The organism is Amycolatopsis sp. NPDC026612, assembly GCF_040638285.1.
In the GTDB taxonomy this organism is placed as follows: domain Bacteria; phylum Actinomycetota; class Actinomycetes; order Mycobacteriales; family Pseudonocardiaceae; genus Amycolatopsis.
Window position 1 is genome coordinate 1 of record NZ_JBEZYB010000068.1, and the last position, 41723, is coordinate 41723.

General features: G+C 69.4%; 35 protein-coding genes and 3 pseudogenes. 24 read left to right on the top strand and 14 right to left on the bottom strand.

Features of this window, described 5'->3' with window-relative positions:
• Positions 1-136: 136 nt before the first annotated feature.
• A pseudogene (locus AB0F15_RS36075) lies at positions 137-1409 on the bottom strand (IS3 family transposase); the annotation flags it as partial.
• A 135-nt stretch (positions 1410-1544) separates the two neighbouring features.
• Between AB0F15_RS36075 and AB0F15_RS36080 the strand changes: the two are divergent.
• Entirely contained in the window at positions 1545-2246 is a 702-nt protein-coding gene (locus AB0F15_RS36080) for a hypothetical protein (protein ID WP_360280592.1), read from the top strand.
• 12 nt (positions 2247-2258) lie between these two features.
• Positions 2259-3440: a hypothetical protein gene (locus tag AB0F15_RS36085; RefSeq protein WP_360280595.1), complete on the top strand. Its 1182-nt coding sequence runs from the start codon at positions 2259-2261 to the stop codon at positions 3438-3440.
• A 669-nt stretch (positions 3441-4109) separates the two neighbouring features.
• Here the strand turns inward: AB0F15_RS36085 and AB0F15_RS36090 are convergent.
• A complete protein-coding gene (locus AB0F15_RS36090) occupies positions 4110-4844 on the bottom strand; it encodes a four-helix bundle copper-binding protein (RefSeq protein ID WP_360280598.1) in 735 nt (244 codons plus the stop codon).
• A complete protein-coding gene (locus AB0F15_RS36095) occupies positions 4844-5311 on the bottom strand; it encodes a hypothetical protein (protein WP_360280600.1) in 468 nt (155 codons plus the stop codon). The genes AB0F15_RS36090 and AB0F15_RS36095 overlap by 1 nt, the downstream gene beginning before the upstream one ends.
• Positions 5312-5519: 208 nt before the next feature.
• On the opposite strand from AB0F15_RS36095, the gene AB0F15_RS36100 reads away from it, so the two are divergent.
• Both AB0F15_RS36100 and AB0F15_RS36105 read left to right on the top strand, forming a co-directional pair.
• Positions 5520-6734 carry a zinc-dependent alcohol dehydrogenase gene (locus AB0F15_RS36100; RefSeq protein WP_360280602.1) on the top strand — a complete coding sequence of 405 codons (1215 nt, stop codon included), beginning with the start codon at positions 5520-5522 and terminating at the stop codon, positions 6732-6734.
• On the top strand, positions 6731-8515 hold the full coding sequence (locus AB0F15_RS36105) for a thiamine pyrophosphate-requiring protein (RefSeq protein ID WP_360280605.1): 1785 nt from the start codon (positions 6731-6733) through the stop codon (positions 8513-8515). Before AB0F15_RS36100 ends, AB0F15_RS36105 begins: the two co-directional genes overlap by 4 nt.
• Before the next feature lie 310 nt (positions 8516-8825).
• On the opposite strand, the gene AB0F15_RS36110 is transcribed toward AB0F15_RS36105, so the two are convergent.
• Complete coding sequence (locus tag AB0F15_RS36110; RefSeq protein WP_360280608.1) at positions 8826-10286, bottom strand: aldehyde dehydrogenase family protein; 1461 nt, start codon at positions 10284-10286, stop codon at positions 8826-8828.
• A 101-nt stretch (positions 10287-10387) separates the two neighbouring features.
• Between AB0F15_RS36110 and AB0F15_RS36115 the strand changes: the two genes are divergently transcribed.
• Both AB0F15_RS36115 and AB0F15_RS36120 read left to right on the top strand, forming a co-directional pair.
• Positions 10388-11608 carry a CoA transferase gene (locus tag AB0F15_RS36115; protein ID WP_360280610.1) on the top strand — a complete coding sequence of 407 codons (1221 nt, stop codon included), beginning with the start codon at positions 10388-10390 and terminating at the stop codon, positions 11606-11608.
• On the top strand, positions 11605-12783 hold the full coding sequence (locus AB0F15_RS36120; RefSeq protein ID WP_360280613.1) for an acyl-CoA dehydrogenase family protein: 1179 nt from the start codon (positions 11605-11607) through the stop codon (positions 12781-12783). The genes AB0F15_RS36115 and AB0F15_RS36120 overlap by 4 nt, the downstream gene beginning before the upstream one ends.
• Positions 12784-12793: 10 nt before the next feature.
• On the opposite strand, the gene AB0F15_RS36125 is transcribed toward AB0F15_RS36120, so the two are convergent.
• Positions 12794-13231, bottom strand: coding sequence for a PPOX class F420-dependent oxidoreductase (locus AB0F15_RS36125; RefSeq protein WP_360280616.1), 438 nt, complete (start codon positions 13229-13231; stop codon positions 12794-12796).
• Between the two features lie 138 nt (positions 13232-13369).
• Between AB0F15_RS36125 and AB0F15_RS36130 the strand changes: the two genes are divergently transcribed.
• The 4 genes from AB0F15_RS36130 (at position 13370) to AB0F15_RS36145 (ending at position 17297) form a co-directional block, all read left to right on the top strand.
• Positions 13370-14299, top strand: a complete 930-nt coding sequence (locus tag AB0F15_RS36130) for a zinc-binding dehydrogenase (protein WP_360280619.1) — start codon at positions 13370-13372, stop codon at positions 14297-14299.
• A gap of 63 nt (positions 14300-14362) precedes the next feature.
• Positions 14363-15499, top strand: coding sequence for a glutathione-independent formaldehyde dehydrogenase (locus AB0F15_RS36135; protein ID WP_360280622.1), 1137 nt, complete (start codon positions 14363-14365; stop codon positions 15497-15499).
• 751 nt (positions 15500-16250) lie between these two features.
• Positions 16251-16592 (top strand): hypothetical protein, encoded by a 342-nt coding sequence (locus tag AB0F15_RS36140; RefSeq protein ID WP_360280625.1) that lies wholly within the window; start codon positions 16251-16253, stop codon positions 16590-16592.
• 186 nt (positions 16593-16778) lie between these two features.
• The gene (locus tag AB0F15_RS36145) at positions 16779-17297 is read left to right on the top strand and encodes an RICIN domain-containing protein (protein ID WP_360280628.1); all 519 of its coding nucleotides are present in this window, start codon (positions 16779-16781) and stop codon (positions 17295-17297) included.
• Positions 17298-17409: 112 nt separating this feature from the next.
• On the opposite strand, the gene AB0F15_RS36150 is transcribed toward AB0F15_RS36145, so the two are convergent.
• Positions 17410-17967 carry an RICIN domain-containing protein gene (locus AB0F15_RS36150; protein ID WP_360280631.1) on the bottom strand — a complete coding sequence of 186 codons (558 nt, stop codon included), beginning with the start codon at positions 17965-17967 and terminating at the stop codon, positions 17410-17412.
• A gap of 114 nt (positions 17968-18081) precedes the next feature.
• Positions 18082-20265, bottom strand: coding sequence for a helix-turn-helix domain-containing protein (locus AB0F15_RS36155; RefSeq protein ID WP_360280634.1), 2184 nt, complete (start codon positions 20263-20265; stop codon positions 18082-18084).
• 257 nt (positions 20266-20522) lie between these two features.
• On the opposite strand from AB0F15_RS36155, the pseudogene AB0F15_RS36160 reads away from it, so the two are divergent.
• From AB0F15_RS36160 to AB0F15_RS36170, 3 genes and pseudogenes are all read left to right on the top strand, one after another.
• A pseudogene (locus AB0F15_RS36160) lies at positions 20523-20738 on the top strand (IS256 family transposase); the annotation flags it as partial.
• Between the two features lie 287 nt (positions 20739-21025).
• Positions 21026-21685 carry an SDR family oxidoreductase gene (locus AB0F15_RS36165; protein ID WP_360280688.1) on the top strand — a complete coding sequence of 220 codons (660 nt, stop codon included), beginning with the start codon at positions 21026-21028 and terminating at the stop codon, positions 21683-21685.
• 12 nt (positions 21686-21697) lie between these two features.
• On the top strand, positions 21698-22594 hold the full coding sequence (locus AB0F15_RS36170; protein WP_360280637.1) for an ABC transporter substrate-binding protein: 897 nt from the start codon (positions 21698-21700) through the stop codon (positions 22592-22594).
• Here the strand turns inward: AB0F15_RS36170 and AB0F15_RS36175 are convergent.
• Positions 22565-22954 carry a nuclear transport factor 2 family protein gene (locus AB0F15_RS36175; protein ID WP_360280640.1) on the bottom strand — a complete coding sequence of 130 codons (390 nt, stop codon included), beginning with the start codon at positions 22952-22954 and terminating at the stop codon, positions 22565-22567. The genes AB0F15_RS36170 and AB0F15_RS36175 overlap by 30 nt on opposite strands.
• Before the next feature lie 221 nt (positions 22955-23175).
• Here AB0F15_RS36175 and AB0F15_RS36180 point away from each other — a divergent pair, with 221 nt between their 5' ends.
• From AB0F15_RS36180 to AB0F15_RS36200, 5 genes are all read left to right on the top strand, one after another.
• Positions 23176-25953, top strand: coding sequence for an AAA family ATPase (locus tag AB0F15_RS36180; RefSeq protein WP_360280643.1), 2778 nt, complete (start codon positions 23176-23178; stop codon positions 25951-25953).
• 282 nt (positions 25954-26235) lie between these two features.
• Positions 26236-26853 carry a VOC family protein gene (locus AB0F15_RS36185; protein ID WP_360280645.1) on the top strand — a complete coding sequence of 206 codons (618 nt, stop codon included), beginning with the start codon at positions 26236-26238 and terminating at the stop codon, positions 26851-26853.
• Positions 26854-26924: 71 nt separating this feature from the next.
• Positions 26925-27692: an SDR family NAD(P)-dependent oxidoreductase gene (locus AB0F15_RS36190; RefSeq protein WP_360280648.1), complete on the top strand. Its 768-nt coding sequence runs from the start codon at positions 26925-26927 to the stop codon at positions 27690-27692.
• Between the two features lie 14 nt (positions 27693-27706).
• Positions 27707-29068 (top strand): NAD(P)/FAD-dependent oxidoreductase, encoded by a 1362-nt coding sequence (locus AB0F15_RS36195; RefSeq protein ID WP_360280651.1) that lies wholly within the window; start codon positions 27707-27709, stop codon positions 29066-29068.
• A gap of 17 nt (positions 29069-29085) precedes the next feature.
• Positions 29086-30102: an alpha/beta hydrolase gene (locus tag AB0F15_RS36200; protein WP_360280654.1), complete on the top strand. Its 1017-nt coding sequence runs from the start codon at positions 29086-29088 to the stop codon at positions 30100-30102.
• A gap of 45 nt (positions 30103-30147) precedes the next feature.
• Here the strand turns inward: AB0F15_RS36200 and AB0F15_RS36205 are convergent, their stop codons facing one another.
• Positions 30148-31452: an epoxide hydrolase gene (locus AB0F15_RS36205; protein ID WP_360280657.1), complete on the bottom strand. Its 1305-nt coding sequence runs from the start codon at positions 31450-31452 to the stop codon at positions 30148-30150.
• Between the two features lie 182 nt (positions 31453-31634).
• Here AB0F15_RS36205 and AB0F15_RS36210 point away from each other — a divergent pair, with 182 nt between their 5' ends.
• From AB0F15_RS36210 to AB0F15_RS36220, 3 genes are read left to right on the top strand one after another with little or no spacing between them, the layout of a single operon-like run.
• On the top strand, positions 31635-32327 hold the full coding sequence (locus AB0F15_RS36210; RefSeq protein ID WP_360280660.1) for a type 1 glutamine amidotransferase domain-containing protein: 693 nt from the start codon (positions 31635-31637) through the stop codon (positions 32325-32327).
• Between the two features lie 9 nt (positions 32328-32336).
• Positions 32337-33317 (top strand): DUF4331 family protein, encoded by a 981-nt coding sequence (locus AB0F15_RS36215; RefSeq protein WP_360280662.1) that lies wholly within the window; start codon positions 32337-32339, stop codon positions 33315-33317.
• 43 nt (positions 33318-33360) lie between these two features.
• Entirely contained in the window at positions 33361-34071 is a 711-nt protein-coding gene (locus AB0F15_RS36220; RefSeq protein ID WP_360280665.1) for an SDR family oxidoreductase, read from the top strand.
• Between the two features lie 181 nt (positions 34072-34252).
• On the opposite strand, the gene AB0F15_RS36225 is transcribed toward AB0F15_RS36220, so the two are convergent.
• Positions 34253-34441 (bottom strand): hypothetical protein, encoded by a 189-nt coding sequence (locus tag AB0F15_RS36225; RefSeq protein WP_360280668.1) that lies wholly within the window; start codon positions 34439-34441, stop codon positions 34253-34255.
• 244 nt (positions 34442-34685) lie between these two features.
• Here AB0F15_RS36225 and AB0F15_RS36230 point away from each other — a divergent pair, with 244 nt between their 5' ends.
• Complete coding sequence (locus AB0F15_RS36230) at positions 34686-35090, top strand: DUF1003 domain-containing protein (RefSeq protein ID WP_360280671.1); 405 nt, start codon at positions 34686-34688, stop codon at positions 35088-35090.
• A gap of 295 nt (positions 35091-35385) precedes the next feature.
• On the opposite strand, the gene AB0F15_RS36235 is transcribed toward AB0F15_RS36230, so the two are convergent.
• Together AB0F15_RS36235 and AB0F15_RS36240 are read right to left on the bottom strand one after the other, a co-directional pair.
• A complete protein-coding gene (locus AB0F15_RS36235; protein WP_360280674.1) occupies positions 35386-35709 on the bottom strand; it encodes a PadR family transcriptional regulator in 324 nt (107 codons plus the stop codon).
• 859 nt (positions 35710-36568) lie between these two features.
• A complete protein-coding gene (locus tag AB0F15_RS36240) occupies positions 36569-37171 on the bottom strand; it encodes a TetR/AcrR family transcriptional regulator (RefSeq protein WP_360280676.1) in 603 nt (200 codons plus the stop codon).
• 123 nt (positions 37172-37294) lie between these two features.
• Here AB0F15_RS36240 and AB0F15_RS36245 point away from each other — a divergent pair, with 123 nt between their 5' ends.
• The gene (locus tag AB0F15_RS36245; protein ID WP_360280679.1) at positions 37295-37699 is read left to right on the top strand and encodes a Dabb family protein; all 405 of its coding nucleotides are present in this window, start codon (positions 37295-37297) and stop codon (positions 37697-37699) included.
• Between the two features lie 69 nt (positions 37700-37768).
• Positions 37769-38716 (top strand): NAD-dependent epimerase/dehydratase family protein, encoded by a 948-nt coding sequence (locus tag AB0F15_RS36250; RefSeq protein ID WP_360280682.1) that lies wholly within the window; start codon positions 37769-37771, stop codon positions 38714-38716.
• Between the two features lie 1612 nt (positions 38717-40328).
• Here the strand turns inward: AB0F15_RS36250 and AB0F15_RS36255 are convergent.
• Both AB0F15_RS36255 and AB0F15_RS36260 read right to left on the bottom strand, forming a co-directional pair.
• Positions 40329-41024, bottom strand: a complete 696-nt coding sequence (locus AB0F15_RS36255) for an SDR family oxidoreductase (protein ID WP_360280685.1) — start codon at positions 41022-41024, stop codon at positions 40329-40331.
• A 92-nt stretch (positions 41025-41116) separates the two neighbouring features.
• Positions 41117-41723, bottom strand: a pseudogene (locus tag AB0F15_RS36260) (hypothetical protein); the annotation flags it as partial.

The following is a 41723-nucleotide window of genomic DNA, read 5'->3' on the forward strand; positions in this document are numbered from 1 at the left end:
TGCACAGTCCCGCTACGTTTGAAGCCCTCACCAGGCCACCAGACTCGGTGCCCTGACCCCACACCCGCCGTGTCCGGCGAACGGGGGGAAGCTCACGCCGAGCCCGGGCAGGCTCGAAGGGTTGATCGTAGCGTGACGCTTGGTGGCGGGCTTCGGTCTGGACTGGGGTGCGCTGGCCGAGCTCGCCATGGACGCGGCGATGGTTGTACCAGTCGACGTATTCGGCGACGGCGATCTCGACATCACGAACTGATTGCCAGCCGCGGCCACGGGCAACAGGGTTATGGATCAATTCGCACTTGAACAGGGAATTGAATGCCTCAGCCATCGCGTTATCGTAGGAATCTCCGCGCGAGCCGACCGAGGCTACTACTGCTGCTTCGGCCAAGCGCTCGGTGTAGCGAATGGCACGATATTGAACTCCGCGATCAGAATGATGGACGAGTCCGGTCACGTCTTGTCCGGCCCGTTGTCTGGCCCAGATCCCCATCTCCATTGCGTCGAGGGCAAGAGTCGTGTGCAACGAGGTCGACACCTGCCAGCCCACGACCATTCTTGAGAACACATCGATGCCGAACGCGGCATACACCCATCCCGAAAACGTCCGGATATAGGTGATGTCCGCAACCCAGAGCTGGTTCGGCTGATCGGCGGTGAAGCGGCGGTCGACCAGGTCCGCCGGCGACGGCGAGGCTGCAGCGATGGTGGTCTTGGGCCGCCTGCCTCGCCGTAGTCCCTGCAGGCCCTTCTGGCGCATCAGCCGCTCGACCGTGCAGCGAGCCACACGGATTCCCTCGCGGTTGAGCTGGGCATGGATTTTCCGTGCTCCGTAGACGCCGTAATTCTCACGGAACACGCGCTCGATCTCGGTAAGCAGTTCCGCATCTCGCACGGCACGTTTCGACGGCGTACGCTTCTTGGCTGCCCAGAAGGTTCTCGGGGCGATCCGCACGTCCGCATCGTTCAAGACTGCGCAGATCGACTCGACCCCGAGCTTCTTCCCCTCGACAACTCGCTCGCGGTGGCCTTCGATATAGTCGACGACCACCGCGAGCGGAACCTCCCGCCGAGGCGCGGAATCGTCAGGGGCTACTTGATTTTGCGGTCGAGCTCCGCGGCGGCGAAAAACGCCGAGGCCGTCTTCAGGATCTCGTTCGCCCGCCGCAACTCACGGACCTCGCGTTCCAGCTCGGCGATCCGCACGGCATCGTCGCTGGTGCGGCCGGGCACCGTGCCGGCGTCGATCTCGGCCCGCTTGACCACGTCCGTAACGCCTCCGGGTGCACATCCAACTGGCCCGCGACCCGGCGGATCGCCGCCATCCGCTGGCCCTCGGCCGCGATCGCGTCCAACGCCATCCGCGTCGCCCGCTCACGCAGCTCGTCGCTGTACTTCTTCGGTGCCGGCATGCTCTGCATCCTCCCTGAGATCAGAGCCTGCACAGAACCCGGGGCGCATCAGCGGGATTGCAGGCTCAACAGGAGTTGTCTCTTCGGTACGAGAGCGATCTCCTTGCAGAACTGGCGGACGACAGTGTTTTCGCCGTGCTGACGCTCGTGCCCGACTTGCCGGGGGAGCTGCCGATCGACCACGCCACGTTTCAGCGTGTTCAGCGAGAAGTGCTGACTGATGAGATGCTCGAAATTTTCAGTGGATACTCGTGGCAGCGAGTCTCCGTGGCCGAGGGATGCTTTATCGCTGATGTCGGTCACGACGACAAGCCGAAGCATCAGGTGGCTCTGCTGTATCGGAGCGGGGCGGGGGTCTTCGCGAAGGCGGTGTCCACCCGAGACGAGTCCGGTGTGGAACGGATCATCGACGAATGGCTTGTCGATACGACCATCGCCGGACTGGACTTCCTCGTTCGCCGAGCCCGGCTTGCGGCTGCTGCAGGCTCGGCGTCGTTGAGGCTGAGCCTGTATCCCGTCGAAGAATCCCGGCCGGTCGGCCTTGCCCACTACCGGCGCCACGGACTCCGGGAAGGCTTCGGACGTCTGAGGACGAAACGACCAGTGGCTCAGGCCGTCATCGATGTCGATGCGGTCGCGACCTCCCGGCGGCAGCTCATGATGGCCGTGCACGCCTTGGCCAGCGGCATCTTCCATGCCTTCGGCGTGCCGGAGGTCTATCAGATCGACGCAGAGGGTCGCGTCCGCCGGAAGTACTGGTCGAGTGATGTGCAGGGGATGTTGAAGCGATGGGCTGAGGCCGGAGGCGTACCCATCGTCGAATCGACCGTGAGCTGAAATGAAGCGTCAATGAACGCCTCGCTCTTCGAGCAGATCTCCGCGATGCGCCTCGACAGGGACGGCACGATGTCGATCTTGTTGAAGAACGGGCGAGCCATCACGGCGAGCGGCGGGCGAGAGGTCTTCGAGCCCACCAGCGCGATCGCCTCGTACACGCACCACCTGCACTCACAGCAGTTGCACCTGCAGACGACTCGTGGCCACAACGTCGTGGTCGAGCTGCCACGCCCCGGCGACTTCGCTCCCGTGAACAAACGGCCGACGATCTATCTCGATCAGAATCATTGGAGCACGCTCACGAAGGCGATCCAATATCCGGAACGCGTACGCGACGGACGGGAGCTCGCGGCGGCGATGCGCCTCGTCGAAATGGCTACGGATCGGCAGGTCGTGCTACCGATGTCGTCCGCGCACATGGCGGAGACGTGCAAGCAGGTGGACTTCGAGCAACGTTACCGGAGGGCGCTCACGATCCTGCGATTGTCGGCCGGGTGGCAGCTGCGCGACCCGTTGAGCCTTCGGTTGTTCGAACTACAACAGGCCCTCACCACACGCTTCCGCGGCCGTTGCCTCATCCCGCCGGCGGCCGTGACGCTCGAGCCCAACGCAGTCCACGCATCTCGTGAGAAGGCTCCTCCGGCGAGTAGTTCGGACCTGCCGTCCGAGGCACGATGGTTTGCCCGCGTGGTCGGCTGCATCGGAGGCATCATCGACACCATGCTGGACGCCGATCACGTCCTGATGGATCCACAGCACGGTTGGGCAGCGGGTTTCCAGCAGTTTGGGGACTTCCTTCGCAACAATCCGTCGGGTACGGAGCTGAAGCGGCAGCGCATCCGTGCGAAGTTCATGGCGGACATCGGTCCGGAACTTGCTCGCGCCGCTTTGCAGGCCCAGATCGCCACGGAGCAGATGTCGGTCTGGTACCTCCAGCACAGTCACGAGGACGTCGACCGGATGCCGGCACTCGGGCTGTTTCGAGAGGTCATCCACGAGAAACTGGCCACCGGTAGCCTCCGCTGGAATGCCAACGACCTGACCGACATGATGTACCTGACTGCAGGGGCCGGCTATTGCGACCACGTGGTGAGTGAGCGGTCGCATGCTTCGCACCTTGCCAACGCGTACCGGCGGCTTGGACGAGTTGGTCAGGTCCACCGCACGCTCGACTCCCTGCTCAGCCGGTTCTGAACGCCGCACCGCGACTTCGCTGTTCGCGCAGTCTCCGTCCGGATACCTCGCTTGGTTGGCGGCGCGGGAGGGGGACGTAGGTGCTGAGGATGGTCCGCGGTCGGTTCGCACCACCATGTCGGCCAGCTGGGCCAGCAAGTATGTCATCGCCGCGCCAATCGAGTCCATTGGGGACTCCGTGCCGCAAAGGTATCGTTCGGGTCCGCTCGATGACCGCTGTCGAACTTGTGTTGGCGACTGGCAGGTACCTCGTGACCAGCGAAAACAGCGTAGGTGACCCCCTCATTGCCAGTGAGGGTCGATCATGGCCCTGACCTGCGGCAATGGAGAATCGCCTGATGAAATGATGCGCTTGATCGCCGTTGCTGGCAACTGTGTGTTGTTGAGTGCAGTTGTGACAGGGGGTTTGCCCCAGCTGTGCCCCAGTGAAATTAGCGAGAGGAATGGTGGCGCTCGTATCGAACACCTGATCCATCCGGCAGGCGACGTGGGCTCGGATCTGGCCGAGCAGGATCGGCCCGGGCTGTGTCGTGCGGTCGGACCAGCGCCACGAACGACCTGGGCTAACGAGCCCGTCCTGAGTCGAGATGAAGTTGAGGTTGGCTCGCCAGGGCGCACGTTATGCGGCATAGACAGATGAGCGGACGTTGTTCGACGTGGGTCTCCGTATCAAGGCGCCGCCTCGTGGCCTAAGGCTGCGCTGTGGTCGAAGCCGTGAGGCGTGTGGGCGTGCAACAGTTTCCCGGCGTGGGTCATATGTTCTCCTCCGTTGTGGGGAGGGCTGTGCAGGTGGTCGAGGGCGTGATCGCTGAACGGCTTCAAGACGTCGACCTGGAAGGGCTTGGCCGTCACGTCCGACGGCTTGATTGAAAGGTGGTTGGTTGATGAATGGGGGTTGATGGCACCCAGTGAGCCGCCCGTGCCGCCGCCGGCCCCACCGGCGCCTCCATGGTCACCAGAGCCCGTGCTTTTGCCGGCAGGAACGGAATGGGGATCGGGTCCGGTGGACTTGGGGAGGCCCTTGGCCTCGCTTGGCTGGTTACCGGAACCGTTTCCTTTGGGGACAGGGGAACCAGCCTTCGTTGCAGGCGGATTGTTTCCGACATGCACTTTGCCGGCCTTTCCCGTGTGGCTGGGATTCGGTGACTTGCCCTGCCGGTGCAGCTCCGTTGCGCCGGCGCGGCGGGACAGCACCCGGGCCGTGGTGGCGCAGAGGTCGGCGCAGTCGAGGTCGGTGCGGATGCAGGCGGCCAGGTCGGCGACCGACGGTTCGGACAGGCAGGCGTCGGCGCAGACGGTGCACGCGCGGGCGCAGGCCAAGCAGTCGTCGATGCAGTTGGCGATCGCGGTCGGGTCGATTCCGCCGAGGTCTTCCGGGTGGCTTTCGAGCAGGGGCAGCGTCATCAGTCGTCCTCCGTCGTGGTGGCGTAGGTGGTGGCGGTGGTCAGGCCGTAGGCCAGGTGCGGGATCAGGTCGCTGAGCCAGTCGGACCGGGTCCACTCGCGGGGATCGGACACGCCCATCGACGCCATCGGCAGGCTGGCGGCGGCGATCGCGGCGAGCCCACTGACCAGGGCCGCGACCGGGGTCGATGGCCGCCAGCCGGCGGCCCGGGCCGCGCCGTACGCCGCGCCCACGGTGACACCGGTGACCATGCCGAGCAGTGCGCCCGCCCCGGACTCCCGGTTGGATCGCTTCTCCTCGTCGCCGGGTACCGAGAGGCCGGCCTTGGCCGCGAGCCGCCGGACGCTTTCTTCGGGCGTGCTGCTGGCACCGCGGCCGCGCAGCACCATGTCGAGGTAGGTGACGGCGTTCAGCGCGGTGGTGCCCGCGGCACCGGCGGCCACACCACGCAGGATCTGTTTCAGCATGGCGGGTCAGCGGCCGCTCGAGGCGTTCCGCGGCCGGTCGATGAGGCCGGCGCCTCCGCCGGCGAGCTCGGTCGAGGTCATCACGGCTCCGTTCGATTCGGGGACCGTGGCGGCGTACCCGGTCGCCGCGCCGTCAATCCTTCCGCCACCGAAGGCGTACCGGCCACCAGGGCGGGTACGCGGGTGGCTTCCGGCCGAAGGAGGAGCAGTGAAGGCAGTGGTCTGGCACGGCATCGGGGACATCCGCATCGACGAGGTGCCCGACCCGAAGATCCTCGAGCCCAGTGACGCGATCATCCGCGTGACCCGGTCCGCGATCTGCGGCACCGACCTGCACCTGGTCCGCGGCACGATGCCCGGCATGCAACCCGGCACGATCCTGGGGCATGAAGCCGTCGGCGTGGTCGAGGAGGTCGGCCCGGCGGTGCGCGGGTTCTCACCCGGTGACCGGGTGGTCGTCACGTCCACGATCGGGTGTGGCACGTGCTCGTACTGCCGCGCCGGGTACTTCGCCCAGTGCGATACTGCCAACCCGAACGGGCCGTCGGCGGGGACGTCGTTCTTCGGCGGACCGGAGACGACCGGCCCGGTCGACGGGCTTCAGGCCGAGTACGCGCGGATCCCGTTTGCGATGACCACGCTGGTGCGGATCCCCGAATCGGTGAGCGACGACCAGGCGATCCTGGTGTCCGACATCTTCCCGACCGCGTGGTTCGGGGCGCGGCTGGCCGAAGTCGGTCAGGGTGACAGCGTGCTGGTGCTGGGCGCCGGTGTGGTCGGGCAGTTCGCCATCGCGTCGGCCAAGCGGCAGGGCGCGGGCCGGGTGTTCGTCGTGGACGGATTGCCGTCGCGGTTGGACAAGGCCCGCGGGCAGAACGCCGAAACGATCGACTTCAACCGCGAGGACCCGGTCGCGATGGTCAAGGAGCTGACCGGCGGGATCGGCGTGGACCGGGTGATCGACGCGGTCGGCGTCGACGCGCAACGGCCGTCGAGCGGGCCCGCGGCCGAGCAGGTTGCGCAGCAGGCGGAGCAGTTTGAGCAGGAGCGGGAGCTGGCCGCGCCGGACGCGTCGCCGTCGGGGGAGCAGTGGGTGCCCGGGAACGCGCCCAGCCTCGCCGTGCGGTGGGCGGTCGAGGCCGTGGCCAAGGCCGGGAGCATCGGCGTGATCGGGGTGTACCCGCCGGGGTTCGACCGGTTCCCGCTGGGCGATGCGATGAACCGCAACCTCACGATCAAGATGGGCAACTGCAACCACCGCCGGTACGTGCCGCGGCTGCTGGGCATGGTCGCCTCCGGCGCGGTCGACCCGCTGGCGTTCATCACCCAGCACGAGGAACCGGCGAACGCGATCGAGGCCTACGAGACGTTCGACCGGCGTGAAGAAGGCTGGCTCAAGACCGTCCTGGACGTGTCGGCGTGACCCGCACGGTCGCGGACCTGGTCGTCGAACGGCTGGCGACCTGGCAGGTGCCGCGGGTGTTCGGCTACGCGGGCGACGGGATCGATCCGGTGCTGGCGGCCCTGCGCCGGGCGGGCGGAGAACCCGAGTTCGTCCAGTCCCGGCACGAGGAGATGGCCGCGTTGATGGCGTCCGGGCACGCGAAGTACACCGGCACGCCCGGGGTCTGCCTGGCCACGCAAGGACCCGGCGCGATCCACCTGCTCGGCGGGCTCTACGACGCGAAGCTCGACCGGCGGCCGGTCGTCGCGATCGTCGGGCAGGTCGTCTCGACGGCGCTGGGCAGCGGCTATCTGCAGGAGGTCGACCTGCACGCGTTGTTCAAGGACGTCTGCGCGCAGTACCTGCAGACCGCGTTCGCGCCCGAGCAGGTGCCGATGCTGCTGGACAACGCGTTCCGCACGGCCATCGAGACCCGGACGCCGACGTGCGTGATCCTGCCGCACGACGTGCAGCGCGCCGAAGCGCCGGAGGAGATCCCGCACGCGCACGGCGTGGTGCCGTCGTCGCCGGTGTCGGCCCGGCCGCGGGTGCTGCCCGACGACAGTGCGGTACGCCGAGCGATCGAGGTCCTGCGCGCGGGCCGGAAGGTCGCGCTACTCGTCGGGCGCGGCGGAGCGGGTGCGCGGCGCGAGATCGAGCAGGTCGTCGACCGGCTCGGCGCGGGGGTGACGGTGTCGCTGGTGGGCAAGCCGGAGCTGCCGGAGGGCCCGGACTGGCACACCGGCGTCATGGGCCACCTCGGGACGACGGCGAGCGCGGAGCTGATGAGCGGGTGCGACACGCTGCTGATCGTCGGGTGCAACGACCCGTGGACGGAGTTCTACCCGGCGCCGGGCCAGGCCCGGGCCGTGCAGATCGACAACGAGCCCCGTGTGATCGGCAGCAAGTACCCGGTCGAGGTGGCGCTGGCCGGCGACGCGCGCGAAACCCTGCGCGCGCTGCTGCAGCTGCTTCCGCGCAATCCGGATCGCCGGTGGCACAGCGACGTCGGCAAAAGCGTCGTGCGGTGGCGCGAGATCGCCCGGGACCGCGCCGAGCGGCCTGCCGATCCGCTCAACCCGGAGCTGGTGGTGCGCAAGCTCTCGGACCACATTCCCGCTTCGGCGCGGGTGGCGGTCGACGTCGGGTCCTCGACCTACTGGTACGCGCGGCACCTGGCGTTGCCGCCGGGCGTGCCCGCGCACGTGTCGAGCTACCTGGCGGCGATGGGCTGTGCGCTGCCGTACGCGCTGGCGGCGAAGCTGGCCGCCCCGGACCGGCCGGTCGTGGCGGTGGCCGGGGACGGCGCGATGCAGATGAACGGGTTGCTGGAGCTGATCACCGTCGCCGACCGCCGGCGCTCGTGGGCCGATCCGAGGTTCGTGGTGCTGGTGCTGCACAACCGCGACCTCAACGAAGTCACCTGGGAGCAGCGGGAAATGGAAGGCGATCCGCGGTACGAGGAGTCCCAGCGGGTCGCGGACTTCCCGTACGCGGCTTACGCGGACCTGATCGGGTTGCGCGGCCTGCGGCTCGACGATCCGAAACAGGTGGACGACGTCTGGGAGCAGGCGTTCGCCGCCGACCGGCCGGTCGTGATCGAAGCGATCGTCGACCCGGCCGTGCCGCTGCTGGCGCCCCACCTGCCGGACGCCAAGGCGGGGAAGATGCGCCAGGGGCTGGAGCAGGAGACCGACGACGCCGGGGCCGGCGAGCAGGTCGCGAACCAACGCGCCGACGAAGGACATCATGACGGGTGAGGGGGAGTTCACCACGGCCTGACCGGGAAGTGCGCGCGGGGCTCGGCGACCTCACGGTTCGCCGCGGAAGTTGTCGTTCCCGGACGGGTGTCCTTTTCGTGAGCGGGCGTGGTCGTCTTCGAGCGGTCCGTCCGGGGCGTTTCGGCGTTGCGGTTCCCGCCTGGCATCCGGCGGCTCGTTCCGCGAAAGGTGCTCGTCCTCGTTCCGATCATCCGGGTCCGAAGGCTGGTGCGTCATGATCCCCTCGTCTCGATTTGGTCGCCGCGCACCGCTCCGCGGCGTGGCGAGCTGGGTGCCTTCTCAGGGGTGATCACAGCTGTGGCCGGCTTTGCTCGTCCCGGACCGTGACCCACTGCCAGCGGGTGAACTCGTCGAGGTTGACGAACGAGCCGAACCGGCTGCTCCCACCGGATTCGCCGATCCCGCCGAACGGCGCGATGGTTTCGTCGTTGACGGTCTGGTCGTTGACGTGCACCATCCCGGCGTGCAGCCGGTCGCCGACCGCGCGGGCGCGCGCGGCGGATCCACTGTGGACTCCGGCGACCAGCCCGTAGGGCGTCGCATTGGCCAGGCGGACGGCCTCGTCGTCGTCGGTGAACGTGGTGACCACAGCCACCGGGCCGAAGATCTCCTCCTTGAAGGCCGGCATGTCGGGGGCGACGCCGGCCAAGACGGTCGGACGGAAGAACAGCCCGTCGTGGCGGCCACCGGCGGTGACTCTCGCGCCCGCGTCGACCGACCGCTGAACGACGGATTCGATGTGCTCGGCCTGGCCGGAGTTGATGACCGGCCCCAGGTCGACGTCCTCGCGGGGATCGCCGACCCGCAGGCCGTCGGCGATGCGCGTGAGCTCCTCGACGTAGGCGTCGGCGATCTTCTCGGCGACCAGGTGCCGTCCCACGGCCATGCAGACCTGGCCCTGGTGCACGAAACTGCCGAACGCGCCGGCGGCCGCGGCGGCCGGGACGTCGGCGTCGTCGAGGACCACGAACGCGTTGTTGCCGCCGAGTTCGGAGACGAACTTCCTGAAGCTGCCGGCCGCGGCCTTGGCCAGTTCGCGCCCGACCGGGGTCGAGCCGGTGAAGGAGATCATGTCGATGTGCGGGTCTTCGGCGACGGCGTTGCCGAGTTCGCTGCCCTTGCCCGGCAGCATGTGCAGCACGCCCGCGGGCAGCCCGGCCTCTTCGAAGAGCCGCGCGATGACCACGCCGCAGCAGATCGCGGTGTCGCTGGCGGGTTTGAGCACCACGGCGTTGCCGGTCGCCAGCGCCGGGGCGACCGAGCGCATGGCGAGGATGAGCGGGAAGTTCCACGGCGCGATCACCGCGACCACGCCGAAGGGGACGCGGCGGGCGATGCTGGTGCGGCCCTCTTGGGTGGTGGGCAGCAGGGTGCCCCACGGCGCGCTCGCCAGCGACGCGGCTTCGTGCAGTTCGTCGAGGGTGAGGTTCAGCTCGAGTTCGACAGCGGTGGCCGTCTTCCCGGCTTCGCGGGTGAGCCAGCCGGCGATCTCGTCGCGGTGCTGCTCGAACAGGGCCGCGGCGCGGCGCAGGACGGCGGCGCGTTCCCGGTAGTCGGCGTGCACCCAGGCTCGTGCGCTTGCGGCCGCGGCGGCCGCGGAGCGGGCGAGGTCGTCGGCGGTGGCCGTGCCGACCTGGCCGAGTTCGTCGCCGGTGGCGGGTTCGATCGCCGCGGTCGTGCCGCCGGTGCGTGTCCACTCGCCGGTGAACACCCGGCCGGACCAGCGGTCGCGTTCGTCGAGCAGTCCCAAGGTCCTGTCCTCTCGTCCGGGTGTGTGTGGTCGGCTACCCGGGTGGCTGACGGGCAAACGGCCTGATGTGTCGGGCCGGATGCGGCGGGTAGCCGGGGGAGATGACCTCTTCGACAGGTGGTGCGCTGGCGGGCCTGCGGGTGATCGATATGGCGGCGGTGGTGATGGGACCGTATGCCGCACAGATCCTGGGCGACCTCGGCGCTGACGTGGTCAAGGTCGAACCGCCGGCCGGGGACATGACCCGGCACAGCCGGCCGCAGCGCCACGACGGCATGGGCGCGCTCGCGCTGAACGTCAACCGCAACAAGCGCAGCCTGGCCGTCGACCTCAAGAGCCCGGCCGGGAAAGAGGCGTTCCTGGCCCTGGTCCGCACGGCCGACGTCCTGATCACCAACACCCGGCCGGGTGGGCTGCGACGGCTCGGCCTGGATCCGGAGTCCCTCGCCCGGGTGAACCCGCGGCTGGTCTACTGCACCGCCCAAGGCTTCCGCGGCGACTCCGCGCGCGCCGACCACGCGGCCTACGACGAGATCGTGCAGTCCGCGTCCGGGCTCACCGACCTGATGCGCCGCGCCACCGGGACGCCGACGTACGTGCCGACCATCCTGGCCGACAAGGTTTGCGCGCTCACGATCGTGTACTCGGTGCTCGCCGCCGTCGTCCACCAACGCGCGACCGGCGAGGGCCAGCACGTCGAGGTGCCGATGACCGACACGATGCTGGCGTTCAACCTCGTCGAGCACCTGGCCGGGCAGACCTTCGAGCCGCCGACCGGGAAGGTCGGCTTCCCGCGGTCGCTTAGCCAGGGGCACCGGGCGATGCCGACCGCGGACGGCTGGGCGTGCATCATCCCCTACACCCCGCGCAACATCGCCGACTTCTTCACCGCGGTGGACCGACCCGAGTTCGCCGACGACGTACGGTTCAGCACGTCCGCCGCGCTCGCTGAGCACCACGCCGACCTGTACGAGCTGATCGAGGGGCTGGCGCCGACCCGGACCACGGCCGAGTGGGCGGCGCTGTGCGCGGCGCACAGCATCCCGTTTTCGCCGGTCCTGGACCTCGACCACGCGGCCGACGACGCTTACGTCACCGAAAGCGGCCTGCTGTCCGTCGGCGACCACCCGACGGAAGGGCCCTACCGCGTCATCGCCAACCCGCTGCGGTTCTCCGCCACTCCGCCCACCATCCGCAGCCACACCCCGGCCCTGGGTGCGCACACCGCAGAGCTGCTCACCGAGCTGGGCTACGACACCGAAACGATCGCCGCGCTCGCGGACCAGGGCGTCGTGCGGATCCACGAGGAAGGACGGCCATGACCTTCGAGACGCACCCAGGGGACTTCTACGGGTTCGAGAACCTGCTGCCGGAGACCGAGCGTGGCATCGTGCTGCGGGTGCGCGAGTTCCTGCGCACGCAGGTCGCCCCGATCATCAACGACCACTGGGCGCGCGCGGAGTTCCCGTTCGGGATCATCGACGGCTTCCGCGAACTCGACATCGCGGGGCTGATGTACGACGGCCTCGCCGCCCACCGCGGCACCCGGCTGCTGACCGGGTTCCTGGCGCTGGAGATCTGCCGCTGCGACCCGTCGGTCAACACCTTCTACGGTGTCCACACCGGACTGGCGATGGGCAGCATCCACCGCTGCGGCTCCGACGAGCAGCGGGAGCGCTGGCTGCCGTCGATGGCGCGGCTGGAGCGGATCGGCGCGTTCGCGCTGACCGAACCGCACGGCGGCTCCGACGTCGCCGGCGGGCTGGAGACGACCGCGCGACGTGACGGAGAGAGCTGGGTTCTCGACGGTGAGAAGAAGTGGATCGGCAACGCCACCTTCGCCGACCTGGTGATCGTGTGGGCGCGCGACGTCGAAGACGGGCACGTCAAGGGGTTCGTCGTCGAGAAGGACACGCCGGGATTCCGCCCGGCGAAGATCGAAGGCAAGATCGCGCTGCGCGCGGTGCAGAACGCGGACATCGTCCTCGACGGCTGCCGCGTGCCCGAAGAGAACCGGCTGCAGCGGGCGAACAGCTTCCGCGACACCAGCGACGTGCTGCGCCAGACCCGCGGCGGGGTCGCGTGGGGTTCGGTGGGCTGCATGATGGCCGCCTACGAGCTGGCGCTGGCGTATGCCAAGGAGCGGCAGCAGTTCGGGCGGCCGATCGCGAAGTTCCAGCTGATCCAGGACCACCTGGCCACGATGCTGGGCAACGTCACCTCGTCGCTGGCGCTGGTCGTGCGGCTGGCGCAGCTGCAGGACGAGGGCGTCACCAAGGACGAGCACGCGGCGATGGCGAAGTCCGTGGTCACCACCCGGATGCGCGAGACGGTGGCGTTGGCCCGGGAAGTGTTCGGCGGCAACGGCATTCTGCTGGAGAACGACGTCGCCCGGTTCTTCGCCGACGCCGAAGCGCTCTACAGCTACGAAGGCACCCGGGAAATCAACCAGCTGATCGTGGGCCGGGCGGTGACCGGGATGGGTGCCTTCGTGTGACCGACGACGGTCAGTCCGCGATGCCCTTGGCCTGGTCGATGTAGGTCTGCCGCTCCGGTGTGACGCGCAGGATGACGCGCTCGGACTTGATGTTGTCCGGCGGGTAGTCCTCGCCGGTGTACTTGCGGGAGAGCCGGTCGACCTGGCGGCGGGCGCGTTCGCCGTTTTCGACGCCGGTCACCTTTCCGCGGACTTCGGCGTAGCGGTAGGGGTTCGCTTCGTCGCGGATCAGCACGGTGATCCGCGGGTCGCGGGCGACGTTGTGGGCCTTCGCGCGGTGGGTTTCGGTGTTGAGCACGATCTCGCCGTCCTCGACGTCGACCCAGATCATCTGGGTCTGCAGGCTGCCGCTGGGCAGGACGGTGGTGACCGCGGCGAAGTTCTTGCCGGTGGCCAATTCTTCGGTTTCGGGCAGCAGTTCCGGGCCATCGGCCGTGCGTGCGGGCAACGTCGGCTCCTTCCGATCGGGGTGCGGCGTGCACTACGCCACGCGGGGCGGCTACCCGGCCGCGGGCTGGGCAAACGGCAGCCGTTTCGCCGGGCCGCTGCCGGGTACGCAGACGGAATGCCTGTTCAAGCCGTGGTGATGACGGAATTCGGTGGCCCTGAGGTCCTGACGCTGAAAGAGGTCGATCGGCCCGAGCCGGGGCCGGGGGAGTTGCTGGTCCGGGTGTTCGCGTCGGGGACGAACCCGGTGGAGGCGAAGATCCGGCAGGGGGTGGCCATCCCGGATCTCGAGCTGCCCGCGGTGCTGGGCGGTGACGTCTCGGGTGTGGTCGAGGAGGTGGGGCCCGGCGTCACCGACTTCGCCCGGGGTGACGAGGTGTTCTACACCCCGGAACTGGCGTCGGGGCTGGGCAGCTACACCGAGCTGAACGTCGTCGCCGCGGCCATCGTGGCACCGAAGCCGCGCGGGCTCAGCCACGTCGAAGCGGCGGCGATCCCGCTGGCCGGGGGCACCGCGTGGGAGGCGATCGTCCGGCGGCTGGCGGTGCGTCCCGGGGAGACGGTGCTGGTGCACGCCGGCGTGGGCGGGGTCGGCACCTTCGCCGTCCAGTTCGCCATTGCGGCGGGCGCCCGGGTGCTGGCCACGGCCGGCCCGGACAACCAGGACCTGATGCGAGACCTCGGCGCCGAAGCGATCGACTACCACGAAGCCGACCCGGTCGAGGCGGCGCTGGAACACACCGACGGCACCGGGGTTGACGCGGTGCTCGACCTGGTCGGCGGGGAAAACCTGGTGAAGAGCTGCGCGGCGACCCGCGCGTTCGGCCGGATCGCGACCGTGCTGGCGCCCAAGGGCGAGCTGAGCGCGCTGTACCAGCGCAACCAGCAGCTGCACGGGATCATGCTGACCCGCGAGCGCCGCCGGCTGGAGGAGATGACCCCGGTGTTCGAACGCCGGCAGGCCCGGCCGGTCGTCGACGAGGTCCTGCCGCTGGACCAGGTCCGCAAAGCGCACGAACGCCTCGATTCCGGGCACGGCCGGGGGAAGACGATCCTGGATCTCACCTGATGGGGGTTACCGCGGAGTGCGCCGGGTAGCCGCGCCGGAGTCCGGTGATCGATGGGAGTCGAAATGAAGGCAGTGGTGTACCAGGGTCCGCGTCAGGTGGACGTGCGCGAGGTACCCGATCCGGTGATCGACCAGCCGACGGACGCGATCGTGAAGATCACGACGACGAACATCTGCGGGTCGGACCTGCACATGTACGAAGGCCGGACCGCGGTCGAGGAGGGCAAGGTCCTGGGCCACGAGAACATGGGCATCGTCGTCGAGATCGGGGCCGGCGTGACGCGGGTGAAGGTCGGCGACCGGGTGTCGGTGCCGTTCAACATCGCCTGCGGGACGTGCCGGAACTGCCTGGAGGGCTGGACGTCGTTCTGCCTGCGGGTAAATCCGGCCGAAGGCATGGACGGCGCCGCGTACGGCTACGCGAACATGGGCCCGTACGACGGGGGCCAGGCCGAGTACCTGCGAGTCCCCTACGCGGATTTCAACCTGCTCGACCTGCCCGCCGGTACCGAGTACGAGAACGATTTCACGATGCTGTCGGACATCTTCCCGACCGGCTGGCACGGGACCGAGCTGGCCGGGATGCGCCCGGGTGACCGGGTGGTCGTGTTCGGGGCCGGGCCGGTGGGCTTGATGGCCGCGCACAGCGCGGTGATCCGCGGCGCGGCCGAGGTGTACGTCGTGGACAAGGAACGCGACCGGCTGGCGATGGCCGAGAAGATCGGTGTGCTGCCGGTGGACTTCGGCGAGGCGGACCCGGTGGAGCAGATCATGGCGGCCACCGGCGGGCAGGGCGCGGACTGTGGCGTCGAAGCCGTCGGCTACCAGGCGCACGACCATTCCGGTCAGGAGCACCCGGAGCTCGTACTGGACAACCTGATCAAGTCGGTGCGCTCGACCGGCGGGATCGGTGTGGTGGGGGTCTACGTCCCGCAGGACCCGGGTGCAGCGACCGAAGGGGCGAAGGAGGGCCGGATCGGGTTCGACTACGGCACGTTGTTCACGAAGGGGCAGCGCATGGGAACCGGGCAGTGCCCGGTCAAGCGGTACAACCGGCGGCTGCGGGACCTGATCGTCACCGGCCGGGCGAACCCGTCGTTCCTGGTGTCGCACGAGCTGCCGCTGAAGCAGGCGGCGGAGGGGTACGAGCGGTTCGACCACCGCGACGACGGCTGGACGAAAGTCCTGCTCCGGCCGTGACGGGTTTCCTCCCCAGCGTGGTCGGTCGGCGCCGGGCACCCGCTGGGCCGGTTCTGTTCCCGCTTGGACTGCGGTGCGCGGGCGGTCTGATCGTGTTCCTGCTGCTCGCCGCCCGCGCCCGAAACCGCCGGGCCCCGGGCGGGTGAGGCGCTGCAGGTGGCCGGCGGTGCGGTGACGATCGTGGCCGGCTGCGTGGCGGTCGCGCGGTCGGGCGAGGGCACCCAGCGGGCTCTGAGTCCGGCCGCGGCGACCGGCGCGCTGTTCGGCGTCACGGCCGGACTGACCTAGGTAGCCGCGAACGACCTGCACCACGGCGTCGGCGAGTGCTGCGGAATTGGCCCGGCTACGCGTCCCTGTGCTGCGCGGCCGCCGGTATCGGCGGCGCAGCCCTCGGCTGACGGTGGCGGCATCGCCGTGCTCGGCAAGCGCGCGCCCGCGGCGGTGCGGGCGCAGTAGGGTGCGTGACGCCTCAGCCCGCGGAACTCTCGACGAGACCGGCCAGCCGGTCGAGGGACTCGCGCAGCCGGCGCGGCCGGGATCCGGTGGGACGAGGAATGCACGGTCCGCTCTCGGCACAATCATGACAGGCTCCCCCTGCTATACGCACCATCGGTGATGTCAGGGGTGCTGTCAACAATCCGGCAGGCCCGCGTACGGAATCGTTCGGGATTGCGTTGCGGCCCGGGCCACCGGTGCACGCTCGGAGGCAGGCAGAAAGCCCATTGCCGACCATCCGGAGGCTGACCTGATCATGAAGAGGACCACTCGCACCCTCGCGCTCATCGGCACCGCGGCACTGGCAATGACGCTGGCTGTCGCAGCACCCGCCGTCGCGACGCCGGCCGGCAACAAATGCCTGGTACAGCACAGCCTTGATCAGCAACCGGTCGCAACGATCGTCGCCCACGCCGAGCCCCCCGAGAACGAGGCGTGCGGCGTCGGGATGATCACCCTCCAGGTCTGGCGCAACGACGTCCTCGTGTCCTCCCAATCCGGATGGGCCGGGCTGGACTACGAGTACAACTGCGTCACCACAGCGCCGACCGTATGGCGTACCAACTGGGACCCGGCGCGGACCTTCAACTGCGGCTGAGCCCGGCCCGCACTGTCCCGCCGGCGATCGCCGTGGCGGCGACAGTGGTGAGGGTGCTGCGGCGGACCTTGGGTCCTGGACCGCGGCGGCCTTGCCGGTGCGTCTCGATGGAATGTCATGAAACGCAGCACCAGTGTGGAGGGCGGCCGTTGACGTTCGGCGCCCGAACCTACGGGAGGTACTCAGATGAGAAAGCGGATCGCCACGACAGCTCTCGCCTTGATGGCGGCCATGGCGGCGTCGCTCGCCGCCGCCGCGCCGGCGTTCGCCGACGACCACTTCGACATGACCGTCCGGAACACGGCCAGCGGGATGTGCCTGACACCGCAGGGCGAGTCGTCGGCCGACGGCGTGCCCATCGTCCAGGTCACGTGCAACGGCAGCCCGTTCCAGCGGTGGGACTTCGTCGACCACGACGATCACATCTTCCAGATCCGCAACGCGGTCACGTTGAAGTGCATGGACGTGCTGGGTCGCAACAACAACGGGACGCCGGTGGTCCAATGGCCCTGCTCCGGCATCAGCAACGAGCGGTTCCAGGCGAGCCGGGACCTGCCGGACTTCGTGAGTCTCCGCTCGCGGGTCGCGAACACGAACACCCACTGCATTGACGATCCGGGCGGGCTGGGCACCGAGGGTGCCGCGATGCAGCTCTGGGTCTGCAACGGTACCCCCGCACAGGCTTTCGGCGTTTTCCCCGTCTGACAGCACGTCGACCCGGCTGCGACAAACCGTGCGGTTGTCGCAGCCGGTGGCACGTCACCACGCGAGACCGGCCGGTTCGCCGACCGGACGCCGATGGAGCAGGTCCGCTCGGCTAGTTCGGCAGGATCGGCTGGAACCGTTCGTTGACGAAGCCGTAACAAGGGTTCTGTACGAGACGGCGGTAGTTGGTGGTGGTGATGCCGTCCACCGACAGGCACAGGCCGCTGTTGACGTTCTGGAACTGCGCGTCCCCGTAGTAGTAGTCCCAGATCATCCGCCACTGCTGGTTCGTGCCGACCAGGCAGTTGTACTGGATGATGGGGTTTCCCTGATTCATTCCGTACCCGGAGTCGTCCAGGCACTTGGCGGTGGCGACGTTCTGCAGCCAGAAGACGTTGGGGTCGTCGGTGGCCTGTCCCATCCGCCATCTCTGGTTGTTCTTGTATTCGCAGGTGAACTGGTCCACCGGGGCGGCGTCGTCGTAGCGTTCCTTGTCGACCTGCATGCACTTGAGGCCGGTGGGAGGGCTGCTGCTGAGGGGCTGCCAGGCCAGCACCTCACCGCTCACCGGCGGCATGACGGTCCGGTCGGCGTAGGCGGGGGCGGCGCCCGTCAGCGCCACGACGGCGATCACGAGCGGAACCAGGATCGCGCGGGGCAACTGCAGCATGAGTCTCCTCGGAAGGCACGAATGCGGGCGGGCGACGAGCCCGTGACGCGGGGAACACTAGGGATCACCACAGTGGGACTCCAGGAGGAACCGGCGGAAAAGCAGGCAGAAACTTCAGTGGCCGCCGAGGTGGTCGTGGATGCGGGCCCGGTCGGGAAGGCCGATCGGGAACGTCAGTGCCTCGCGCAGCAAGGCGACGCTGTCCGGGTCGCCGTTGGCGGCGGCGGTCTCGCCGAGCGCGAGCAGTGCGAGCCCGGTTGCCTGGGCGTGCTCGGCTCGGCGAGCCAGTTCCAGCGCTTGCTTGCCGGTGGCTGTGGCGTCGTCCCAGCGGGCCTGTCCGGCGTGGGACTGGGCCAGCAGCGCCAGCGCGAAGGCCTCGGAGCCGGGTTCGCCGAGGGCGGCGAATGTCGCGGCTGCTTCGGTCAGCAGGATTGCCGCTCCGGTGTGGTCGCTGGTGTCGTTTTGCACGGCGCCGAGGTTGAGCTGCGCCACCGCGACGCCGCGCCGGTCGCGGAGCTCGTGCTTACGGCGCAACGCGGCAGTGTGGTACTCGATCGCTTGTGCGTAGGCGCCGCGGTCGTGCGCGAGCGCGCCCAGGTTGTTCAGCGCGATCGTCTCGCGGCGCGCGTCGCCGGTGGTCCGGGCCTGATTCAGGACGTCGGTGTACGCGGCCGCGGCGTCGGCGTACCGGCCGGCGAACTTGTGGACGTTGCCGATCAGGGTCAGTGCCGCCGCCCGGCCGTCCGGATCGGCGCCGAAGGCTTCGGCGGCGGACGCCGCCAGCGCCAGAGCCGCCTCCAGGTCGCCGTTCTGGTTGGCGGTGGCCGCGGCACCGTGCCAGGCCCACGCCCGGGCCTGCTCGGTGGGCGCGGCGGCGGCCGCCCCGGCGAGCATCCGGCGTCCCTCGGCGAACCGGCCACGGGCGACATAATGGCCGGTCAGCGCGCGCACGGTCGCCACGTGCAGCAGGGCGGGCACGGCGTCGACGGCGTGCTGGACGGCGGCACGGACGTTGTCCTGCTCGTCGCCCAGCCGCGGATCGCCGTCGCAAACCAGGCGGAGGAAGTGGTCCGCGTGCTTGTCCCGATCGCCCGCGCTGGTGAGCTGGTCCTCCACGACCTCCCGGATGGTGTCCAGCATGCCGATGCGGGGGTGCCCGGCCCGGTCCGTGACGGTGACCAGGCTGTGCGCGGCCAGCGTCGCCAGCGCATGCGGCCGGCCACCGAACACGGCCTCGACGTCGACCGGGTCGGCGCCCCCGGCGAACGCACCCAGCACGCCGAACAGCCGCCGGTCGGGATCGGTGAGCCCGCGCGTGCTCCACTCGACCGTGCGGCGCAGGCTCAGGTGCCGGTCGGCCAGATCCACCGTGTCGCCGTGCAGGTCACGGACCTGGGCGAGCACCTGTGACGGCGCCTGGGTGCGCAGCCGCGCCGCGGCGAGCTCCAGAGCCAGCGGCAGCCCGTCCAGCCGGCGGCACAGCGCGGCGACCGCGGCGGCGTTGTCTCCGGTGAGCGCGAATCCCGGCCGGACCGCGGCGGTGCGCTCGACCAGGAGTTCGACCGCCGGGTTGCCAGCCAGGGCCGCCGGATCATCACTGTCCGGAGTAGACAGTGGGGTCAGTGGCCACAGGTGTTCGCCCCGTAGCCGCAGCGGCGCCCGGCTGGTCACCAGCACGGTCAGCCGCGGGCACCCGGCGAGCAGCGCGGCGAGGTCGGTGGCCGCCGCGGCGACGTGTTCGAAGCTGTCGAGCACCAGCAACCATCGCCCGTCGCCGATCACCGTGGCCGGGTCGGGCGTACGCAAGGATTCCGCCAGCGCCTGCGGGACGTCGTCGGACTCCCGCAGGGCACTCAGGTCGAGGCCGTGCACGGCCTCGAACCGGCTCGCCGCCTGCCAGCCGGCTTCCAGCGCCAGGCGCGTCTTGCCGACCCCGCCGGTGCCGGTGATCGTGACCAGCCGCACCGCGGGATCCTGAACGAGCCGAAGCACCGCGGCGAGGTCGTCGGATCGGCCGACGATCGAGGTGACCGGTGCCGGCAGCGCCGGGCGTGCGGTCCGCCGTCGACGCGTGTCCGGCGGCGGCGCGGTGCGGGCGCTCCGCGCGAACGCCGCCTGTTCTTCCGGCGTCAGGCCGAGCGCGCCGGCGAGTGCCCGCAGCGTCTCGCGATGCGGGCGCCGCGTAGCGCCGCGCTCGATCTCCCCGATGGCGCGGACGCTGATCCCGCTCTGCTCCGCCAGCTGCTCCTGCGACAGGCCGCGGCTGCTCCGCAGTCCTGCCAACATCTCGGACAGCATCCGCCCCGATTGCACCGCGCCATAGTAGAGACGCCGCGTGAGGGATCAAGCAAAGGCCCGGCTCGCCACGGCTCCGAACCGTTGCCTTCGCTCCGCCGCGGTGTGGTGACCCGGGCATCCCAGGCGTCACCACACCGCGTCACCGGGATCAGCCCCGGTGCCACTTCTGGTTCGCGTTCCCGGTGGGACTGTTCCAAGATCGGTGTTTCTGGCCCGACACGCCGGGCTGAGGTCCGGCGAGATGGGCACTGTGAGTGATGACATCGGACCTTGTGAGTCCATGTAAGCGTGAGTCGAAGCCGGCGCGGGAGCTGTCGCCGGAGCAGGCCGCCGCGGCGGCGATGGTAGCCGCGGCGAAGGCCCGCGGGCTGGCGTTGACCGGCCCGGACGGGTTGTTGAAGCTGTTCAACAAGAACGTGCTGGAAACCGCCTTCAACGAGGAGATGACCGAGCATCTCGGGCACGAGAAGAATTAGTACTGCAACGACACTTCGTGATGGCCGCGTCGTCGGTAGTGGCTGGCACGCGCTCGGGCTTGGCTGATTCGTCGCCATCGCGACCAGTGCATTGCATGCTGGATTGCGTGCCGGATCGGTACGGTAACGCGGTTGAACAGCCTGCGTATTTCGTTGGAGGTGAGCGATATCAGGCCGGGTGTGGATCACCTTTTTTCGCGGCGTCTCGAGTGATGACGACGAATGCCGCTGCGGCCATGGCGAGGGTGATATGACGATACCATGCTTCGTATCGGCGGATGCGGGTGGTGGTCGACTACCTCCACAGCAGTCAGGCGGCCGCGGAGGTCGTGGCCGGGATCGAGGCGGCGGGTGGTCAGGCGATGGCTTTCCAGGCCGACGTGCGCGACGCGGCGGTGGTCGAGACCATGGTCGAACGCGTCGGGGCGGCCTGGGGTGGCATCGATGTCCTGGTGCACAACGCCTTGACGCCGTACGCGATCAAGCCGTTCCGGGACATGACGTGGGAGGAGCTGGGCGGCAAGCTCGACGACGAGATGCGGGCCGCCTTCGTGGTGACCAAAGCCGTCCTGCCGGCCATGACCGATCGGGGTTGGGGGCGGCTGGTCTATCTCGGCACCGGTCTGAGTCGCCAACCGCGGGCGGACATGATCGCCCTGGGCACGGCCAAGGCCGCGCTGACGCAGTTCGCCCGTTACCTCGCCCAGGAACTGGGGCCCCGGGGGATCACGGTCAACGTCGTCGAGCCCGGTCCGGTGGCTGAAACCCGGATCTCTCGGGTTCTCGACGAGGAGCAGAAGCGGCGTCAGATCGCCGCGACCCCGCTGGGCCGCCTGCCCCGCCCGGAGGACGTCGCCCGCGTGGTGGCCTTCTACGCCGGTGAAGACAGCGCCCATATGACGGGCACCACCGCCCCGGTCAACGGCGGCATGGCGATGTACTGAGGAGACGAGCTGATGCACACCATCGATCTGGCCTACGTCGGGCGGGGCCTGCACGAGGAACTCGTCGCCTACATCGCCGACCAGGAGGACTACTACGCCGACGAGGGTGTCCACGTCGCCCTGCGCGACGGCTGCGACTGGAACGAGGAGCGGCTGCGCCGCGGCGCCACCATCGGGCTCGGCCGGGTGCTGCTGTCCCGGTTGACCGGCGGCATCCGCTGGGTGGCCCTGACCGTCAACACCCATCGCCCGCTGTTCTGGTTCCTCGCCCGCTCCGGACTCACCGACTTGACCGACCTGGCCGGCCGGCGGCTCGCGGTGCACGCCCCGCACACCGCGCCCGGGTGCTTCGCCCGCATCGTGTTGCGCGGCGCGGGGCTGGATCCCGACCGCGACGTCGACTGCATCGTCCGGCCACCCGGCGACTACGGCATGGACCTGCGCCACCTGAGTGACGGCACCATCGACGCCGCCTTCGTCGGCAGCACCATGGCACCGGAGGCGGTCGCCGCCGAGCACGGCTGGCGGGTACCGGCCTGGGTAGGCGACCACTTCCGGATCCCCACTGTGGGCGTGGCTGTCGACCCTGCCCACGTCCGGCCCGAGGACCCGGCGGTCCAGGCCGTCGTCCGCGCCCACCGGCGCGCGCTGCGGGTGATCCACGAGGATCCTGGCACGACCGTGCGGTACATCCAGGCGTTCCTCGGCGGCCACACCGCGGCCGAGGCCCGGGCCCACTACGAGACGTTCATCGCCCCGCACTTCACCGCCGATGGCCAGGTCGACGTCGCCGACGCCGACGCCGCCATCACCGCGGTCGCCGGCGAACTCGGGGTCCGCGCCGCCTTCACCGCGACGGAGTTCTATCGCACCGCGACGCTACCGGCCCGGGATCGGCTCAGCCAGTGACGCTCGCGACGGAGACGCCGGGAACGGTTCGGCGAAATACTGCGTCTCGTGCCGCACAAGTCCGCCGGTGAACTCCATGATGCTCACCGTGTTGGTGGGTACACCGTCATAGGTGATCACGCATTCGCTGACCCAGAAGTCGTTACTGCCCTGGATGCGGACGATCGTGAAATGGCGCTCCGCCGGGTGACCCCCACGTTGCGCTTGGATCGTTGAGCGGCCTCGGAAGCGCTCCCCGGACTGCGGGTAGTCCAAGATCGCGTCGGCCGCGTAGATCGCGTGCTCGGTGCCGGCATCTCCGAGTTCGGAGGCAGTCCAGTGTTCCTCGATCCGCGCCCGGGTCTCGGAGTCACGTGTCATGGTCGTCCCTTCCCTGGTCCGCGCCGGCGCCGGGCATGTTACTCACCCGGCGCTGCGCACGGCCGGTCGTACGTACGAGCCAATTCCGGAGCAACGACCGCGATGCGCGGGGTTTTCTGCGGCAGCTAACACTGTGGGAGGGGGTTTCTGCGCGATGCGGATTTGTGCCACATTTTTCGGTAGTGTCAGGCAGGCGCCAGTCGGCGCATCAGCCGCGGCGAATGCGGGCAACTGTGGATCATCGGGGTCGGAATTCAGGGCACGGAGAGACCGCCGGGCTGCTGGGGCGGGAACGGGAGTGTGCCCGCCTTGACGAGGTGATCGTCGCGTTGCGAGCCGGGGAAAGCCGGGTGCTGGTGCTGCGAGGTCCTCCCGGGGTGGGGAAGTCCGCACTGCTGGAGTACGCGGAAGGCTCGGCCACCGGCGTGCGCGTGCTCCGCGTTGTCGGGGTCGAGTCGGAGATGGAGCTGGAGTTCGCTGCGCTGCACCAGCTTTGTTTCCCGTTGCTCGAGCGGCGGGAGCCGCTTCCGGCGCCGCAGCGCTACGCATTGGAGACGGTGTTTGGGATGCGCGAGGGACCCACGCCGGACCATTTCCTCGTCGGGTTGGCGGTGCTGGGCCTGCTGTCGGACGCGTCGGTGGAGCGCGCGCTGCTGTGCGTGGTCGACGACGCGCACTGGGTCGATCGCGCCTCGGTGCAAGTTCTCGCCTTCGTCGCCCGACGGCTGCTGGCGGAGTCGGTCGCCGTCCTCTTCGGGACCCGTCGGCGAGGGCGGGAGCTGCGCGGCCTGCCGGAGCTGGAGGTCGCCGGACTGCCTGACGCCGAGGCGCACACACTGCTGAACTCCGTCACACACGCCCGGCTCGACCAGCCCATCTCCGCTCGGATCGTCGCGGAGACCAGGGGCAATCCGCTCGCCCTGCTCGAGCTGCCCCGCGGGCTGAGCGCGACGCAGATGGCCGGTGGCCTCGGGCTGCTGGACGCCGACACGCTGCCGGGCCGGATCGAGCGGAGTTTCCTGGAGCGGGTCCGGGAACTGTCTTCGCAGACCCGGCTGCTGCTGCTGGTCGCCGCGGCCGAACCGGTCGGTGACCCGGCGCTGGTGTGGCAGGCCGCCGAACGGCTCGGCGTACCCGCCTCGACCGCGCTCGCCGGTGGTACGGACGGGCTGCTGACGATCGACGAGCGTGTGACCTTCCGGCATCCGCTCGTGCGGTCGGCGGTGTACCGGGCGGCGGAGCCCCGGGATCGCCGGGCGGTCCACCGGGCGCTGGCGGCGGTGATCGACCGCCGGGATGCCCCGGACCGTCGTGCCTGGCACCTGGCGTCCGCCAGCGCCGGCCCGGACGAGTCCGTCGCGGCCGAGCTCGAGCGGTCCGCCGGCCGCGCGCAGGCACGCGGCGGAGTCGCCGCGGCCGCCGCGTTCCTGCAGCGGTCCGCCGTACTGACCACCGACTCCGCGCGACGTACCGACCGGACGTTGGCGGCCGCGGAGGCGAGCCTGCAAGCGGGTGAGCTCGGCGACGTGCGCAGAATGCTGGGCATCCTCGACGCCGCACCGCTGGACGGCGGCCAGAACGGCCGGACGGGGGTGCTGCGCGGCCACGTCGCGTTCGCCTCGGGCGGCGGCACCGACGCGATCACGATGCTGCTGGACGCCGCCAGACAACTCGAGCCGTCGCATCCGCGCCTGGCGCGCGAGACCTACTTGACCGCGTGGGGCATGGCAGTGAACGTCGCCGACCACGACGCCCTCTCCGCGGTCTCGCGTGCGGTGCGGGACCTCCCGCCACCGGTCGACCCCGCGCCGATGGACCTCCTTCTCGACGGGTTCGCTCTCCTCGTCACCGACGGCCGGTCGGCCGCGGCCTCGACCCTGCGCCGGGCCGCGGAGGTTCTCATCGACATCCCCGTCGTGGATGTGCTGCGGTGGGGATGGGTCGCGTCGGGCGCCAGCTCGGCCATCTGGGACGACGAGGGCATGCGGGCGATCTACGCACGGCAGGTCCGCGTCGTGCGCGAAGCCGGTGCGCTCGGGGAACTGCCGTACCACCTCGGCACGCTGGGCCACGCGCTGTCCTGGGCCGGTGACTTCGAGGGTGCTGCCGCGGTGATCGCGGAGGGCGACGTCGTCGCGGCCGCGACCGGGAACCCGATGCCGCCCTACAGCGCACTACGGCTGCTGTCCCTGCAGGGCCGGGAAACCGAGACCGCCGAACTGATCGCCGCCACGATCCGAGGCGCGGCCGTCACCGGTTTCGGCATGGCCATCACCTCCGCGCACTGGGCGGCCGCGGTCCTGTACAACGGACTCGCCCGCTATCCGGAAGCGATGCGCGCCGCCCAGGCCACCCCTTGGATAGCCGAGCCGTGGCTGTCCATCTGGCTGCTGCCCGAGTTCGTCGAGGCGGCCACCCGCGCCGGCGAGCTCGCTCCCGCCCTCGGTGCCCTCGAGCGGCTGGTGGCGGCGACAGAGCCGTTCAGCACCGACTTCGCTTCGGGCATCGAGGCGCGCACGCGGGCACTGGTCGCCGCCGACCCGGACGCCGACGACCTCTACCGCGAGGCGATCGAGCGGTTGAGCCGCACCCGGCTGCGCCCCGAGCTGGCGCGTGCCCACCTGCTGTACGGCGAATGGCTGCGCCGGCGGCGTCAGCGCGTCGAAGCACGCGCTCATCTCACCACCGCCCACGACATGTTCGTCTCGATCGGGATGGCCGCGTTCGCCGAGCGTGCCCACCGCGAGCTGCTCGCGACGGGGGCGACCGTCCGCAAGCGTGCCGCCGCGGCTTCGGCCGGTGAGGAGCTGACGCACCAGGAGCGGCAGATCGCGTTGCTCGTGGGGGTAGGGTTCTCCAATCCCGAGGTCGGCTCCCGGCTTTTCCTCAGCTCGCGCACGGTGGAGTGGCACCTGCGCAAGATCTTCACGAAGCTCTCGGTCACCTCCCGGCGGCAGCTGCGGGATGTCCTGCCCGCCGGCGAGTCCACGCCGACGTAGCTGCTCGGGGGACGAGCTGTTGACTACCGGCCACGTCGTCGGTGCCCGGGGAGTGCCGCCCAGGGAGCGACCGCAGGTTCTCCTGCACCTGCGTGGGACCGGTGGCTTGCCAGAGCCCGGCGCTGCGCAGCACCCGTCCCGGCGCGACCAGGTCACGGGTGGGCGCGCCGGTGACTTTCACCGGTTCTCCTCGACCAGGGAGAGTCACGGGCGCGAACGGGCGGCCGATCGGGCGAGACTCGTCGCGTCGGCAGTCCGCCCGCACGCAGGAGGCGCCAGGTCATGGACATGAAGCTCGAAATCGTCGTCGTTCCGGTCGCCGACGTCGACCGCGCCAAGACCTTCTACATGGCGCTGGGCTGGCGGCTGGACGCCGACATCGCCACCGGCGACGACTTCCGCGTGGTGCAGGTGACGCCGCCCGGGTCGCCGGCGTCGGTCATCTTCGGCACGTCGGTCACGTCCCAGGCACCCGGCACGGCCCAGGGACTGCACCTGATCGTCGACGACATCGAGGCCGCGCACGGCGAACTGAAACGGCTCGGCGCCGAGCCGAGCGAGGTGTTCCACGACGCCGGCGGGATCTTCCACCACGCCGGAACCGCCGCCCGGGTGCCCGGCCCGGATCCGCAGCACACCAGCTACGGCTCTTTCCTGTCGTTCGGCGACCCGGACGGCAACGGCTGGGTCCTCCAGGAGGTCACCACCCGGCTCCCGGGCCGGATCGACCCGGCCGTCACGACGTTCGCCTCGATCGCGGATCTCGCGGCTGCGCTGCGCCGCGCCGCGGCGGCGCACGGCGAGCACGAGGCACGCACCGGCGCGGCCGACCCGGACTGGCCGGACTGGTACGCGGACCACATGGTGCGCGAGCAGGCCGGAGGCGAACTGCCCCGGTGACGCTACGACCGCCATCGGTCCCGGTCGACCCCGCTTGAGCGCCGTCCTCGACACGAAGGGGTGAGAGGGTCATGTCCGAGAAGTCGCTGGCCGGAGCCGTCGCGCTGATCACCGGCGCCAGCAGCGGGATCGGCGCCGCGACCGCGCGCCGTCTCGCCTGCGAGGGCGTGGCGATCGCCCTGGTCGCCCGTCGCCGCGACCGCCTGGACCAGGTGGTGACCGACATCGCCGCGCTGGGCGGCCACGCGGTCGCCGTCACGGCCGACATCACCGAGCCCGAACGCGCCTACGAGGCGGTGCAGGGCACGCTGGAGCGGTTCGGGCGGCTCGACGTCCTGGTCAACAACGCCGGGATCATGCTGCTCGACTCGGCGCTGCACACCACCGTCGAGGACTGGGACCGGATGATCTCCCTCAACGTCGCGGCGCTGCTGCACGTCACGCACGCCGCCGTCCCGTACCTGATCGACGCGGCGGCGACGTCCCCGAGGCAGGTGGCGGATCTGGTCAACGTCAGCTCGACGGCCGGGCGGGTCGCCCGGCCGGGCAGCAGCGTCTACACCCTGACCAAGTTCGGCCTGACCGGGTTCACCGAATCGCTGCGCCAGGAACTGCTCGGCGAAGGCGTCCGGGTCAGCGTGGTGGAGCCCGGCACCGTGGACACCGAACTGGTGGATCACCTCGGTGACGCCGTCCGGGACGCGGTCCGCAGGCAGGTCAACGGGATCGAAACGCTGCACGCGGACGACATCGCGGACGCGATCGGCTACATCGTCACGCGAGAACGGCGCGTGGCCGTCAACGAAATGCTGGTTCGGGCCGGCGAACAGACTTGGTAGACAGGAGCCGCGAGATGAGCAGTACCTACGACGTCATCGTGCTCGGCGGCGGGTCACCGGGTGAGCACTGCGCCGGCGCGCTCGCCGAGGGTGGTCTGCGCGTCGCGCTGGTGGAGCGTGAGCTCGTCGGCGGGGAGTGTTCCTACTGGGCGTGCATTCCGTCGAAGACGCTGTTGCGTCCGGGCGAAGCGGTACACGGAGCGCGGGAGGCGGCGGCGACCGCCGAGGTCGACGCCGGGCAGGCCCTCGCCTGGCGCGACTTCATGGTGTCGGACTACTCCGACGCGGGACAGCAGCGGTGGCTGGCCGGCAACGGCATCGATCTGCTGCGCGGCAGCGGCCGGCTGGCCGGACCGGGTGTCGTCGAGGTGGCCGGCGCCCGCTACGGCGCCGCTCACGTCGTCGTCGCCACCGGCGCCTCGCCGATCATCCCGGACATCCCGGGCCTGTCCGGCCTGGCGGGCGTCTGGACCAACCGCGAGGCCACCGCGATGAAAGCGGTCCCGCGCCGGCTGATCGTGCTCGGCGGCGGCCCCGTCGGCGTGGAGCTGGCCCAGGCGGTCCGGCGGCTGGGCGGTGAGGTGGTCCTCACCGCCCACGGCCGGCACGTCCTGCCGCGCGAGCCCGCTCCGCTGGGCCAGGCGCTCGGCGAGGTCCTGCGCCGCGACGGGATCGAACTGGTCCTCGGCCCGAAGGGGATCAACGCCCGGCGCGAGCGCGACGACTACGCCCTGACCCTCGACGACGGGCAGGAACTGCGCGGCGACCGGTTGCTCGTCGCCACCGGGCGCCGTCCGCGGGTGCACGACCTCGGGTTGGAGACGGTCGGGGTGGTGGCCGGTGACCGCGGCATCCCGGTAGACGGACGGCTGCGCGCCGCGGAGAACCTCTGGGTCGTCGGCGACGCCACCGGCCTCGAAATGCTGACCCACGTGGGCAAGTACCAGGGCGAAGTGGTCGCGGACAACATCCTCGGCACACCCCGTGAAGCCGACTACACAGCCGTGCCCCGCGTGGTCTTCACCGACCCGCAAGCGGCCTCGGTCGGGGCGGCCACAGCACGGTTCAGCGCGACCGCACCAATCTCCGAGGTCGCCAAAACCGCGACCTACACCCGGGCCTACGCCGAGGCCAACGGCTTCCTGACGCTGCTCAGCGACGGTGAAGTGCTCACCGGTGCCTACGCCCTCGGCCCGGAGGCCGGGGAATGGCTGCAACAGGCCACCTTGGCCATCCGCGCGCGGATCCCGCTCGGCGTCCTGCGCGACACCATCCAGCCGTTCCCGACGTTCTCCGAGATTTACGTCGCCGCGCTCAAGGGCCTGCACGAGCAGATCACCGCCGCCCGGCAACCGGCCAGCCGGAAGGTGTCCTGAACGAGGGAAGGATCTCCATGATCACCAGGCGGATCTTCGGTAAACTGATGGGCGCCGGAGCAGTTGCGTCCTCGCTGGCCGGCACGCCCCCGGCAGCGGCCGCCGCGCCACGCGCTACGGCGGCGACAAGGGCGGCGCCACTCGGTCCCGTGAAGCAGATCGACGCGGGCGTCCTGAACGTCGGCTACGTCGAAACCGGGCCCGCCGACGGTCCCGCGGTCGTTCTCCTGCACGGCTGGCCCTACGACATCCACAGCTACGCCGAGGTCGCGCCGCTGCTGGCGGCGGCCGGATACCGGGTGATCGTGCCGTACCTGCGCGGGCACGGCACCACCCGGTTCCGCTCCGGCAGCACGCTGCGGGATCCACAGCAGGTGGTGTTCGCGCTCGACGTCATCGCCCTGCTGGACACGCTCGGGATCCCCATGGCGATCTTCGCCGGGTACGACTGGGGATCCCGCACGGCCGACATCATCGCGGCGCTCTGGCCGGAACGCTGCAGGGCGCTGGTCTCCGTGACCGGCTACCTGATCACCAACCGTGAGGGTAACAAGCAGCCGCTGCCACCGCGCCTCGAATGGGCGTGGTGGTACCAGTACTACTTCACCACCGAGCGCGGCCGGCTCGGCCTGGAGAAGAACCGGCACGACCTGGCGAAGCTCATCTGGGAGTTCAACTCACCGACCTGGAAGTTCGACGACGCCACGTTCGACCGCACCGCCGCCGCCTTCGACAACCCCGACTACGTCGCCATCGTCATCGGCAACTACCGCTGGCGGCTCGGCCTGACCGAAGGAGATCCCCGCTACGACGACCTTGAACGGAGGCTCGCCGCCGGTCCGGTGATCACCGTGCCGTCCGTCACCCTCGACGGCGAGCTCGATCCGTTCACCCCGGCGGGGAACGGTTCCGCCTACCGCGCCAAGTTCACCGGCCGCTATGCGCATCACACCCTCAAGGGGATCGGCCACAATGTGCCCCAGGAAGCGCCCAGGGCCTTCGCCAGAGCAGTCGCCGAAGCCGACCGGCTCTGACGGTCGGCGGCGGGCCGTCCATTATGGACGGCCCGCCGGCGGGCCTCAGCGCAGGGACCGGAAGGCGGCGCGAACCTCCCGGGTCAGCAGTTGCGGCTGTTCCCATGCGGCGAAGTGGCCGCCTCGGTCGACCTCGTTCCAATAGATCAGGTTGCCGAAGGAACGTTCGGCCCAGGTGCGCGGCGCGCGGTAGATCTCGGCGGGGAACACCGTGACCGCAACCGGGACGTGCGGGATGCCGACTGCGTCGAACGGCCCGCCACCGGCCTGCGCACCTTCCCAGTACGACCGGGACGACGAGGTTCCGGTGTTGGTCAGCCAGTACAGCGAGATGGCGTCGAGCATCTCGTCGTAGGTGAGGACCTTCTCGGGATTGCCGCCGCTGTCGGTCCATTCCGCGATCTTGTCGTAGTAGTACGCCGCCATCGCGACCGGCGAGTCCGCGAGCGCGTAGCCGATCGTCTGCGGACTCTGGTTCATCATCGCGGCGTAGCCGAAGCCGTCACGGTAGAAGTGCAGCAGCCGGTCGTAGGCGACCTTTTCGCGGGCCGACAGGCCGGCGGGCGCGGCGTCGAAGTTGCGGAGGTGGCGCAGCACGTCGGGCGGGACGGTCCCGGGCATGTTCACGTGGATGCCGAGAAGCCCAGCGGGGTGCTGGACCGCGAGCACCTCGGAGATGATCGCGCCCCAGTCACCGCCTTGGGAAACGTACTGCGGATACCCGAGCCGCAGCATCAGCCGGTGGAACGCGCTCGCCATGTGCGCCGGGTTCCAGCCGGCCGACGTCGGCTTGCCCGAGAAGCCGTACCCGGGCAGCGTCGGCACGACCAGGTGGAAGGCGTCCTCGGCGTGTCCACCATGTCGCGTCGGATTCGTCAGCGGATCGATGACCTTCAGCAGTTCGATGATCGAGCCCGGCCAGCCGTGCGTCATCAGCAGCGGCAGGGCGCTGGTGTGGGGCGAGCGGATGTGGGCGAACTGGATGTCCAGCCCGTCGATCTCGGTGATGTACTGCGGCAGCGCGTTGAGCTTCGCCTCGACCTTGCGCCAGTCGTAGCCGGTGCCCCAGTACTCGACGAGCGGCCGGAGCTTCGCGAGCTGGGCACCTTGGGATCGGTCGCCGACGGTCTCGGCGTCCGGCCAGCGTGTCGCCTGTACGCGCCGCCGGAGGTCGACGAGGTCCTTCTGCGGGATCCGGATGCGGAAGGGGCGGACCCCGGCGACGGGCCGGGGCGCTGCCGCCGCCGGTGTGGGCAAGCCGAACCGGGCGGCGACGGCGGCGCCGGTGGCGAGGCCGAGGAAGCGGCGGCGGCCGGCGATGACCCGGCCGATGTCTTCGATCGCGCTCATCCTGCACTCCTTCTCCCGGGCGGGGACTCCTGGGCCGACCCAACGTGGCACGACCCGCCGTGCGGCCGAACCAGGGAAACTCCCTTGTCTGCCCGGGTGTTTCACGGGCGCGACCGGCTGCTCCGCCAGGGGACCATGAAGCCGGCGGAGGTTCCGCGGTGCGGTGCGAAGGAGTGATCGAAATGGCGAAGATCCTGTTCGTGGTGTCCGGAGCGACATATCTGACGTTGAAGGACGGCACCAGGTACGCCACCGGCTACTGGGCCGAGGAATTCGCGGCCCCGTACAAGGCCCTGACCGAAGCAGGCCACCAGGTCGTGGTCGCGACACCCGGCGGGGTGACCCCGAACGTCGACATGATGAGCCTGCGCCCCGAGATGGCGGGCGGTGTCGAGGGCGCGCTCGAACTGGAGGCGATCATCCGTTCGGCGGAGGTCATGCGCAGGCCGCTCAAGCTGTCCGACGTGCGCCTCGAGGACTACGACGCGGTGTACCTGCCCGGCGGCCACGGTCCGATGGAGGACCTCTGGGTGGACGCGGACGCGGGACGCATCCTCACCGCACAGCTGGCGTCGGGCAAGCCGCTCGCGATCGTGTGCCACGCCCCCGCCGCGATGCTGGCCACCCGGATCCACGGCGTATCGCCCTTCAAGGGCTACCGGGTCACGTGCTTCACCAATGACGAAGAGGAGGGCGTCGGGCTCGCCTCCAGGACGCGGTGGCTGCTGGAGGACGAGCTGCAGGAACTCGGCGTCGAGTTCAGCCGCGGCGAAATCTGGAAGCCGTACCTGGTCGAGGACCGCAACCTCATCACCGGGCAGAACCCCCACTCGGCCGCGATCCTGGCGGACCGGCTGCTGCAGATCCTGAAGTAGGCGCCGGGCATGTCCAACCACTTCAGTGCGGCCTACCTGAAGTTCCCGGGTGACGACGCACGCCTGGACCTGACCGACCTCTACGTCTTCCCGGCGTTCGACGACGCCCACCGGACCGTGGTGATCATCGACGTGAACCCCTTCACCACGGGTCTGAGCGCAACTCCGCCGTTCCTGATGAGCCCGGAGTTCCACCCCGACGCGGTCTACCGCATCAACATCGACAATGACGGGGACAACCAGGCGGACGCCGCCTTCTCCTTTGTGTTCACCACGGCCGAGAACGGCCTGCAGACCGGTTCCGTCCACTACGCCACGGCCGCCGACGCCCGGCACACCGAGCCGGCCGGCGAGATGCTCGCCGACGCTGTGCCGGTGGGCTTCGACGCCTCTGCGCAACCGGTGCAGGCAGGCCCCTGCAGGCTGTTCATCGGAGTGCGCAGTGATCCCTTCTTCGCCGACGCCGAGGGCGCGCTGCACGGTTTCGTCTGGACGGGGGAGGACGCGTTCGCCGGCAAGGACGTGCAGTGCATCGCCCTCGAGGTGCCCGGCGAGATGCTCGGCCCGGAGCCCACGATCGGCCTGTGGGCAACGGTCGGCGTCCGCCGCGACGGCACTCTCGTCCAGGTGGACCGCGGGGGACATCCGACGATCAACCCGTTCATCAATCCCGAGCACGCCAAGGACGAATACAACGCCGGCTGTCCGGCCGAGGATGCGGCGAAGTACCTGGTGCCGTGGTCGAAGCTGCTGGAGGAGAACGGCTACGAGCCCGCGGCGGCGCGCGCGGCGGCCGCCACGGTCCTGCCGGACATCCTGCGCTACGACCGCGGCCGCCCGGCCGCCTACCCCAACGGACGCGGCCTCACCGATGACGTCTTCAGCGCCCGGATGGCCTTCCTGACCAACGGAAAGGTCACCGCGGGCGGCGTACCTCCGCACGACGACCTGCTGGCCCGGTTCCCTTACCTCGGGCCACCCCACCGGTAGGCTCGGCGGCCACCGGTGTGCGTCACCACGGAAGAAGGCCGACATGAGCCTGTCCGGCAAGAAGGTCGTCGTCATCACCGGTGCCTCACAGGGCATCGGTGCTGCCTTGGTGAAGGAGTACGCCGACCGGGGCTACGCCGTCGTCGCGACCTCGCGCGGCATCAGCCCGGTGCCGGCCCCGGACGTCGTCACCGTCCGAGGCGACATCGCCGACCGCGCCACGGCCGAGCGCGTCGCCGCTGCCGCGATCGAGCGGTTCGGGCGCATCGACACCCTGGTCAACAACGCCGGCATCTTCATCGCCAAGCCGTTCACCGAGTACACCCAGGACGACTACGAGGCCGTCACCGGTGTCAACCTGGACGGGTTCTTCCGCATCACGCAGCTCGCGGTCGCACAGATGGTCCGCCAGGGCAGCGGTCACCTCGTCCAGATCGGCACCAGTCTGGCCGAGCACGCCGACGCCTCGGTCACCTCGGTGCTGGCCGCCCTGACTAAGGGCGGCCTGCAGTCCGCCACCAAGGCTCTCGCCATCGAGTACGCGGCCCGCGGCATCCGCAGCAACGCGGTCGCGTTGGGCGTCATCGAGACCCGGAGCCCGGATGCCTACGACGACGCTCTCGCCCGGCTTCACCCACTCGGAAGACTGGGCGAGATCAGCGACGTCGTCGACGCGATCCTCTATCTCGAGAACGCCCCCTTCGTCACCGGCGAAATCCTGCACGTCGACGGCGGCCAGAGCGCCGGCCACTGACCGCGCCGAGATTCGCCGGCATGGTCAGGCGTGCCGGCCACCTCGCGGCACCGTGGCCGGCCGAATCAGGCTTCAGGGCGGCCAATCACTGAAAGGCGATCATGGGCAACGGGTGACCGACGGCAGCACCAGTGGACTACGACGTCGCCAGTCGCCGGGACTGATGACCCGGGCTGGAACGTCACAACTCGGCACCGAGCGCGTCGAAGAGGCCATCTCGGGTCACGCCGAGGTCGGCCAGCAGCCTGGTGTCCGCGTCGCTGTCCAGGTCGATCCGGTCGGGTAGCCGCTTGATCAGGGCCTCGGCTCGGTCGGGTCCGTAGGCACGGCGGAGTACCTGCAATGCTTGGGCCTTCGTGAGAACGGTCATGGGACCTCGTTTCGGGACGATGTCGTGGAGTGTCCTCGGGGGTAGCCCTGCCGGCCGTCGCCGGCCAAGACCAGGCAACTCTACGCTTGTCACGGCCGGTGTGAACCGCCCGATCGATGCCGCGCCGCTTCGCCACAAGCGGCATTTCCGGCTTGCTTGTCATCGGATCGGCGAGGGCGTGTAGTGAGGGGGTACCGAGCACGGAGCAGCCGTTCCGGCTCGATGTCCGACTCCGGGAGATGACGTGCAGCCTGAACACGCGAACAGCCGCCCGCATCATCCGGTCGTCGCGGCGCATCGGCGGGAGCGTCAGGCCGACCTTCAGTTGCGAGTCGCCGATGCCATCACGGCGTTCGCCGGTTCCATGCGGTTCCTCTACATCCATGCCGTGCTGTTCGCGGTGTGGATGCTCATCGTCGAATCGGATCCGTGGCCGAAGCTGACCCTGATCGTGTCCCTCGAGGCGATCTTCCTGTCCACCTTCGTCATGATCGGCCAGAATCGGCAGGCGGCGTTCCAGCAGGCCAAGGCCGACCACGACTTCACCGAACAGGAGCAGGAACTCAAGACCAACACGGAACTGACCCGGGCGATCCACGTCCTCACCACCGAGCTGCACCGGCACCTGATCGAGGAGGCCGATCGGTGACGGACTGGTACCACGGCGGCACCGAGGCCGCACCCGTAGCCCAGTACCCGCATCGCGCTCTCCTTCATCACGAACGACACTCCGCCGGTCAGCCAGGCCCTCCGTTGCCGGCCCGCGGCCACCGCCGCCGACTCGGCCAGCAGCGCCCTGCCCAGTTCCCGGCGACGCGGTGGCAACAGCCGGATCGCCATGGCCAGTAACCTTTCCCCCGGTCTGCTCGGCCGGCGTTCGCCATCCGGGCCCGACGTCGATGTGTGCCGCGGGTGGTGCTCGTTGCGTGGCTTATGGGGGTGGTTCACCACGCTCCCTCCGCGGCGGGTCGCGGCCGGGTGGTGCGCACCGTGGTCGGCGGCTGCTGCCGGAGTTCGACCGCGCGGGCCGCGCCCTGGGTGGTCAGCCGGTACAGGTGGCGGCGAGGCCGACCCTCCGGTGGCTGGTCCTCCCAGCGGGTTTCCAGGAATCCCCGGTCGGTCAGGCGACCCAGAATCGGGTAGAGGGTGCCGGAGGCCAACCCGGTTTCCCGGGCGATGTCGTAGCCGTAGCGCCAGTCGGCGGGATGGTCGTGCAGGGCGGCGAGGACAGCCCTGGTCTGTGGTGTCGAGTCGGGTCGAGCAGGCATGACGCATAAGCTACATATGTAGACCTTCGCGGTCAACACTCCGCCCTGTGGCCGGTCAACGCGGTCGCACATGCGGCGGCCGGGTACCAGTAGCCCTTTCCGTGACAGGCGGAGTAATCCTCGACATCCACAACTCGGCAGTACCGGACATCCGGCCGCTGTCGCCATGACCGGTCGGCACGGCGGATCTGGAACGTGTTCTCTCGGTGGAGCGCCTGCTGTCGGTGGTCCCATGACTGGCAACGTGGTGGTCCAACGACGGTGGCAAACGACAACAGGTCCCGGCGTGACCGGTGAGTGTTCGGTGACCGCGTCAGCGGCGCCTACCTGCTGAAATTCGCCTGGACCAGGATCGTCCGGCACCAGATGGTCACGGGCACCGCATCACCCGATGACCCCACCCTGACCGACTCCTGGAAAACCCGGCGGCGCAAGGGAATACGGCTACCCATCGACGGCACCAGGCTGCGGCTGCTACACGCCCAGCACAGCCGCTGCGCACGATGCGGACAGCTGCTCCTGCACGCCGACCACCCGCCACAAACCCCCGCCGAATGGGCCCTGTGGCTGGCGGCCACCCGCAAGGCGATCACCAAGAACTCCATCACCTTACGGGAACGGCACCGGATCGATCCGACCTCCGTCTCATCCACACACGCTGTCACCCACGGCAGCCCGGCACATCAGCCCGCCAAGAGCTTGCTTGAGCCGGATGCGTGGAAATCGTGCACGTCCGGTTCTGAGCAGCAGCAATGCGCCCGACCTACCCGGCATGTGCGGGCATCCGGTCATGTCGATGGACCGAGATTTCGCCTGAATCCGGCGACAGCCGCCGGCATCGGCCGGCGCCGGTGCCGGACTACCCGGTTCCCGGTTCCTCGGTTCGCCAGCCGAGAAGGATCGCGCGGAGCGCCTGCTCGGCGAGTCGCCGGGCGCGCTCATTGCCGATGGTGCCGAGGTAGCCGAGCGAGGCTATGCCGTAGAGCGTGCCCCAGATGATCTCGCAGGCCTCATCGGGGTCGGCCAGGACCACGTCATGTGCGTCCGACCAGGCGGCGAGCAGTTCCTTCAGGACGGCGATGGCCGGTTCCGCGGCGTGCCGGCGTTCGTCCGCGTCGACTGCGGTGCCGTTCATGACCTCGTAGAGGTGTGGGTGCTCGCCGGCGAACCGGACGTACTCGGACGCGATGCGCATCATGCGCCGGTCGATACAGGGCTCCTCGGCGACCTGCCGGAACTCGGCCAGCATCAGGCGGTGGCCGTGCGCGACCAGCTCCAGCACGAGCGCGTCCTTGTTGGCGAAGTGCTGGTAGACGACGGGCGCTGAGTATTCGATGTCGGTCGCGATGCGCCGGATCGTCAGCGCCGCGACGCCCTCTGTCTCGAGGACGTACAGCGCGGCCTCGATGATCCGTTCGCGGGTGCTCGCCCGTTCCCGGGCGCGTCTTGTGCTGGTCGGCATGTTCCGTCACTTCGCGTCGGTGGTGTCCTCGGACACTAGCCGCGGCTCTTGACGGCGCCGTCTCGGCGTGGCTAAGTTAACAACGTTAGAAAACCTAACGACGTTAGAAGCGAGGTGCGCGGCATGATTTACCACGTCAACCGGGCCACAATGAAGGCCACCGCGACGCCCGAGCAGATCGAGGCGGCGCTGGAGAGCTGGCGCATCCAGGGCCGGTCGAACCCCGCGATCAAGTCCTTCATCGTGGGGCGCGACCACGGCGGCGACTACGCGTACAGCTCCGTGTTCGTCGTCGAGGGCATCGACGGCCTCTTCGAATATCTGACGCACCCGACCACCTACCAGACTGATCACCTCGGGCTGCACCTGGTCGAGCGGCTCGAAATCTTCGACGTCAGCGACGACGACGATCCCGAGCTGAACGCGAAGATCCAGGAACTGCACCGGCGCCGCAACGAGCTCAACCCCGAGGTCGCCGGAATGCTGGCCGACGTGCCTGCCTACACCGGCTCCGGCGTGGACAACTGACCGGGATCCCTACCCCTCGGCTTGGGCGCGGCGACGCACCCAGGACGCTCATCAAGGAGAAAGCCTTTCATGGCCGAGCACGTCATCATCGGCGCCGGTTCCATCGGCACGAATGTCGCGCGCCTGCTGGTCGAGCGCGGCGAAAGCGTCCGGATCGTCACGCGCAGCGGCTCCGGCCCCGCACACCCGCTGATCGAGCGGGTCGCCGCGGACGCCTCCGACCCGTCACGCATGACCGAGCTGTCCCGCGGCGCGAAAGTGATCTACCACTGCGCGAACCCACCCTCGTACACGAGCTGGGAACGCTTGTTGCCGCCCCTGCAGACCGCGGCCATCACCGCCGCCAAGGCGAACGACGCAGTCCTGGCGCTCACCGGCAGCCTCTACGCCTACGGCCGGCAGCCCGGCGGCCGGATGAACGAGCACACCCCCATGGCCGCCACCGGGCGCAAGGGCCGCCTGCGCAAACGGATGTGGGAACAGGCCCTCGCCGCGGGCATCCGCACCGTCGAGGTCCGCGGCTCCGACTACATCGGCAAGGACGCCAACGGCATCTACCCCCTGCTCATCGAGCCGGCCTTGAAGAAGGGCCGCACCGCTTGGATCACCGGCCACCTCGACATGCCGCACACCTTCACCTTCAACGGCGACATGGCACAGGCCTTGATCACGCTGGCCCAGGACGAACGCGCCTGGGGCCGGGCCTGGCACGTGCCATCCCCACCGGCCGTCACCATCCGCGAGCTCGCACGACGCTACGCCGTCGCCGCGGGCCGGCCACCGGTCAAACTGATCCAGCTGCCGCGCTTCGCGATGCGCACGGCCGGGCTGGCCGTGCCCATCGCCCGCGAGATGGCCGAGATGGACTACCAGTGGTATGCGCCATTCCACCTGGACGCGACGGAGACGGCGGACACCTTCGGCCTGACCGCCACTGACCTCGACACCGCCATCCGCGACCAGGTCGGCGCGATCAGGGAGGAACACGCCGACGGGAGACCGCGGTCGGACATGTGACCAGCTTGTCGTCCACGCCGACAGGTGGATCTCGCCGCCGCGGTTGTAGACGTCGCGTAGGTCCAGCTTCAGCTCCATGCCGGCAATCGCGCTCCCCCGACGCGATGATCGCGGACAAGACGCATGAAGCCGGCCACCGACGCGTGATTGAGGCCCGGCCCGCTGCCACCTCGAAACCAACGCACGGTCAACGCCGCCGTGCGCCGCGGCCTCCTCCACCGGCACGGAGGACCTGACCCTGCTCAAGCGGATCCTGCCCGGCGGCTCGGCCGCCGAACTGATCGTGAACACCTGGAACGGCGGCGTGCCCTTCACGCAATCGCTGCGGCTGCTGGGCCCGGTCACCGGCTGGGTCGTCGTGGCGACCGCGCTCGCGCTGAAGGTCTTCCGCTGGGAACCTCGCCGGTGACACCACCGGCGAGGCTACGGAGGCTGCCGGCCGGTCGGGCGCCGCCTCCGGCCGGGACACGCAGACGCGACCCAGCGGCGGCAACATCCGCCTGAGCCTGCCGTCGATCGGCCCGGACCGGCTCCGAGCCGGGAGCTGTTCTTCGATCCCACCGCCACAGCCTGCGTCCTGCTCTCCACCGACGACGACCACCGGACCGTGCAACGCCTGCACAGCTACATCCTCCCCGCCGCAGCCGCACTCGACCCCGCCATCGCCGGAAGCCTCGCCGCCGACCTACCAGCCCTCCGCAGCACCGACCCCGCGACGAACCCGCCCTCCGCAACCAGATCAACACCTGGTGGCATCGCACTCTGCAGGCCCTCCGGCACCGGCCCGAGCTTCTCCGTCAACAGCCACCATGCCCCGACCCCGGGGCCGCACTGCTGAAATCCGCCACCACAGAGGGGAGCGGACCGTCCGGCCCACTCGACGACCCGCCCACAGCCCACGCCGCTGTCGCAGTTGCCCAGCCATCTCGGCAATCAGCCTCGCGATCGGCGATCCCGACTTCCCCACCCAGATCTTCCGGTGACCCCGCCTGGGCCGGCAGCCCAGACGGCAGCGGGCGAGGACGATCTGGTCGTGGACACCGATGGCACGCGGAGACCCGCGGCGTTGCGGCCCGGCCCCGGCGACCACTCCGCTTGTAGACACCAGATGATATGAACCGATCTCCTTCCGTGACCACGACACTGACACAGAGCGACACAGAACGACGCAGGAAGGGTTCGAACTCTGCCGTGGTGAGCTCACCCTGAGCACTCCTTCACCGCTTTCACCGAATAGACATGCGCCGGTCGACAAACTCGCCGTCCGATACGAGGCCACCGTGCAGATCGCCGCGATCAACGAGTGGCTATGACACTTCCTGAACACACTCTAGCGCCGATGTCGGCCCATCAAGCATCGCGGCCTGCACCGGGGACCGCCGCGGGCGGCGGAGTTGTTCGCGGCCGTGGCCCAAATTTGTTTTCGGTTTAAATTTGAACTCGATGCAAAGACCTCTACGATATGCGCATGCGAACGATCAACGCCGTCACGGACATCGCCGTAACGCCGTTGCGGGTGTGGGAGATTCCCGCCGATTTTGCAAGCTATCCACAGTGGGCGACCTACATCCAGGAGGTGGGTGGGCCTGCCGAAGTTTGTTGCCAGAGACGTTCAGCGCAGGTGGATCCCGCCATCGACGACGAGGACCTGACCGGTGAGCGCTTGGGCGCCGGCGGAGGCCAGGAAGGCCACCGTGTTCGCGGCGTCGGCCGGTGTCAGTGGGCGCTTCATGGCTTGCTTTTCGACGACGGCTCTCATGGCGTCCTCGCCGGCGACCGGGCGCGAGAAGGGAGTGTCCGTGAGGCCGGGGGCCACGGCGCTGACGGAGATGCCGTTCGCACCGAAGGTGACCGCCAGGGTCCGCATGACGCCAAGAAGCGCTGCTTTGCCGGCCGTGTATGGCAGGAATTCCGCGTTGGGTGGTGACCAGACGCCGTCCGAGGAGACGAACACGATCCGGCCGAATCCGCGGTCGACCATCCCTTTGGTGAACTCCTGCAACAGCAGCAGAGAAGATTCCACATTGACCATCATGTGGTCTCGCCAGCGTTGCAGGTCTAACTCGCTCAGGCACATCGCGTCGTAGCGCCCGGCGCAGTGGACGAAGACGTCGCAGCGCCCGTATCGCTCCAGGACCGCCGCGGCGGCCTGTTTGGTGGAGGATTCGGAACCGAGGTCACAGTTGATGTCGCCGGTCCGGCTGAGGACGACCGTGCGATGTCCCGAGTTTTGGAGGGCGGCCACGACCGCGGATCCGATGGCACCCGAGCCTCCGGTGACGACTGCCACGCGCTGTTCGTCTGTCATGTTTCGTTCTCCTCATGCCGACGTTGTCGATGGTTCAAGGTGAGGCCCGGGCGGGTTGTCCGCCCGGGCCTCGTGGACTTGCGGCGGACCGGTCAGGAGGCCGGGTAGAACTTGTCGATTTCAGACACGACCAGCTCGGGGCGCTCCTCGGTGAGCCAGTGGCCGGCCCCCGGCACCGCGGTACCGGTCGCGGCGGGAGCGGCGTCCTTCATGGACTGCTGCGACAAGGTGACCCACTGCGGAATCAGATCCATGCTCAGCAGACGCACCGGGATGGTCAGCGGCTTCTGCATCAGCACCGCGTTGTCCTTGTCGACCGTCGGCCAGTCGCGGTAGAAGTCCATGCCGTTGTGCAGGACCTGCGGTCGTGAGTAGACCCGGGTGTACTCGGCGAGGCTATGGGCGGGAATCGGCTGCGGCAACCTCGAGACCAGCGGGTAGAAGTTCTTCAGGAAGTAACCGACCCGCCCGGTCAGCAATCCCTCGGAGAACGTCTGCTGGTTGAAGGAGAAGTGGAACGCCAGCGGTACCAGATCGTTGAACTTCAAACTCTTGCCCACCAGGGCGAAGTCCAGGTTGAACAGGCCGGCGACCTGCGGGCGGTTGATGCGCCCCGGGTTCTGTGCAGGCTCTGATCTCAGGGAGGATGCAGAGCATGCCGGCACCGAAGAAGTACAGCGACGAGCTGCGTGAGCGGGC

Bases quoted from the DNA above. Each gene is read 5' to 3' on its own strand.
- AB0F15_RS36130 (WP_360280619.1), top strand. From the start codon at position 13,370: ATGACGGAATTCGGTGGCCCTGAGGTCCTGACGCTGAAAGAGGTCGAT.
- AB0F15_RS36170 (WP_360280637.1), top strand. From the start codon at position 21,698: ATGCACACCATCGATCTGGCCTACGTCGGGCGGGGCCTGCACGAGGAA.
- AB0F15_RS36240 (WP_360280676.1), bottom strand. From the start codon at position 37,171: ATGCCGACCAGCACAAGACGCGCCCGGGAACGGGCGAGCACCCGCGAA.
- AB0F15_RS36205 (WP_360280657.1), bottom strand. From the start codon at position 31,452: ATGAGCGCGATCGAAGACATCGGCCGGGTCATCGCCGGCCGCCGCCGC.
- AB0F15_RS36195 (WP_360280651.1), top strand. From the start codon at position 27,707: ATGAGCAGTACCTACGACGTCATCGTGCTCGGCGGCGGGTCACCGGGT.
- AB0F15_RS36245 (WP_360280679.1), top strand. From the start codon at position 37,295: ATGATTTACCACGTCAACCGGGCCACAATGAAGGCCACCGCGACGCCC.
- AB0F15_RS36225 (WP_360280668.1), bottom strand. From the start codon at position 34,441: ATGACCGTTCTCACGAAGGCCCAAGCATTGCAGGTACTCCGCCGTGCC.
- AB0F15_RS36250 (WP_360280682.1), top strand. From the start codon at position 37,769: ATGGCCGAGCACGTCATCATCGGCGCCGGTTCCATCGGCACGAATGTC.
- AB0F15_RS36115 (WP_360280610.1), top strand. From the start codon at position 10,388: ATGACCTCTTCGACAGGTGGTGCGCTGGCGGGCCTGCGGGTGATCGAT.
- AB0F15_RS36095 (WP_360280600.1), bottom strand. From the start codon at position 5,311: ATGCTGAAACAGATCCTGCGTGGTGTGGCCGCCGGTGCCGCGGGCACC.
- AB0F15_RS36255 (WP_360280685.1), bottom strand. From the start codon at position 41,024: ATGACAGACGAACAGCGCGTGGCAGTCGTCACCGGAGGCTCGGGTGCC.
- AB0F15_RS36200 (WP_360280654.1), top strand. From the start codon at position 29,086: ATGATCACCAGGCGGATCTTCGGTAAACTGATGGGCGCCGGAGCAGTT.
- AB0F15_RS36155 (WP_360280634.1), bottom strand. From the start codon at position 20,265: ATGCTGTCCGAGATGTTGGCAGGACTGCGGAGCAGCCGCGGCCTGTCG.
- AB0F15_RS36215 (WP_360280662.1), top strand. From the start codon at position 32,337: ATGTCCAACCACTTCAGTGCGGCCTACCTGAAGTTCCCGGGTGACGAC.
- AB0F15_RS36140 (WP_360280625.1), top strand. From the start codon at position 16,251: ATGAAGAGGACCACTCGCACCCTCGCGCTCATCGGCACCGCGGCACTG.
- AB0F15_RS36090 (WP_360280598.1), bottom strand. From the start codon at position 4,844: ATGACGCTGCCCCTGCTCGAAAGCCACCCGGAAGACCTCGGCGGAATC.
- AB0F15_RS36185 (WP_360280645.1), top strand. From the start codon at position 26,236: ATGGACATGAAGCTCGAAATCGTCGTCGTTCCGGTCGCCGACGTCGAC.
- AB0F15_RS36175 (WP_360280640.1), bottom strand. From the start codon at position 22,954: ATGACACGTGACTCCGAGACCCGGGCGCGGATCGAGGAACACTGGACT.
- AB0F15_RS36180 (WP_360280643.1), top strand. From the start codon at position 23,176: ATGCGGGCAACTGTGGATCATCGGGGTCGGAATTCAGGGCACGGAGAG.
- AB0F15_RS36220 (WP_360280665.1), top strand. From the start codon at position 33,361: ATGAGCCTGTCCGGCAAGAAGGTCGTCGTCATCACCGGTGCCTCACAG.
- AB0F15_RS36085 (WP_360280595.1), top strand. From the start codon at position 2,259: ATGAACGCCTCGCTCTTCGAGCAGATCTCCGCGATGCGCCTCGACAGG.
- AB0F15_RS36235 (WP_360280674.1), bottom strand. From the start codon at position 35,709: ATGCCTGCTCGACCCGACTCGACACCACAGACCAGGGCTGTCCTCGCC.
- AB0F15_RS36135 (WP_360280622.1), top strand. From the start codon at position 14,363: ATGAAGGCAGTGGTGTACCAGGGTCCGCGTCAGGTGGACGTGCGCGAG.
- AB0F15_RS36210 (WP_360280660.1), top strand. From the start codon at position 31,635: ATGGCGAAGATCCTGTTCGTGGTGTCCGGAGCGACATATCTGACGTTG.
- AB0F15_RS36120 (WP_360280613.1), top strand. From the start codon at position 11,605: ATGACCTTCGAGACGCACCCAGGGGACTTCTACGGGTTCGAGAACCTG.
- AB0F15_RS36145 (WP_360280628.1), top strand. From the start codon at position 16,779: ATGAGAAAGCGGATCGCCACGACAGCTCTCGCCTTGATGGCGGCCATG.
- AB0F15_RS36150 (WP_360280631.1), bottom strand. From the start codon at position 17,967: ATGCTGCAGTTGCCCCGCGCGATCCTGGTTCCGCTCGTGATCGCCGTC.
- AB0F15_RS36190 (WP_360280648.1), top strand. From the start codon at position 26,925: ATGTCCGAGAAGTCGCTGGCCGGAGCCGTCGCGCTGATCACCGGCGCC.